Source organism: Acinetobacter gerneri DSM 14967 = CIP 107464 = MTCC 9824, assembly GCF_000368565.1.
Classification (GTDB): Bacteria; Pseudomonadota; Gammaproteobacteria; order Pseudomonadales; family Moraxellaceae; genus Acinetobacter; species Acinetobacter gerneri.
Window position 1 is genome coordinate 173,015 of sequence record NZ_KB849543.1, and the last position, 57,671, is coordinate 230,685.

At 38.1% G+C, this 57,671-nt stretch carries 55 protein-coding genes, 7 tRNA genes, 1 other RNA gene and 1 riboswitch (2 of these 64 running past the window's edge); of the genes, 32 read left to right on the forward strand and 31 right to left on the reverse strand.

What is annotated here, in order from left to right:
* The 4 genes in view from F960_RS09185 to F960_RS09200 are tightly spaced (at most 30 nt apart) and all read left to right on the forward strand, a layout consistent with a single transcriptional unit that may run on beyond the window.
* Positions 1-123, forward strand: the 3' end of a protein-coding gene (locus F960_RS09185; protein WP_004863084.1) for an MFS transporter. 1,245 nt of this gene lie to the left of the window's left edge; the window shows 123 of its 1,368 coding nt (coding positions 1,246-1,368); its start codon lies off the left edge, out of view; its stop codon occupies positions 121-123.
* Positions 116-859, forward strand: coding sequence for a 3-oxoacid CoA-transferase subunit A (locus F960_RS09190; protein WP_004863086.1), 744 nt, complete (start codon positions 116-118; stop codon positions 857-859). The genes F960_RS09185 and F960_RS09190 overlap by 8 nt, the downstream gene beginning before the upstream one ends.
* Before the next feature lies 1 nt (position 860).
* Positions 861-1,517, forward strand: coding sequence for a 3-oxoacid CoA-transferase subunit B (locus F960_RS09195; protein ID WP_004863089.1), 657 nt, complete (start codon positions 861-863; stop codon positions 1,515-1,517).
* Positions 1,518-1,547: 30 nt separating this feature from the next.
* The gene (locus F960_RS09200; RefSeq protein WP_004863093.1) at positions 1,548-2,771 is read left to right on the forward strand and encodes an OprD family outer membrane porin; all 1,224 of its coding nucleotides are present in this window, start codon (positions 1,548-1,550) and stop codon (positions 2,769-2,771) included.
* A gap of 92 nt (positions 2,772-2,863) precedes the next feature.
* On the opposite strand, the gene F960_RS09205 is transcribed toward F960_RS09200, so the two are convergent.
* Entirely contained in the window at positions 2,864-4,144 is a 1,281-nt protein-coding gene (locus tag F960_RS09205) for an MFS transporter (RefSeq protein WP_035373866.1), read from the reverse strand.
* 48 nt (positions 4,145-4,192) lie between these two features.
* A complete protein-coding gene (locus F960_RS09210; protein ID WP_004863099.1) occupies positions 4,193-5,545 on the reverse strand; it encodes an outer membrane beta-barrel protein in 1,353 nt (450 codons plus the stop codon).
* Positions 5,546-5,572: 27 nt separating this feature from the next.
* On the opposite strand from F960_RS09210, the gene F960_RS09215 reads away from it, so the two are divergent.
* From F960_RS09215 to F960_RS09250, 8 genes are all read left to right on the forward strand, one after another.
* Positions 5,573-6,421: an IclR family transcriptional regulator domain-containing protein gene (locus tag F960_RS09215; protein ID WP_004863102.1), complete on the forward strand. Its 849-nt coding sequence runs from the start codon at positions 5,573-5,575 to the stop codon at positions 6,419-6,421.
* 218 nt (positions 6,422-6,639) lie between these two features.
* Positions 6,640-7,131, forward strand: a complete 492-nt coding sequence (locus F960_RS09220; RefSeq protein ID WP_004863106.1) for a cupin domain-containing protein — start codon at positions 6,640-6,642, stop codon at positions 7,129-7,131.
* A gap of 13 nt (positions 7,132-7,144) precedes the next feature.
* Positions 7,145-8,149: a hypothetical protein gene (locus F960_RS09225; protein ID WP_004863108.1), complete on the forward strand. Its 1,005-nt coding sequence runs from the start codon at positions 7,145-7,147 to the stop codon at positions 8,147-8,149.
* A gap of 51 nt (positions 8,150-8,200) precedes the next feature.
* Entirely contained in the window at positions 8,201-9,736 is a 1,536-nt protein-coding gene (locus F960_RS09230; protein WP_004863111.1) for an aldehyde dehydrogenase family protein, read from the forward strand.
* 1 nt (position 9,737) lies between these two features.
* Positions 9,738-10,805, forward strand: a complete 1,068-nt coding sequence (locus F960_RS09235) for a maleylacetate reductase (RefSeq protein WP_004863114.1) — start codon at positions 9,738-9,740, stop codon at positions 10,803-10,805.
* A 28-nt stretch (positions 10,806-10,833) separates the two neighbouring features.
* Entirely contained in the window at positions 10,834-11,691 is an 858-nt protein-coding gene (locus F960_RS09240; RefSeq protein WP_004863116.1) for a dioxygenase family protein, read from the forward strand.
* 2 nt (positions 11,692-11,693) lie between these two features.
* The gene (locus F960_RS09245; RefSeq protein ID WP_004863119.1) at positions 11,694-12,026 is read left to right on the forward strand and encodes a Rieske (2Fe-2S) protein; all 333 of its coding nucleotides are present in this window, start codon (positions 11,694-11,696) and stop codon (positions 12,024-12,026) included.
* 136 nt (positions 12,027-12,162) lie between these two features.
* Positions 12,163-13,872 carry an arylsulfatase gene (locus F960_RS09250; protein ID WP_004863123.1) on the forward strand — a complete coding sequence of 570 codons (1,710 nt, stop codon included), beginning with the start codon at positions 12,163-12,165 and terminating at the stop codon, positions 13,870-13,872.
* A 46-nt stretch (positions 13,873-13,918) separates the two neighbouring features.
* Here F960_RS09250 and F960_RS21525 read toward each other — a convergent pair whose 3' ends face one another.
* The 5 genes from F960_RS21525 to F960_RS09275 form a co-directional block, all read right to left on the reverse strand.
* Positions 13,919-14,284, reverse strand: coding sequence for a nuclear transport factor 2 family protein (locus F960_RS21525; protein ID WP_004863126.1), 366 nt, complete (start codon positions 14,282-14,284; stop codon positions 13,919-13,921).
* 90 nt (positions 14,285-14,374) lie between these two features.
* Positions 14,375-15,325, reverse strand: a complete 951-nt coding sequence (locus F960_RS09260) for a LysR family transcriptional regulator (protein WP_004863129.1) — start codon at positions 15,323-15,325, stop codon at positions 14,375-14,377.
* A gap of 315 nt (positions 15,326-15,640) precedes the next feature.
* Positions 15,641-16,000 (reverse strand): RidA family protein, encoded by a 360-nt coding sequence (locus F960_RS09265; RefSeq protein ID WP_004863132.1) that lies wholly within the window; start codon positions 15,998-16,000, stop codon positions 15,641-15,643.
* 86 nt (positions 16,001-16,086) lie between these two features.
* Complete coding sequence (alr, locus tag F960_RS09270; protein ID WP_004863136.1) at positions 16,087-17,190, reverse strand: alanine racemase; 1,104 nt, start codon at positions 17,188-17,190, stop codon at positions 16,087-16,089.
* A 15-nt stretch (positions 17,191-17,205) separates the two neighbouring features.
* Positions 17,206-18,459: a D-amino acid dehydrogenase gene (locus F960_RS09275; RefSeq protein WP_004863139.1), complete on the reverse strand. Its 1,254-nt coding sequence runs from the start codon at positions 18,457-18,459 to the stop codon at positions 17,206-17,208.
* Positions 18,460-18,596: 137 nt separating this feature from the next.
* Here F960_RS09275 and F960_RS09280 point away from each other — a divergent pair, with 137 nt between their 5' ends.
* Positions 18,597-19,061, forward strand: coding sequence for an Lrp/AsnC ligand binding domain-containing protein (locus tag F960_RS09280; RefSeq protein WP_004863140.1), 465 nt, complete (start codon positions 18,597-18,599; stop codon positions 19,059-19,061).
* Between the two features lie 128 nt (positions 19,062-19,189).
* On the opposite strand, the gene ribB is transcribed toward F960_RS09280, so the two are convergent.
* Positions 19,190-19,849, reverse strand: a complete 660-nt coding sequence (gene ribB / locus F960_RS09285; RefSeq protein ID WP_004863143.1) for a 3,4-dihydroxy-2-butanone-4-phosphate synthase — start codon at positions 19,847-19,849, stop codon at positions 19,190-19,192.
* Positions 19,850-19,941: 92 nt separating this feature from the next.
* A riboswitch (FMN riboswitch) is annotated at positions 19,942-20,094 on the reverse strand.
* Between the two features lie 321 nt (positions 20,095-20,415).
* Between ribB and F960_RS09290 the strand changes: the two genes are divergently transcribed.
* Positions 20,416-20,805: a hypothetical protein gene (locus F960_RS09290; protein ID WP_004863146.1), complete on the forward strand. Its 390-nt coding sequence runs from the start codon at positions 20,416-20,418 to the stop codon at positions 20,803-20,805.
* A gap of 147 nt (positions 20,806-20,952) precedes the next feature.
* Here F960_RS09290 and panD read toward each other — a convergent pair whose 3' ends face one another.
* The 12 genes from panD to F960_RS09350 form a co-directional block, all read right to left on the reverse strand.
* The gene (panD, locus tag F960_RS09295; RefSeq protein WP_004722504.1) at positions 20,953-21,333 is read right to left on the reverse strand and encodes an aspartate 1-decarboxylase; all 381 of its coding nucleotides are present in this window, start codon (positions 21,331-21,333) and stop codon (positions 20,953-20,955) included.
* 155 nt (positions 21,334-21,488) lie between these two features.
* Positions 21,489-22,067, reverse strand: coding sequence for an aminoacyl-tRNA hydrolase (pth, locus tag F960_RS09300; RefSeq protein ID WP_004863150.1), 579 nt, complete (start codon positions 22,065-22,067; stop codon positions 21,489-21,491).
* A gap of 20 nt (positions 22,068-22,087) precedes the next feature.
* Positions 22,088-22,384: a 50S ribosomal protein L25 gene (rplY, locus tag F960_RS09305; protein ID WP_004863154.1), complete on the reverse strand. Its 297-nt coding sequence runs from the start codon at positions 22,382-22,384 to the stop codon at positions 22,088-22,090.
* 101 nt (positions 22,385-22,485) lie between these two features.
* A complete protein-coding gene (locus F960_RS09310; protein WP_004863157.1) occupies positions 22,486-23,439 on the reverse strand; it encodes a ribose-phosphate pyrophosphokinase in 954 nt (317 codons plus the stop codon).
* Between the two features lie 35 nt (positions 23,440-23,474).
* Positions 23,475-23,549 (reverse strand) — tRNA-Gln (locus tag F960_RS09315).
* Between the two features lie 91 nt (positions 23,550-23,640).
* Positions 23,641-23,715: transfer RNA gene (locus F960_RS09320), tRNA-Gln, on the reverse strand.
* A gap of 27 nt (positions 23,716-23,742) precedes the next feature.
* A tRNA-Gln gene (locus F960_RS09325) sits at positions 23,743-23,817 on the reverse strand.
* Between the two features lie 27 nt (positions 23,818-23,844).
* A tRNA-Gln gene (locus F960_RS09330) sits at positions 23,845-23,919 on the reverse strand.
* A gap of 34 nt (positions 23,920-23,953) precedes the next feature.
* Positions 23,954-24,028: transfer RNA gene (locus tag F960_RS09335), tRNA-Gln, on the reverse strand.
* Positions 24,029-24,032: 4 nt separating this feature from the next.
* On the reverse strand, positions 24,033-24,860 hold the full coding sequence (ispE, locus tag F960_RS09340; protein ID WP_004863160.1) for a 4-(cytidine 5'-diphospho)-2-C-methyl-D-erythritol kinase: 828 nt from the start codon (positions 24,858-24,860) through the stop codon (positions 24,033-24,035).
* A 14-nt stretch (positions 24,861-24,874) separates the two neighbouring features.
* On the reverse strand, positions 24,875-25,489 hold the full coding sequence (gene lolB / locus F960_RS09345) for a lipoprotein insertase outer membrane protein LolB (protein WP_004863163.1): 615 nt from the start codon (positions 25,487-25,489) through the stop codon (positions 24,875-24,877).
* Positions 25,490-25,497: 8 nt separating this feature from the next.
* Positions 25,498-27,189, reverse strand: a complete 1,692-nt coding sequence (locus F960_RS09350) for a tetratricopeptide repeat protein (RefSeq protein ID WP_373429811.1) — start codon at positions 27,187-27,189, stop codon at positions 25,498-25,500.
* A gap of 99 nt (positions 27,190-27,288) precedes the next feature.
* Here F960_RS09350 and hemA point away from each other — a divergent pair, with 99 nt between their 5' ends.
* The gene (gene hemA, locus F960_RS09355) at positions 27,289-28,578 is read left to right on the forward strand and encodes a glutamyl-tRNA reductase (RefSeq protein ID WP_004863168.1); all 1,290 of its coding nucleotides are present in this window, start codon (positions 27,289-27,291) and stop codon (positions 28,576-28,578) included.
* A gap of 253 nt (positions 28,579-28,831) precedes the next feature.
* On the opposite strand, the gene F960_RS09360 is transcribed toward hemA, so the two are convergent.
* Positions 28,832-30,724: a DNA primase gene (locus F960_RS09360; RefSeq protein WP_004863171.1), complete on the reverse strand. Its 1,893-nt coding sequence runs from the start codon at positions 30,722-30,724 to the stop codon at positions 28,832-28,834.
* A 426-nt stretch (positions 30,725-31,150) separates the two neighbouring features.
* Complete coding sequence (locus F960_RS09365) at positions 31,151-32,191, reverse strand: outer membrane protein assembly factor BamD (protein WP_004863174.1); 1,041 nt, start codon at positions 32,189-32,191, stop codon at positions 31,151-31,153.
* Between the two features lie 71 nt (positions 32,192-32,262).
* Between F960_RS09365 and rluD the strand changes: the two genes are divergently transcribed.
* The gene (gene rluD, locus F960_RS09370) at positions 32,263-33,315 is read left to right on the forward strand and encodes a 23S rRNA pseudouridine(1911/1915/1917) synthase RluD (RefSeq protein WP_004863177.1); all 1,053 of its coding nucleotides are present in this window, start codon (positions 32,263-32,265) and stop codon (positions 33,313-33,315) included.
* 39 nt (positions 33,316-33,354) lie between these two features.
* On the opposite strand, the gene F960_RS09375 is transcribed toward rluD, so the two are convergent.
* Positions 33,355-34,116 carry a DUF4882 family protein gene (locus F960_RS09375; protein WP_004863180.1) on the reverse strand — a complete coding sequence of 254 codons (762 nt, stop codon included), beginning with the start codon at positions 34,114-34,116 and terminating at the stop codon, positions 33,355-33,357.
* A gap of 181 nt (positions 34,117-34,297) precedes the next feature.
* On the opposite strand from F960_RS09375, the gene pgeF reads away from it, so the two are divergent.
* From pgeF to F960_RS09390, 3 genes are all read left to right on the forward strand, one after another.
* Positions 34,298-35,038, forward strand: a complete 741-nt coding sequence (gene pgeF / locus F960_RS09380) for a peptidoglycan editing factor PgeF (RefSeq protein WP_004863183.1) — start codon at positions 34,298-34,300, stop codon at positions 35,036-35,038.
* A 402-nt stretch (positions 35,039-35,440) separates the two neighbouring features.
* Positions 35,441-36,823, forward strand: coding sequence for a hypothetical protein (locus F960_RS09385; RefSeq protein WP_020846892.1), 1,383 nt, complete (start codon positions 35,441-35,443; stop codon positions 36,821-36,823).
* 346 nt (positions 36,824-37,169) lie between these two features.
* Complete coding sequence (locus tag F960_RS09390; protein WP_004863189.1) at positions 37,170-38,468, forward strand: hypothetical protein; 1,299 nt, start codon at positions 37,170-37,172, stop codon at positions 38,466-38,468.
* An 82-nt stretch (positions 38,469-38,550) separates the two neighbouring features.
* Here F960_RS09390 and smpB read toward each other — a convergent pair whose 3' ends face one another.
* The gene (smpB, locus tag F960_RS09395) at positions 38,551-39,027 is read right to left on the reverse strand and encodes an SsrA-binding protein SmpB (RefSeq protein ID WP_035372820.1); all 477 of its coding nucleotides are present in this window, start codon (positions 39,025-39,027) and stop codon (positions 38,551-38,553) included.
* 156 nt (positions 39,028-39,183) lie between these two features.
* On the opposite strand from smpB, the gene coaD reads away from it, so the two are divergent.
* The 4 genes from coaD (at position 39,184) to F960_RS09410 (ending at position 40,487) form a co-directional block, all read left to right on the forward strand.
* A complete protein-coding gene (gene coaD / locus F960_RS09400) occupies positions 39,184-39,675 on the forward strand; it encodes a pantetheine-phosphate adenylyltransferase (protein ID WP_004863195.1) in 492 nt (163 codons plus the stop codon).
* 1 nt (position 39,676) lies between these two features.
* Positions 39,677-39,940 carry a YfhL family 4Fe-4S dicluster ferredoxin gene (locus F960_RS09405; RefSeq protein ID WP_004863198.1) on the forward strand — a complete coding sequence of 88 codons (264 nt, stop codon included), beginning with the start codon at positions 39,677-39,679 and terminating at the stop codon, positions 39,938-39,940.
* Positions 39,941-39,966: 26 nt separating this feature from the next.
* An RNA gene (rnpB, locus tag F960_RS21545) (RNase P RNA component class A) lies at positions 39,967-40,344 on the forward strand.
* 66 nt (positions 40,345-40,410) lie between these two features.
* A tRNA-Met gene (locus F960_RS09410) sits at positions 40,411-40,487 on the forward strand.
* 260 nt (positions 40,488-40,747) lie between these two features.
* Here F960_RS09410 and F960_RS09415 read toward each other — a convergent pair.
* From F960_RS09415 to F960_RS09425, 3 genes are all read right to left on the reverse strand, one after another.
* Positions 40,748-41,635, reverse strand: a complete 888-nt coding sequence (locus F960_RS09415) for an RDD family protein (RefSeq protein WP_004863200.1) — start codon at positions 41,633-41,635, stop codon at positions 40,748-40,750.
* Positions 41,636-41,763: 128 nt separating this feature from the next.
* Positions 41,764-42,660 carry an RDD family protein gene (locus F960_RS09420; protein WP_004863202.1) on the reverse strand — a complete coding sequence of 299 codons (897 nt, stop codon included), beginning with the start codon at positions 42,658-42,660 and terminating at the stop codon, positions 41,764-41,766.
* A gap of 207 nt (positions 42,661-42,867) precedes the next feature.
* Positions 42,868-43,272, reverse strand: a complete 405-nt coding sequence (locus F960_RS09425; protein WP_171066261.1) for a hypothetical protein — start codon at positions 43,270-43,272, stop codon at positions 42,868-42,870.
* Positions 43,273-43,499: 227 nt separating this feature from the next.
* Here F960_RS09425 and F960_RS09430 point away from each other — a divergent pair.
* Positions 43,500-43,576 (forward strand) — tRNA-Met (locus F960_RS09430).
* A 139-nt stretch (positions 43,577-43,715) separates the two neighbouring features.
* On the opposite strand, the gene F960_RS09435 is transcribed toward F960_RS09430, so the two are convergent.
* Together F960_RS09435 and F960_RS09440 are read right to left on the reverse strand one after the other, a co-directional pair.
* Positions 43,716-45,341, reverse strand: a complete 1,626-nt coding sequence (locus F960_RS09435) for an NAD+ synthase (protein ID WP_004863205.1) — start codon at positions 45,339-45,341, stop codon at positions 43,716-43,718.
* A 399-nt stretch (positions 45,342-45,740) separates the two neighbouring features.
* Entirely contained in the window at positions 45,741-46,232 is a 492-nt protein-coding gene (locus tag F960_RS09440; RefSeq protein ID WP_035372822.1) for a hypothetical protein, read from the reverse strand.
* A 601-nt stretch (positions 46,233-46,833) separates the two neighbouring features.
* On the opposite strand from F960_RS09440, the gene F960_RS09445 reads away from it, so the two are divergent.
* From F960_RS09445 to F960_RS09455, 3 genes are read left to right on the forward strand one after another with little or no spacing between them, the layout of a single operon-like run.
* Positions 46,834-47,790, forward strand: coding sequence for a metal-dependent hydrolase (locus F960_RS09445; protein WP_004863209.1), 957 nt, complete (start codon positions 46,834-46,836; stop codon positions 47,788-47,790).
* A gap of 24 nt (positions 47,791-47,814) precedes the next feature.
* Positions 47,815-48,663, forward strand: a complete 849-nt coding sequence (locus tag F960_RS09450) for an SDR family NAD(P)-dependent oxidoreductase (protein ID WP_004863210.1) — start codon at positions 47,815-47,817, stop codon at positions 48,661-48,663.
* A 12-nt stretch (positions 48,664-48,675) separates the two neighbouring features.
* The gene (locus tag F960_RS09455) at positions 48,676-50,298 is read left to right on the forward strand and encodes a flavin-containing monooxygenase (RefSeq protein WP_004863212.1); all 1,623 of its coding nucleotides are present in this window, start codon (positions 48,676-48,678) and stop codon (positions 50,296-50,298) included.
* A gap of 48 nt (positions 50,299-50,346) precedes the next feature.
* Here F960_RS09455 and F960_RS09460 read toward each other — a convergent pair whose 3' ends face one another.
* A complete protein-coding gene (locus F960_RS09460; RefSeq protein WP_004863214.1) occupies positions 50,347-51,378 on the reverse strand; it encodes a zinc-dependent alcohol dehydrogenase family protein in 1,032 nt (343 codons plus the stop codon).
* 110 nt (positions 51,379-51,488) lie between these two features.
* Here F960_RS09460 and F960_RS09465 point away from each other — a divergent pair, with 110 nt between their 5' ends.
* Positions 51,489-52,385 carry a LysR family transcriptional regulator gene (locus tag F960_RS09465; protein ID WP_004863217.1) on the forward strand — a complete coding sequence of 299 codons (897 nt, stop codon included), beginning with the start codon at positions 51,489-51,491 and terminating at the stop codon, positions 52,383-52,385.
* 66 nt (positions 52,386-52,451) lie between these two features.
* Here the strand turns inward: F960_RS09465 and gltA are convergent, their stop codons facing one another.
* Positions 52,452-53,726, reverse strand: a complete 1,275-nt coding sequence (gltA, locus tag F960_RS09470; RefSeq protein WP_004863218.1) for a citrate synthase — start codon at positions 53,724-53,726, stop codon at positions 52,452-52,454.
* A 1,058-nt stretch (positions 53,727-54,784) separates the two neighbouring features.
* Between gltA and sdhC the strand changes: the two genes are divergently transcribed.
* The 4 genes in view from sdhC to F960_RS09490 are tightly spaced (at most 14 nt apart) and all read left to right on the forward strand, a layout consistent with a single transcriptional unit that may run on beyond the window.
* Positions 54,785-55,186, forward strand: coding sequence for a succinate dehydrogenase, cytochrome b556 subunit (sdhC, locus tag F960_RS09475; protein WP_042073155.1), 402 nt, complete (start codon positions 54,785-54,787; stop codon positions 55,184-55,186).
* Positions 55,186-55,551: a succinate dehydrogenase, hydrophobic membrane anchor protein gene (sdhD, locus tag F960_RS09480; protein WP_004863221.1), complete on the forward strand. Its 366-nt coding sequence runs from the start codon at positions 55,186-55,188 to the stop codon at positions 55,549-55,551. Before sdhC ends, sdhD begins: the two co-directional genes overlap by 1 nt.
* Before the next feature lie 12 nt (positions 55,552-55,563).
* Positions 55,564-57,462: an FAD-binding protein gene (locus tag F960_RS09485; protein ID WP_004863223.1), complete on the forward strand. Its 1,899-nt coding sequence runs from the start codon at positions 55,564-55,566 to the stop codon at positions 57,460-57,462.
* Between the two features lie 14 nt (positions 57,463-57,476).
* A protein-coding gene (locus F960_RS09490) for a succinate dehydrogenase iron-sulfur subunit (RefSeq protein WP_004863226.1) crosses the window boundary here: on the forward strand, positions 57,477-57,671 show its 5' portion. Its footprint extends 516 nt past the window's final position; the window shows 195 of its 711 coding nt (coding positions 1-195); it begins with the start codon at positions 57,477-57,479; its stop codon lies off the right edge, out of view.

The window sequence follows — 57,671 nt, forward strand, 5'->3', positions numbered from 1 at the left end:
TCATTTGCTATAGGCATGGTTTATGGCAGCGTTTTGATGTTTGTAGGTGCGATGGTTATGTTGACCTTTGCCTTGAAAAAAATGTCTGAAAAAAATCTCAATCGAGGCCTATTAAATGAATAAGATTTCCCATTCTATTTATGCTGCACTTGCCAATATTCAAGATGGTGCAAGGATCATGCTGAGTGGTTTTGGCACAGCAGGTCAACCGGCAGAATTGATTGAGGCACTGCTTGAATGCAATTTAAAAGAACTAGAGATCATTAGCAATAATGCTGGAAATGGTGATTTTGGTTTGGCTAAGTTGATCAAAGAAGGGGCTGTTCGAAAAATCATTTGTTCATTTCCTCGTGCTGCCGATGCTTATGTTTTTGATGAAATGTACCGAGCTGGAAAAATAGAATTGGAACTTGTTCCTCAAGGCAACTTGGCTTGTCGAATGCAGGCTGCGGGTATGGGCTTGGGACCTATTTATACGCCAACGGGTTTCGGAACTTTGCTGGCGGAAAATAAACCGACTATGCATTATCAAGCTAAAGATTTTGTTTTAGAGGAACCTTTACATGCAGATTTTGCATTGATCAAAGCTGAAAAAGCAGATCGTTGGGGCAATCTGATTTATCGGAAAGCTGCACGAAACTTTGCACCAATCATGGCGATGGCAGCGGATTGTACGATTGCCCAAGTCAATCAAATCGTTGAACTTGGTGAGCTCGATCCTGAGCATATTATTACGCCGGGGATATTTGTGCAGCATGTTGTGCAAGTTGCACAAACGGCTCAGCAGCGAGCAAACCCATACGATGCTCAAGGATCTGAACAAATATCGTCAGGGCAAATTTCAGCAGGTGAGAAATAATATGTCTTATCAAAAAATGACACGTGAACAGATCGCCAAGCGGATCGCTGAAGATATTCCTGATGGAGCATATGTCAATTTGGGCATCGGCTTACCTACCCAAATTGCCAATTATTTACCAGAAGATCGAGAAATCATTTTACATTCGGAAAATGGCATCTTGGCTTTTGGTGCAGCACCGATCGAAGGGCAGGAAGATCTTGAACTGATCAATGCAGGCAAAGAATTTGTCACCATGCAAACAGGTGGAAGTTTTTTTCATCATGGGGATTCTTTTGCCATGATGCGTGGCGGTCATTTGGATATTTGTGTGCTTGGCGCATTTCAAGTCGCTGAAAATGGTGATCTTGCAAATTGGCACACGGGAAATCCTGATGCGATTCCTGCTGTAGGCGGGGCGATGGATCTGGCAGTTGGTGCTAAGAAAGTCTTTATTGCCACTGAACATTTGACTCGGCAGGGACAGTCCAAAATCGTATCAGAACTGAGTTACCCAGTGACGGGGAAAAATTGTGTGGATCGGATCTATACTGATTTGTGTGTAATAGATGTGACTGCTGATGGATTGGCGGTGAGAGAAATAGTGTCAGGACTGACATTTGAAGCTTTGCAATCTTTGACGGATGCCAAGCTGATTGATCTCACAAAAAATCAATAACAAACTATTTTTCATATTCAGGAAGAAAACATGAAAATTCAACATATCCTTTATGGGGTAATGGCTTCTTATTGCCTAAATTCAGTCACCCATGCTGATTTTATTGAAGATGCCAGTGGAACCGTTTATTTAAAAAATTTCTATTTCAATCGAAATTTTGATGACAATAACACGAAAACATTGAGTAATTGGTCTCAAGCCGCCAGTTTATTGTGGAAATCAGGCTATACCGATACACCTTTACAATTTGGATTGGACATCAATATCCGCTATGCCTATCGCTTAAGTTCAGCGAAAAATATCGTGGATAATGTCATGCCTTATGATGTTGACAAGCAACAACAGGCTCAAGATCAGGTCAAATTAGGTGCGGTTTTACGGATGAAATATTCGAAAACTGAATTGCAAATTGGTGAGCTGAGTCCTCGTTTGCCGATCGTACATACCGATGTGGCAATGCAACTTCCGACGACATTTTTAGGCGGAATGCTTGAATCAAATGAGTTGAAAAATACCAAAATTACCTTGGGGCGTTTGACCAAAGTGAGCGGACGAAATTCAGAGGACTATAGTAAATTTCAGTTGGTCAACGGCACGACCAAAGCTCAGTCAGATGCGCTAAATTTTGCTGGGATCGATTATGATTTTAAGCAACAGCAGGTGCGATATTTTCTCGCTGATCTCGAAGATATCTATTTGCAGAACTTTTTGAGTTATGAACATCGTTTTAAATTGAACGATCAACTCAATCTAAAATCAAATTTTTATCTCTTTGATACCCAAGATACAGGCGATGCTTTAGAGGGGAAAATTGACAGTCAGGCTTATGCCACTTTACAGACCTTGAGTTATGGCAATCATGCTGTGGCGGTGGGCTATAAACATATGGCTGGTGATACCAAATTTCCATTATTAGCCAATTGGGTTCCACAGCTTTATCTGGCAAATTGGTCAGTGGGAACCTTTATGCAAAAAGATGAGCGTTCGTGGCAGCTCCGCTATGACTATGATTTTAAAGGCTTGGGACTGGAAGGCTTGAAAACCACATTACGTTATTATGATGGTGGTCATATTGATAATAATGGTGGAAAACGGGGTACTGAAAAAGAGTTTGATTTTATCGTCAATTATGATGTGCAAAGTGGTCCATTAAAAGGAATGGGCATGAGTTGGTTATATGCCGATTATAAAAACTCACTTGCCAAAGACTATACCGAAAATCGTTTGGCACTGACCTATACCTATAAATTTTAAAAGCTTTATTCAGATTTAAAATTTGAAAACCAGAAGATAGCCTGAGCTGTCTTCTGGTTAAATCAATATTTTTTCAATGTGAAAGCCAAGGCTTAAACATCACTGACTTTTTTTGATTCGATCGCTGGATTTGAAGCAGATGCTATGACTTTTCTTGGCGCAGTTTCAACCAAGAATAAACTTAAAATCATCCCAACCACGGTTCCAATCAAACTTAAATAAAATATATTCTGAATACCATAATGTTCAGCAACCACGCCTGATAAAAATGGAGCAACACCGCCACCAAAAATCTCACCTGCACCAACCACGAGACCAATCGAAGAAGCAACCAAGCCAATCGGAGCAGATTCTGCAGCAATCGGACCACTCAAGAGAGCAACCAAACCTAGACTGAAAAATGATAAAACAAAGAGCAGGCTAAACAATGAAAGTACAGAGGCTTCAGCATTGGCAAATAACCAGATAAAGATCGTTGAACCTAAAAAGCCTAAGAAAGATGCCATTTTACGACCGATAAAGTCAGAAGCAGCAGGGACTAAGAATTGACCCAAAAATCCACCAAAACCGATGGCTGATACGACGATCCCCATATTTTGTGATGAAAGATTTAAATAGTTTTGTAGATAAAGTGGAACCATTGCACTGATTACAAATACACAAGACATGGTACAAAACAGTCCAAGCATACTCAGTAATACATTACGTGTTTTGAGTAATGCTAACCAATTCACTTTTTGCTTCTCTTCACCAGTCACAACTTCGTGTAAAGCTTGCCCACCTTGGGTGTTCTGAGGTTCACGAATGATAAAGTACATAAATACAGAGAGGATGATCCCTGGAATCGCAACGACCCAAAATACTTCACGCCAAGACGGTACAACCAATAAAAGTTGCGTTGCGATAATCGGACCCAATCCCAAGCCAAACAGAGCGAAACCACTTTGTTGCAAACCTTGTAAAGAACCACGACGTGAGGGTTTGGCTGCGGCAGCAGTTGCAGCAAAACTGGTTGGACAAAATGCACCTTCGGATACACCCATGATCGCACGGATAAAGATCAGGCTGGTCAGTCCCGCAGCAGCACCAGAAAAACCAGAGGCGAGAGAGAAAATGATCAATGATGGGATCAGGATTTTACGATGACCGATTTTATCGGAAAGATTACCTGAGATAATTGCAAATATGCCCCAAGTGATACCTAGCGCACCAAAGATCACTCCAACATCTTGATAATTTAATGATAAATCTTTCATGATCGAAGGTAAGAGTGGCGCGATAATCCAGCGATCCAGACCGACTAAACCAAAACCGAGCGAAAGTAAAAGTACCGCCTTCCATTCATAGGAAGTATCCCATTTTTGAGTTTGCATGTTCGTTTTCATGTAAATATCCTTATACAAGATCCGAGAGATGAAGCATTAGAAAAAGAATGTTGCATCGAGTGAATAACTGAATTGATCGTCATAACGACCGTGAATTAGAGGTGGGGCATAATTGCCGTCTGCACCATATGGTTTGGCATGTCCGCTATACCAGTCGTAACGAATTTCAGGGCGAAGTCGTAAATACGGCACAGGTTGCCAAGAAATGTTGCTGGTCAAAGCACGATAGCTACCTGAAAATGGCAACAACACATGCACACCATCCGTATCAAAATATTCACCGCGAATAGCTGCTGATACTTTTGGATTAAATTTATGTAAATAGCTCAAGTCGATACCCGACCATGAGGCATTTTTCCCGCCTGTTTTAGGGGTGCCATAAGGGATTTGATTGAATACATCAGCCAAAAGTGATTTTTCTTGATGACCATAAGAGGCTTCTGCGATCAGCGTATTTTTTTCATCAAGATGATGCGTAAGCGTCAAATAACTTTGATAACGCTTTAGTGAATTGTCATGTGCGAGTGTTGAATCGCTTGGAATAGGCGAGCCACAAGCACAGTCAGACACCGAGTCATCCGCGCTATTTCCATAAATATTTTCAAAATCAATCCACGTTTTAAAATCAGCACTACGCCATCGCAGGTTGCCGATGACATCCCAATTGTTGTTGATATCTTGAAGGCTGTTATAGCCTTTGGCTAAACCCAATTCATAAGAGAGTTTGGTGCTATTGGGTTGATTGAAAATATAACTGCTCCAAAGCGCACCCGCATGTTTGGCTGGTCCGTGGATAAAGCTATAGGTATGTGTATAAAAATCGGTTGGGGCAGGACTAGGTAGGGCAAAACCAATTTCGTTGGCAAGCGGGGTATGAAATAGACCCAGCATCAAATTGCTGCCACCGAGATATGGAAAATACAACTCGACATAGGCTTGAGTGAGCGTGGAATAATAATCGGTATTGCCGAAGTTACCGACTTTGTTGCCACCCCAGTCATCATCCAAGCCATAAGTACGGAAGAAAAAATTGTCCGCCCCGTACATCGCCGTGATATTAAACCCCCAATCGAAGCGATCAGATTTTTCGACAGGGATAGGACCCACACGACTAATCAAATTACTTTTGACCTTTTTCTCGATCATGATCCCCATCTGATCGAGGGTAAAACCACTTTCTCGACGAAAAACAGTTGCGGGAGTGAGCTGATCGCCATGATTGCTATCCGCAACACTGGCCTGCGCCCAACCTGAAACTGTGATGCCATAATCGTTTTGATTGAGATCTTTAAATAACCATTCTTGAGCAGGTTGTTCTGCATGGCACATCGAAGTAAAGACAACAAACTGACTTACAGCGATTGCGCGTTTTAAGGTAATCTTGTTCATACGTTTCTCGGTGGACGACCTTGTCCGATGAGTGAATTGTTATTTTGTTCGTTTGGCGAACATTGTTTGTATATCGCACAATTTCTATTCAAGATTAAAGGAGAGACTGTGTCAAGCCATGATAATGACAAGGATTTTGTTTTATCCCTCGAAAAGGGCTTAGCAATAATCCAAATTTATAATGAAATGAATAAAAAAATGACATTATCTGAGACAGCAGAATTACTCGGTATTACCCGTGCAACTTCACGTCGTTTTCTAAAAACATTAACTGTATTGGGGTATATGCAAACTGATGATAAATATTATTGGTTGAGTCCGAAAGTATTAGAATTGAGTCGGGTATTTAATCCAGAAAAGCAAAAAGATAATATCTTTGAAAATATGGTTAAAAAGCTCAGTTTATATACTGGAGAAACTTGTTCAATTAATGTGCGACAAGCTGAAAATAGTGTATGCATTCAGTCATTTTTAAGTGAACGGCTGATGAATATTCATATCCAAAAAGGTGATCAAACGCCGCTATGGTTGAGTGCATCTGGGCGGGTGTTTTTGGCACAGTTGAACAGTGATGAACTAAATAATTATCTGAAAAATATAGAATATAAGAATTATTCCGAATTTACAGTAAAAGATGAAAATTCACTTATATTTAAAATCCAGCAAGTCAAAAATCAAGGTTATTGTTTTTTAGATCAAGAATATGAAAAATCTTTAGTTTCTTTGGCTGTGCCTTTAAAAGATCAAAAGCAAAATATTATTGCCTCAATGTGTATTTATGGTGCAGATAGTCGTTTTTCTCAAAATGAAATTTCAAAATATTTGGAAATGATGTTGGTTATGGCAGAAGATTTTAAAAATAAATATCCGAGTTAATATCATTATTTTGAGTATTAAATAAAAAGATTATTTTAAAATATATTGAGTTTAGCCTTTATTATTCATTAAATTCAAAATAATAATATTTGAGAAAATAATACCAAAAAAAGATTGTATGGAAAAAACGAACAGTCTTGTCGAAAATTCTAGCATTGTCTTAGGGCATGGCATGGCTTAAGTTTTAGTTATGTCATGAAGACAAACAAGGAAATGTAATGAATACATATACAACAAAATTCGGAAGCTTGGACAATTTCGAAAAAGGCTCGATCCAATTGATCCAAGGTAAAGCATCACATTATGTTTTTTCAAATGTGTTTGAAGTTGCAAGTCAGGCAGCACCTTACGACAAAACAGTCGTGGGTATCAATCAAAAATACGTAATCGAATCTATTCGAGCAGAAGGAACTTCAGCTTGGTTTACATGTTCTCATGATGAGTTTGTGGTTTCGATGGACAGTGAAGTTCGTGTGGAATTTTTAAAACTTGAACAAGCCATCGATACTTCTATCGAAGGTAGTCAGCTTGCTGGGGAGCAACCTGACGGTAAACCAATGGGTTATGTGGTACTCAAACAAGGACATCAAGCAATTTTACCTGTCGGTACGGCTTATCGTTTCAGTAGCCAAAAGCCAGCGACATTGATTATGCACACGATAAAAGGACCGCTTTCGATTGAGAAATGGTCTGATATTTGCTTGAAATAATAGGAGATTTAGGATGAACTCTGTTAAAAATACATTTGCAAGTGAGCAAGTCGAAATCGTTGCTAAAGATGATCTGACTGGATATATCACTTTTAAACTCGGTAACTTTATTTTCAGTCGTGATGAATATTTTGCCAAAGTCACTTGGACAGCGAAAGGTAGCGAACATTCACATTTAATGTCAGCAGATGCTTTTTTACGTGCTGTGATGCGTGATGTGGCTTGGGGCTTTTTCTACGGCTGGGTGAACTTCGATCACGTGATTGGTACACAAAACCATTATGGTAGCGTGGATATGTATGCAGGGACCTTTAATGGTGTACTGAGTGCAGCAGGCGTTGATTACGTCGAAAACTTTGAAACACCAAAAATCATGGCAACATTTAAAGCAATTTTACATGATTGGGTAAATGAAGGTTTTGATCCATTTGCAGCACCAGAAGAAACAGGTAGCGCATTTGGTCGTAAAAATGGTGAAAATATCGAAGCGATTGATCGTTATCGTATTGCCACTAAACGTATGCCAGGTATGGAAGGCGATTCACCATTACGTGAAGACCTACCTGTTAACCGCCAATTCCTCGATGTGCCTCAAGATGAGCCATTAGTTCACTGCGAACCGGGTTTTGAAGGTCAACTCAGCGCATTCAATTTATTTAAATATATGTCGCGTTCTGATGTGACATGGAACCCTTCAGTGACTTCTGTATGTAAAGCCAGCCTTTTCTGCCCAACCACTGAAGAATATATCTTGCCGATTTTCCATGGCAATGACCGTGTTGAATGGTTTATGCAAATTTCTGATGAAATCACATGGGATATTGCAGACAAAAATGACGGTAGTCCATTTGCACGTATCATTATGAAAGCAGGCGATATTTGCGCAATGCCAGCCGATATTCGTCACCAAGGTTATTCAACAAAACGTTCAATGTTATTGGTTTGGGAAAATGCGACACCTGATTTACCAGAAAAATATGCTTCTGGCGAATTACCACCATATCCAGTGTCGTTCTAAAGATATTTTCTCGGGCTAAGCAGCTTAGCCCAATTCAACAGGGTGAGAAAAATGAATACGCAATTACGTGTAGATGGGGCAGCTGTGCCTGAACAAAAGACTTCTGATTTGACAAAAATGAATACACAACTTTTTATAAATGGTCAGTTTGTAGATGCAAAAAATGGTACAACCATTGATGTACTCAATCCGGCCAATGGTGAACTCATCACAAAAATCGCCGCAGCAGAAGCAGAAGATGTAGATATCGCTGTTGCAGCAGCACAAAAAGCATTTCCAGCATGGGCTGAAACGCCTGCGGCAGAACGTGGTCGTTTACTATTAAAACTTGCTGATTTGATCGAAGAAAACTTAGAAGAGCTAGCGCAACTTGAATCATTGGATACAGGGCATCCGATCAAAGATTCACGTCGTTTAGATGTACCGCGTACAGCAGCATGTTTTCGTTATTTTGGTGGAATGGCTGACAAAATCGAAGGTAGTGTTATTCCTGTAGAACAAGGCTTTTTGAACTATACAACTCGTGAACCGATTGGTGTGGTAGGTCAAATCGTACCTTGGAATTTCCCATTGATGTTTACCAGTTGGAAACTCGGACCTGCACTTGCAGCAGGTAATGTCGTGGTAATGAAACCTTCAGAAATCACACCATTATCGACTTTAAAAATTGCTGAATTGATCAAAAAAGCGGGTTTCCCTGATGGTGTAGTTAACATTGTACCGGGCTATGGACATACTGCAGGACAACGTCTAGCGGATCATCCAGAAGTAGGCAAAATTTCATTTACAGGTTCGACGCAAACTGGACGAAATATCGTCAATGCATCTTCTGGCAACTTAAAGCGTGTTCAACTTGAACTTGGCGGTAAAGGTGCAAACATCGTTTTTGAAGATGCCAACCTCGAAGCAGCCGTAAATGGTGCAGCATGGGCGATTTTCCATAACCAAGGTCAAGCATGTATTGCGGGTTCACGTTTGGTTTTACATGAAAAAATTGCAGATCAATTTTTAGAAAAATTTATTGGCTTGGCTAAATCAATCCGTTTAGGCAATCCACTTGATCCAAATACTGAAATGGGGCCACTAACTTCAGAAGCGCATCGTGACAAAGTATTGGCTTATGCAAAAATTGCTGAAGAACAAGGTGGCAAAGTTTTATTGGGCGGCACAGCTCCACAAGATGAAAGTCTGAAAAATGGTTACTATGTTTTACCAACCATTGTTGAAGCAAAAGTAGATGATCGCGTGGCTCAAGAAGAAGTTTTCGGACCATTTGTAACTGTGATTCGCTTTAAAGATGATGCTGAAGCCTTAGCGATTGCTAACGGTACAGAGTACGGCTTAGGCAGTGGTTTATGGACCAATAACCTACAACGTGCACATTTATTTGCGAAAAAGATCAAAGCGGGTATGTGCTGGATCAATAGCTATAAACGTGTCAATCCGGGTAGCCCATTTGGTGGTGTAGGCAAATCAGGCTATGGTCGAGAAATGGGCTTTGAAGCAATCCATGACTATACAGAAGTAAAATCTGTTTGGGTCAATGTCGATGCACAAGTTCCTCCTCATTTCCAAAGAGGTGAATGAGATGCAAGATTTTCATTATAAAGCTTTGCCGATCAATGTTTATTTTGGAAATGGCGAATCGAAAAAGACCAAAAGTATTTTGGCGGAAAATGGTTATTCTTCAGTTCTCGTGATCACCACTCCAGAACAGAAAGAAACAGGTTTAAACATGGCGAAGCAACTCGGTGAGTTGGTGACAGATGTTTATCCTCATGCGGTGATGCATGTCCCTGTGAGTGTTGCAGACGAAGCTGTTGAATATGCCACCACTAAAAATATCGATTGTTGTTTGGCTTTAGGCGGTGGTTCAACCATCGGCCTAGCCAAAGCCATTGCATTGAAAACAGGTATTCCCATCGTTGCGATTCCGACGACCTATGCTGGCAGTGAGATGACCACGGTATATGGTTTAACTGAAAATAATCTCAAAAAAACTGGCAAAGACATAAAAGTCTTACCGAAAGTAGTGATTTATGATCCAGAGCTCAGTCTGACTTTACCTGCTGATATTTCAGCAAGTTCAGGTATGAATGCGATGGCACATGCTGTAGAAGCACTTTATGCACAGGATAAAAATCCGATCATTAGCATGATGGCTGTCGAATCGATTAAGGCACTGAGTCAGGCTTTGCCAAAGATTGTCAAAAACTCACAAGATATCGAAGCACGTAAACAAGCGACTTATGGTGCTTGGCTGGCAGGCATTTGCTTAGGTTCAGTGGGTATGGCGATTCACCATAAACTATGTCATACCTTGGGTGGTACATATAACTTGCCACATGCTCAGGCGCATGCGATCACCTTGGCGTATTCAGCGCACTATAATCGCAATGCCGATATCGAAGCGATGGACAAGCTTGCTCAGGCACTCGGTGGGCAAAGTCATGAACAAGTAGGGCAGTTGATTTATAAACTCAATCAACAACTGGGTATTCCATTGTCCTTAAAAGAAATTGGATTGCCTGAGGATGGACCAAGTGAAGTCGCACGAATCACCTGTGAAAGTCCGTATTACAACCCGAGAAGTTATGAGCGGTCTGAGTTAGAAGCATTACTACAGTTGGCTTATCAAGGCTTAGAACCCAAATAAGCGATTTAATCAAAAAAGGAATTTTGATATGCATGACGTGACCACAAGCGCAATAAAAAGTTTTGAAAACATCAGCGATGCGCGCCCGAAAATGCTGATCCAAAAACTGGTCAAAGCCATCCATGAATATATTGATGACGTTGAATTGACTCAGCAAGAATGGGAAATGGCGATTGATTTCTTGACACGAACAGGGCAACTTTGCCATGAGCAGCGTCAAGAATACATCCTGCTTTCAGATGTACTGGGCGTGTCGATGCTGGTGGATGAAATCAATCACAGCAAAAATCATGAGCAAACCCCAAGTACTGTTTTTGGACCATTTTTTATTGCAAATATGCCTGTGCGTCACTATGCAGATAGCATTATTGAAGAAAAAGTTGGCGATGAAATGCCACTTTTAGTCAAAGGGAAAATCTTCAACCAACAGGGTGAAGCGATCAAAAATGCCAAAATTGAAGTTTGGCAAACTGCTGAAAATGGCATGTATTCGGGACAAGATCCTGATCAGCCTGTAGCGAACTTGCGTGGTGCATTTATGAGCCAAGAAAATGGTGAATATGCATTTAAATCTATACTTCCAGTGAGCTATCAGATTCCTTCAGATGGAACAGTTGGCGAATTACTCAATTATTCAAAACGTCATTTTTGGCGACCAGCCCATATTCATTTCATGATCATTGCTGAAGGTTATCAACCCTTGGTGACGCATTTATTTATCCAAAATGATGAATATTTACAAGGTGATGCTGTTTTTGGCGTGAAAGACCGTTTGATCGTTGGGTTTGAACAAAAACAAGCAGATGCGACCAGCAAACAGCAGTTTGGCTTAGATGAAAGCTTCAATTTGATTGAATATGATTTTGTTCTTTCGAAAGGAGAATGAGCATGGATAATCGTATCAAATTATGTGAAATAGACTCATTTTCCGATCGAGATGTATTGAAAGTAGAGCATCCGTTTCAGTCTGAAAAAACGGTCGTGATCATCAAAAAAAATGGTCAATATTATAGTTATGAAAATGTCTGCCCACATTTTTCGGTACAACTTGATTATCGTTCTGGTCAATTTTCTATTTATAAAAACGAAGTGATTATGTGTGCACACCATTCTGCACTTTTTGATATCGAAACTGGGCTTTGTATTGATGGACCATGTAAAGGACAACATTTGGTCAAAATTGATCATGAATTGATTGGTCAACAACTCTTTATGAAATAAGTATTTTAAACTTTTGATTGTTCAAAAAAAGTGAACACAGCGTTTAATAAAGCAATATTTTTCAAGTCGAAATGATCGGCTATTTTAAGCATGTCGAGGACGACATTTTTTCATAAAAATTAAGGGAATATCTACGATGAAAAAGATTGCGTGGGCACTCTTTGTGCCGAGTTTATTGCTCAATCTATCTGCCCAAGCAGCTGAGGTGAAACGCCCCAATGTATTGGTGATTGTAGCCGATGATTTGGGTTTTTCTGATACAGAGCCATTTGGTAGTGAGATTAAAACTCCAAACCTTCAGAAACTGGCAAAAGATGGAGCCGTATTAACCAATTTTCATGCAGGACCGACATGTTCAGTGACACGTTCTATGTTGCTCACTGGAAATGATAGTCATCAAGCTGGTTTAGGGACGATGGCTGAGTATTTGCAACCTGAACAACGAGGCAAGGTCGGCTATGAGGGTAAACTCAATCAACAAGTGATGACTTTGCCAGAAATCTTGCATACAAGAGGTTATGCTTCATTTATGTCTGGAAAATGGCATTTGGGTGCAACTGATGATAGCAACCCGAAAGCACGTGGCTTTGATCGCTCATTTAGCTTAATGCCGGGGGGAGCAAGTCATATGGATGCAAGCCCAATGTTCCCGGGCAATTATAAAGCACGCTATATGGAAGATGGTAAAGATGTGACTCTGCCAAAAGACTTTTATTCAAGTGATTATTACACCGATAAAATGCTGTCATATCTCAAAAATGACCGCAAAAAAGATCAACCTTTCTTTGCTTATTTGGCCTATACCGCACCGCACTGGCCACTACAAGCACCAGATGAATTTTTACAGAAATATAAAAACTCCTATCAAGAGGGATATGAATACATTCGTAAAAATCGTTTAGCGAAACAAATTGCTTTAGGCATCATGCCGAAAGGAACCCAAGCCAACAATCCGATTGCGAATGAGTTTCCATCTTGGGAGCAACTGACACCTGCGCAAAAAGCGGATCAGATTAAAACCATGCAAGTGTATGCAGCGATGATTGATAGTCTGGATTACAACATTGGTCGCGTGATTAATTATTTGAAAGATACTGGAGAATTGGACAATACTTTCATCTTATTTATGTCTGATAATGGCGCAGAATCTGCAACTCCAGAGTCACTTGGAACCAATGATGATAAAAATGGTATCCGTGAATGGGTCAATGCCAATTTTGACAATAGCTTAGAAAATATGGGCAAAAAAGGGTCTTATGTCAATTTAGGTCCACAGTGGGCGCAAGTTGCCTCTACACCATTGCCTTATTTTAAAAGCTTTGTCGCCAATGGCGGAATCCATGTGCCAGCGATTGTACGTTATCCAAAATTGGTCAATGCAGGCAAAATTAAGACAGATGTGATTCATGTTAAAGATTTTGTGCCAAGCGTATTGGAATTAACTCAATCACCTAGACCTCACACGTTTAATGGTCATGCGATATTGCCGCTCGAAGGGCGTTCATTTTTACCAGTCTTTAAAAATCAGACTTTGCCAGAGAGATCACTGGGGTGGGAATTTAATACGCGTCGTGCCTTGTATCGTGGCGATTGGACATTACAAATGCAAGCTCCGCCATATGGAACAGGCAGTTGGGAGTTATATAATCGTAAAAATGACCCAAGTTATTTGCACAATGTCGCTGCTCAAAATCCTAAAAAAGTTCAAGAGTTGGCAAAAGAATGGGATCAATATGCACAGCATGTGGGCGTAGTTGAAGCACCTGTACGTTATAAATATGGTCAGATGAACTGTTTTTATGATACCTGCATAGAGCCTGATTTTTTAAAGAAAATGCGGGATTAATCCATAAAATAATTTGATAAAAAGAGCGAAATGATTTCGCTCTTTTTTATTTGATCGGTGTCGATTGATAAGAGATCAATTTATACTGACCTTGATGATCGACCCAATATGAAATAGTTCGATTGTGCATTTGGCGTTGTTCATCAAAATATCTAAGTCCAGAACGATATTCACCTAAAGTCACAATCCCTTGATTTACATTCATAATCTGTTGGATATCATGTTCGATATCCGTATATAAATAGACTTGATTACACAGTTTTTGATAATAATCATGCAGTGAATCGACTTTGCCACTGCTATGCACATAGATCAGATCAGGATGGCACAGCGATTTAAAAAGATCATAATCTTGTTGCATCAAGGCTTGGCTTTTTTGTCGTTCTAAATCCAAAATAAATAAATTATCCATATCAATCATCCAGTATTTTTCACACTATTTTAAGAGTAAAAATAGCGCTGAATTGTTGATTATTAACGAACAAAAAATTCATTCGAGTGCTTATTGATAATTTCGGATTTTTTCGGAAAGAAAACCATTTTTGATCAAACGTTCATCCCATTCAGGAATAATCGACAATCGTTCAATTAAAAAGTCCAATAAACTTCTAATTTTTGAAATATTTTTGGAGTTAGATGGAAATACAGCTCTTAAACCATAATTTGAAAGTGGATAGTCTTTTAACAGCGGAACGAGATCACCCGCCAAAATATCCTCATGAATCACTAAAGTTGGCAAACAAACTATCGCGCCATCATTAAGTGCAAAATCACGCAATAAATGGATAGATGAAGACAATACTTTGGCATTGATATTGATTTCTTGGAAATTCTCAGCAAATAAAAATTGAAGTTTATTACGTGAAGGATAGCCAGAGTAATATCCTAAAATATATTGGTTCAAATCATTTGGATGCTTGGGATAACCATGTTTTTCGATATAAGCAGGTGTTGCGCAGACAATTCGATTGACATTGAATAGCTTCCTTTCTACTAAGGTTTCACCACTTGGTGGAAACATTTGAAATACGATATCAAAACCTTCTGAGATCGGATCAATGATTTTATCGTTGACCACGATATCCATCTCAATTTCAGGATATTTTTCTAAAAATAATGTGAGATATTTCCCAAAATACCCAATCGCAAAACCGGGTGCCATGTGGATACGTAAGCGACCTTGCAATGTCGATTTTGAATTTGCCATCTGATCAGCCAATTGTTCAAATTTATTAATCAATTCGGCGCATTCTTTGTAGTAACTTTGACCAGTATCTGAGAGGCGAACGGAGCGGGTACTACGGAAAAATAAAGGGGCATCGACAAATTTTTCGAGCTGTTGAATTCTTGAGGTAATGACTGAGCGAGTAACGCCGAGCTGTTCTGCAGCTTTGATAAAACTACCACTTTCAGCAACCCTTACAAAAGCCTCCATACATTGTAATTTGTCCATGTTTTTTCCCTATGATTTTACTTTCTATTTTTTCTTATTATTCAATTTTTTCTAAAGATTGCATAGGGTTAAATCTTACAGAAACAGCGTATTTTAGTTATTTTTAGCTTATTTTTAGCTTATTTTAGGATATAGGCATATTTTTGCTGCAATTTTTAGAAATACTATATTTTTCAAGTATTTTGAAATCATAGAGAACTTATATTTTATATTTGGATATCACATGACTTTGTATTATTCAAATATAGATCAGCGCGATTTTTATCAAAAAAAATAGAAGCAAAAGTGCTTCTATTTTTTGATCCAAACAGGAGTTTAGTTGGTTGCAGCAATCACCGAAATTTCAATTAACCAATCTGGATTGACCAAATCAGCTTGAATTGTAGCGCGTGCAGGCGTACCAAAACCGTTCATCCACTCAACCCAGAGTGCATTGATGGTTTGAAAATCCTCTAGATTTTTTACAAATAATTGTGCTGAAAGCAACTTCGATTTATCAGAACCTGCCAATGCAAGAAGTTGTTCAATTTTGCCAAAAACTTGTTGTGTTTGTCCTGCGACATCAAGTTGAGTATCGTCAGGAACTTGACCTGATAAATATGCAACTTGATTGAAAACAGTCACACCGCTCATGACTTGATTGCTGTTTAAACGCTGGATTTCTGATTGACTCATATTCAATTTCCTTTTGGATTTTGGGATGTTATATATTTTTGGTGATCATTTTTTTAAATAATCACCTTGAGATGATTGTCTTAAAATTATTGCTCGATTTGGAAGTTAACTCGTTGTGTTACACCACACATCAGTTCATAGCCAATCGTTTCTGAGCCTGCTGCGACTTCATCGATAGGCAGTATTTCACCTGTGCTTGCCTGTCCCCAGAGTACAACTTCACTGCCAATCTCGACATGATGAATATCAGTTAAATCAACAGCAAGCATATCCATACTGACACGACCCAGTAGTCTAGTTCTTTGTCCATTGACCAGCACAGGTGTACCTGTTTTGGAAATACGCTGATAACCATCAGCATAGCCACAAGCGACAATGCCAATCTTTATGTCATTTTCTGCAACAAACTTCGAGCCATAACCCACACTTTCTGACTGTTTAACCTGTTGAATTGCAATAATTTCACTACGCAAACTCATGCTTGGTTGCAGATCCCAGTCTCGGATATGATGTGCTGGAAAATCAGGTGAACTGCCATAAAGTAAAATACCAGCACGAACCAGATCAGACTGTACATGATCACTATGTCTTAAAATTGCAGCACTATTACTTAATGAACGTGGGCCGGGAAGATCTTTAACCGTTTGATTAAACACTTCAAGTTGGGCAGTGATGCCATCCTGACCAAATCGAGTACCATCCGCATCTGAAAAATGCATGGTATGAGTAATCGAATGCACATGAGTTAATTGTTTAAGTATTTGCCAAGCTTGTTGATATTGTTCAGGTTTAAATCCTAAACGATTCATTCCACTGTTCATTTTCAAGAAAATGTCAAATTGAGCAGTCGTTTTAAAATCTTTTAACCATTCTAATTGATGCGGACTATGTATGCTGAAACTTAAATTGTATTGGGCGCAGTCATATAGATCTTGTGGAGAAAAAATTCCCTCAAGTAATAAAATTGCACCTGTCCAGCCGAGGGCACGGATGCGTTTTGCTTCATCGAGATCAAGCAGGGCAAAACCATCAGCAGATTGAAAGGCAGGATAAACTCGTTCAATACCATGCCCATAAGCATTGGCTTTGACGACAGCAAAGACTTGGCTTGCAGGCAAGGTTTTACGAACAATTGCTAAATTATGTGCTAAGGCTTTTTGATGAATAATCGCGTGAATAGGACGTGGCATAGATACATCCTATTTTTAAGCAGCATAACGTTGCAAAGATAAACCTTCGGTGCTGATATCAGTCGTATGATTGAGCACGATATCACTAATCAATTTTCCTGAGCCACATGCCATCGTCCATCCCAAAGTACCGTGACCAGTGTTGAGGAATAGATTTTTGAAACGTGTACCACCTATAATCGGTGTGCTGTCTGGAGTCATCGGTCTTAAACCTGTCCAGAAACTTGCTTGTGCCAAATCACCGCCCGGGAATAGATCTTTAGTCACCATTTCCAAGGTTGCACGACGATTGTCTTTGAGTCCGAGATTGAAACCACTCAACTCAGCCATACCACCGACACGGATACGATTGTCGAAACGGGTGATCGCGATTTTATACGTTTCATCCAAGACGGTTGATTGTGGTGCAAAGTTTGCATCAACGATTGGAATGGTTAATGAATAGCCTTTAACTGGATAAACAGGCAAATCTAATTCTAATGGTTTTAAGAAATCACGTGAATAACTACCAAAAGCCAATACATAACGGTCAGCAGTAACGATTTCACCATCAACCAATACGCCTTTGATTTCATCACCTTCAGTAATCAAGTTTTGAACATTTTTGTTGAATTGGAAATCCACACCCAAATTTGCTGCCAACTTTGCTAAGGCATTGGTAAATAAATAACAATCACCTGTTTCATCATTGGGTAAATGTAAACCGCCAACCAATTTATCTTTGGCATGTTCAAGTGCAGGTTCGACTTTGCTTAAATCATCTTTGTAAAGCAATTCATAGTCCACGCCACATTCTTTCAATACTTCGATGTCACGTTGCACCATTTCAAGTTGTGCATCACTTCTAAACAATTGTAGCGTGCCTTTAGAGCGTTCTTCATAATGAATATCGGTATCTTTACGCAATTCACGTAAACAATCACGGCTGTATTCTGCAACACGTGTCATACGTTCTTTATTAATTGCATAACTTTGCGGATTGCAATTTTTCAGCATTTGCGCCATCCATTGCAATTGCCACATACTGCCATCGATATTGATTGCAAGGGGTGCATGATGTTGGAACATCCATTTTACTGCTTTAAATGGAATACCGGGAGCTGCCCACGGGGTAGAATAACCAGGCGATACTTGTCCAGCATTACCAAAACTTGTTTCTTCTGCAGGACCTGATTGACGGTCTATGACGGTGACTTCCGCACCTTGTTTAGCTAAAAAATATGCGCTGGCAACACCAATAACACCACTACCTAAAACTAGTACACGCATGTTAAATCCCTTTAAGGTTTTTAGTTGATTTAACTAGTATATTTGCAATTAAATAGTTTATTTAACTGATTTACTGGCTATAATTTAGGTAATTCAATAGTTTTATCTCGTAAAAATTCTAAAAATAGGAAATAAACATGCGCAAGCTTGATCGTACAGATTGCATGATTTTGGATATTTTGCAAAAAGATGGGCGGATCGCAATCAGTGAGTTGGCGGCCAAAGTGAACTTATCTACCACGCCATGTTCAGAGCGTGTGAAGCGTTTAGAAAGAGATGGTATTATCACAGGCTACTATGCGAGGCTCAATCCTGCACTGGTCGATCGCAATTTATTGGTATTTTTGGAAATCAAACTTTCTGCAAAATCAGGCGATGTTTTTGATCAAGTTGCCAAGAGCTTGACCGAAATTCCTGAAGTTTTGGAATGTCATTTGATCTCTGGTGAGTTTGATTATCTGGTCAAAGCTCGCTTAAAAGAAATGGGCGCTTATCGTCGTTTATTAGGGGATTTGCTGAAAAAATTACCTGCTTCAGCCTCATCACATAGTTATGTGGTCATGGAGGAAGTAAAAGAAAGTCTGTATTTAAAAGTGGATTAAGTTTTCACAAAATAGTACTCATTGATCCTCTAAAAAAATCAAGCCACATGAATGTGGCTTGAAAGTTTTAATAAGATCGTGCTTGGGACTAAAATGAGTATTCGTTCGCAAGCATGTCGATCAAAGCTTTAAATATTGTGTTTTAAACGATATTGAACAAGTTCTTCAATGGTAATCACTGTCAAATGATGAATATCTGCATAAGCCAAAACTTGGATACCAGATGCCATTGAACCGTCAGGATTAGTCACTTCGCATAGGACACCAGCAGGTTTCAGGCCAGCCAAACGTGCCAAATCAATTGAAGCTTCGGTATGACCACGACGAGTCAATACACCACCATCACGAGCACGTAAAGGAAAAACATGTCCGGGGCGGTTGAGATCAGATGCAACAGCACCATCTTTTATCGCAGTTTTAATGGTTGTTACACGGTCTTTGGCTGAAACACCTGTAGTAACACCTTTGGCTGCTTCGATAGTGACAGTAAAAGCGGTATGAAAATGACTTGAATTGTTTGCCACCATCGGTGGAAGCTCTAAATGATCAGCAAGATTTTCATGTAGACACAAACACACGATACCAGAACCATCACGAATCATACGCGCCATGGTTTCTACATTTAAAGTTTCGGCTGCAACAATCAAATCAGCTTCATTTTCACGATCAAAATCATCCATAACCAAAACAGGTTTGCCTTGGCGGATATCTTCTAAAGCTTGTTGAATACGTTGATCAGCAGGGGATAAAGCTGAAAAGAAAATTTCTGGTTGAATTAAACTAGACATTGAAACGCTCGCGTAAAAGTGAAAATACGATTGAACATTTCAGGACATTTTGAAAATAGGCGTTCGAAAATAAGCAAAAGTTATTTTTGAGATGTCGTCTTCTTTCATCCGGACTATACCGTCGGCTTTGGAATTTAACCAAATCTGCCAATCACATGATGATCGGCTCGTGGGCTACAGGATAAAAAGCAAAACTTTTTTCCATTTACCACCGGTGGGGAATCACACCCCGCCCTGAAGCGATGCATCCATTATAGACTGATTCAAACAAAAAAATAGACTTTCTCTAGCAAGAATAGTGTGATTATTATCATTTTTTATCATATAGAGAAAATCGATAAAATTTTTTAAGATGGTTTTAAACAATAATTATCTTCAAGAAAAACTTTAAAATGAAATGCACCATTTTATCTTTGGTAAAACTAATCAAATGTTAAACATCAAATTTTGACAACAAAAAAAATGAAAAATTTAGAATATATGAAATGTATAGCTATTGAGTTGTCATAAAAATATGGTTAAATTACACCCACAATAGATTTAGAATAACTTAATAAGGTTAACTTATGAATAAACTTTTAAAAACTTTGGCATATTCTGGTTTTATCAGTGCAATGTTGTTTAGCCATGCAAATGCTGCAACGCCATTAACAGGATTGTGGGAAGAAACCATTATTTCTGACGACTATGATTCTGATGACAAAGATCAATATTATATCAGTAGCTATGGTGAACAAATTCTAATCAATAGCGTAAATTATCCAGATTATGCGATTGGTCAGGTAAAACAAGAAGGTAAAAAACTGACCTTTACTATGGTTAATTTGGTTGATCCAGAAGAGACTTATATTTTGAACTATACATGTAATGAAACAGTACGTGCTAAAGAAATGAAATGTAAATTTGTCAATCAAAAAGACGAATCAGAAGATAATATTATCTGGAAGAAAAAATAATATAGCGAGTTCCTTCTTCCTTCGGGAGAAGGAACTCCATTGTGAAATATATTTTAAACTAAAATCTATTTATCCAAGTGATCTATTATTTTCTACATAAAAAAGCTCGCAAATGCGAGCTTTTTTGATCTAGTTTGCAACTAGATTTTAAGCAACTTGTACAGGAATACAGTTTGCTGTGTGATTTACTGTATTGTCTGGATTTGCATAAACAAGGCGTGGTTTATGTGCATCAGCTTCAGCATTGGTAAAATCACCAAAAGTTGCGATGATCATCAAATCACCAACATCTGCTTGAAGGGCTGCGCCACCATTGACTGAAATGATGCCTGAACCTTCTTCACCACGAATTGCATAAGTCGTGAAGCGTTTACCATTGGTCACGTTCCACATATGAATTTCTTCATATTCGCGGATACCAGCTAAATCCAATAGGATGCCGTCAATTGCACAAGAACCTTCATAATGTAATTCTGCTTGTGTAACAACACAACGGTGGATTTTTGCTTTTAATAAACGAGATAGCATGCTTGCGTCTCCAGAGTAGCCCATTACGATTGTTATTTAATGGTGATTGAACAATTTTCAATAGGGGGGATGCATTTGAAAGCGCATTTTGCTCTTAAAAATTCATCAATGCAATAAAAATTGTTTAACAAAGAATGTTTTTTTCACCGATTTGATCACGGTTTATAAGCATTAATATGATTCATAGCTTGCTGAAAATCACCATTGACCAGAAGTTTGATCTGACCTAAAGCATGGTGAATAGCATCATCCATTAATGTTTGTTCACTACTTGGCGCTTTACCAAGAACGTGACCAGATACGCGATCTTTTGAACCGGGATGACCGATACCAATACGTAAACGATGAAAATTTGCACCTGTATGAGGGACAATATCGCGAAGCCCGTTATGTCCACCGTGACCACCGCCAGTTTTTAGACGGATCACACCCGGATTCATATCGAGTTCATCATGTGCGATGAGCATCTCTTCAGGTTTAATTTGATAGAATTTTGCGAAGGGAACAACACTTTGACCGGATAGGTTCATAAAGGTTGTCGGTAATAACAGACGAACGTCTTGTCCTTCAATCTTACCACGACCGCTAATGCCTTTATATTTCGGATCAGCTTTGAGGGAAATGCCATATTGTTCTGCAAGGCGTTCTACGAACCAGAAGCCTGCATTATGGCGGGTTTGGGCATATTCAGAACCTGGATTACCCAAACCTACAATTAGCGAAAGTTTTGACACTAATTTACACCATTTTTAACTTATGCGCGTTTGAAGTCAGCGTGCATAGGTGTGTTTTTAGCAGGGTGACGTTGTAAAGCTTGGATTTTTACGCTTTCAACTTTACCAGCAACGTTGATTTCAACAACTTCTTCAAAGAATTGGTTGTTTTCAAGTGCTTTAACAAGCTCACGCAAATGAAGTGAAACAGCTACAGGTTCAGCTTCACCACCGTAGATGATCGCTGGAACTAGGTTTTCACGACGAAGGCGGCGGCTCGAACCTTTCCCTTGGATTGCTTCTTCACGTGCTTCTGCATTTAATACGAAGTTTGCCATGATGACATTTCCTCATTAAGTTTTTAAGTAAACTGAACTCTCGACCAGTTCAGTGATAGAAAGCCCCGTCATCAGACAGGGCTTAGAAAAATTTCGGGCTATTATAGATAAGAATCGAACATAGCGCTAATAGATTCTTCGTTATTAATACGTCGAATTGTTTCAGCAACCATGCTAGCAACGGATACTTGACGGATTTTGCCAAGTTCAAGTGCTTCTTGAGATAACGGAATCGTATCTGTAACAACAAGCTCATCGATAACTGAATTTTTCAAATTATCTAAAGCTTTACCTGATAAAACTGGGTGAGTTGCATACGCAACAACTTTACGCGCACCAAATTGTTTAAGTGCGTCAGCAGCTTTACATAGTGTACCTGCTGTATCAACCATATCATCGACGATAACGCAATCACGATCTTTCACATCACCAATGAGGTGCATAACTTGTGATTCATTCGCTTTTTGACGACGTTTATCAATGATGGCTAAATCAATATCACCCATTTGTTTTGCAACTGCACGTGCACGAACCACACCACCTACGTCAGGTGAAACCACCATAAGGTTGTGATGCGATTGTTGACGAAGGTCAGCAAGCAAAGCAGGAGTACCGTAGATGTTATCTACAGGAATATCGAAGAAACCTTGGATTTGGTCGGCGTGCAAGTCGATCATCACAACACGGTCAATACCGACAGTTGTAAGCATATCTGCTACAACTTTTGCAGTAATTGGAACACGAGTCGAACGCGGACGACGGTCTTGACGGGCATAACCAAAGTAAGGAATTACAGCGGTAATACGACCAGCACTTGCGCGGCGTAATGCATCTGCCATAACCAAGATTTCCATAAGGTTATCATTGGTTGGCGCACATGTTGGTTGTACGACAAATACGTCTTTACCACGTACGTTTTCAGTAATTTCGACAGTGATTTCACCATCAGAGAATTTACCTACAGACGCAGCTCCCAAAGGGATATGCAAATGGCTTACGACTTTTTGGGCGAATTGTGGATGAGCATTTCCACTAAAAACGACAAGATTGGGCATGAAGCACCCTTGGCGGTTGGCATGTTTGAAATAGATGGCAGGGGCGGCTGGATTCGAACCAACGGATGCCGAGATCAAAACCCGGTGCCTTACCACTTGGCGACGCCCCTAATGCGGCAGAACTTTAATATTTTTACTGTATTTTGTCAAGGTAAAATTGACTGTAAAATAAAGTAAGTTGTTCTGTCTTTTTTCTAGAAATGGCAGGGGCGGCTGGATTCGAACCAACGGATGCCGAGATCAAAACCCGGTGCCTTACCACTTGGCGACGCCCCTAAATTTGATGTGTGTATTGAATTTAAATGGCAGGGGCGGCTGGATTCGAACCAACGGATGCCGAGATCAAAACCCGGTGCCTTACCACTTGGCGACGCCCCTAAATTTGATGTGTGTATTGAATTTAAATGGCAGGGGCGGCTGGATTCGAACCAACGGATGCCGAGATCAAAACCCGGTGCCTTACCACTTGGCGACGCCCCTAAAATTTAATACATACATCTACAGATGAAATTGATGGCAGGGGCGGCTGGATTCGAACCAACGGATGCCGAGATCAAAACCCGGTGCCTTACCACTTGGCGACGCCCCTAACATTAAACTTTGAAATGATTTAATGGTGATTCATTTAAACTATTGACCAAGTAAGCTTTACAAGGTGAATTTTTTAAAATCTCATCAGTATTCATATCATCGTTTATTTCAATAAAAACACAAGCACCTGTACCTGTAAGTTTTGCAACACCGAACTGATCTAAATATTGCATCGCTTCATCTACTTCTGGATATAAACTTCGTGCCAGAGGCTCAAAATTATTTCCAAAGCTAGAAGGCTTTAACTGATAGGCGCAAAATGTAGTGGTCTTCGTGTTTCTTGTCAATGTTTTTTGCGAAAAAAGTCGTTGAGTGCTGATAAAACAATCAGGTTTTAACACAATGTATTGTTTTTGATCTAAGTCTATGAATGTTAAGTGTTCACCAATCCCTTCAGCCCAAGCATTGCGTCCATGAACAAAAATGGGTACGTCCGCACCCAGTTTGACACCGAGTTCAGCCAATTGTTCAGGATTTAAACCGCACTGCCAAAGTTGATTGAGCACGATCAGTGTGGTTGCAGCATTTGATGACCCCCCACCCAAACCTGCGCCCATTGGTATATTTTTTTCTATAGAAATATCTAAACCAGTCACTTGTTTTGCATAAGGCTTCAACATTTCAGCTGCACGAAAGATCAAGTTTTGTTGCAGATTGACTTCGTTTAAGCCCAAAATCGTGATCTCATTTGTATCGTTTGGGCTAAATTCTAACCAATCATACAGATCAATCAGTTGAAATATACTCTGCAATTCGTGATAACCATTTTCACGACGACCTGTGATATGCAAAAACAAGTTTAATTTTGCAGGTGAGGGTGCTCGAATCATGTTTATATTTCAACTTAACGATTTTGAATGACCATTGTAACGCGATTTTCTGCACCTGATTCAAGTGCTTGTTTTAAAATCAACTTGTTTGGCAAAGTCTCTTTGTCGTTATAGCTTAAATCGACAGTCCAACCATCTTCTTCAATTTTACTGATCCGATCAGCATCATCTTTGGCGATTTTTGCATCAGTCGTTGCAGGACGTGCTTGAACCCAAGACACGATATCGGTGATCGGAGCAACCCAACCTGTAGCACGTTCTAGCAATTCTTCAGGTGATTCAGCTTGGATCAGTCCTGTTTTTGAACTATTAAGCGTAACTTCGCCTGATTTTCCTTCGATAATGGTTTTACCAATACCTAAAATGCCTGAGAGTTGAATGTCAAAATCTTCATGGTCTTGCTGCCAAGTAAAAAATGCACTACCCGATTGTTTTGGGGTTTTGACACCAATTTTGCCTTGTAGATTGAACTGATTGGATGGTGCAGTAGCAGTCCCCGCTTGATTTTGATCTGATGGAGTCTCAGACAATGTTGGCGTGGTTGCAGCAGGTTTAACCACTTGCTGACATCCTGTAAATGCAAGGCTCAAGGTTGCAGTTAAGGCAAAAATAGATTTGCTCAGACGCATAAAATCTTTTAACTCTTTTTAATGTGTGTGGGTAATAATAGTGAATCTAATTGATTCAATTGCGGATCATTTGGATGATTTTGTTTCAGTTGTTGTAACACTTCATTAAAACTGCTCATATCACCCAGCATATACAACGCTTTGGCATAACGTACGCCGATACTTGCACTTGGACTAAGCATGTAAGCTTTTTCAAGGACACGCGATGCAGTATCAAAATCATTTTGTAAAAAAGTGATGTAGCCCAAAGTATCTAAAATAGAGGCTTGATCTGGCGCATTTTCTAGCGCATGTTCGGCATATTTTCTCGCTTCGCCCAAACGTCTATTTTGTAGTGCGAGGGTATAGGCATAGGCATTGAGATAGGTCGGACTATTGGGTTCTAGCTGTAAAAGTTCTCGAAGTGCTTTATCAAGTTTGTCTCGATCTTGAAATGGATCAAGCAGTAAAACTTCCGAATATAACAACTCTGGATCATCAGGATTATTTTTTACTGCTTCATTTAATAAACTCAAAGCTGCTTTTTTATTGCCCATTTTCTTTAAAATCTCGGCTTGAGCTTGATAGAGAAAACTTGCATGTTGCGGATAGTTGACGCGTTCTTGGGTTAAAAAACGCAAAGCATCATTTAATTTGTCTTGACGATCAAAAATACTGATCAAATTTTTACGAGAAACGGTGTAGAGATTGCCATCAACCAAGCGATAATAGGCTTTGGCTGTTTCATAATGCTGTTTGCGCTCGGCATTGACCGCAAGATAATAATAAGCTTCATTTTGATATTGAGCAGAATAACGCAAATCCACCAAATAATGCTCAGCTTGATCATAGCGCTTTAAATCAATACTGGTCAGTCCTGCGATAAACAACGCTTCGTCAGCATCTGGCCATGTTTTAATGATCTTTTCGAGTTTGCTTAAAGCCAGTTCAGGCTGATTGGTTTTTACCAAATAACGGGCTTCTGCAAGACGTACATCGAGATTGTTTTTATTTTTGCGACTGGCATATTCAAACCATTTTTCAGCCTCGTCTTGGCGTCCAAGTGCAATCAGTAAATTGGCTTTCATTAAAATAAAACCAGTGACTTTTGGTCTTTTTCTCAAAGCCTTATTGACTGTGGTCAGTGCTGTTTCCAAGTCATCATTTTGCGCTTCTAAACCTGCGATAAGGGCCAAAATCGAAGGATTATTTTTTTCTTTACTGGCTTTGAGGGCTTGCAATAAATTTTCACGATCTTCTTCTGAGTCAGGTGAAATTCCCTCAATAATCTTGTCCAATTCTGCATTGGGATCAATATTTAATATACTGTCTAGCGTTTCTGCGGCGAGATCATATTCATGTGTTTTGAGTGCAATATGCGCCAAATAAAACTTTGCAGGCACATCCTCTGGCTCTTGTACCACCCAATGTGTTGCGATATTTAAAGCCGCATTTAGGTCGTTTTGCTCAAGCGAAACGTTGAGCGCTCTTTGCTTTATCGTAGGTGAATTGCTGTGAATTGCGAGAACAGTATAATTGTGAATCGCGTTGGGAATATCGTGATATGCTAGTGAAAACTCTGCAATAATACTTTGTTTTAATGGGTCATATTTTGGATTTACGTGAAAAATATCTCCAGATGCCCGAAGATGAGCACTAGATGCTATGCTACCGACAAGTAAGAATGTGGTAGAATAGTGTTTAATAGTCATGCCGTGCATACGGCTGTAGTTTAAACGCAATTTTTCTTTATCCAAGTAATGCTTTTTATGACACCGTTGTTGCACAATAGCATAAATTTAGCGAAATGATGATCTGATATGTCTTTCTTTGCATTGGGTGTCAACCATCAAACTGCTTCTGTCGAACTTCGCGAGCGTATAGCCTTTAACCCTGAACGGTTAAGCGAGGTTTTGTCGACTCAAAACCACAATCCAGATCTACATGATATGGTGGTGGTTTCAACCTGTAACAGAACAGAAGTTTATGCCATGGCTGAAAATGCTGATATGGTATTAGATTGGCTCGCCCGTTCAAATGGTATTGATGTAAAACAATTATTAAATCATGTATATCGTTATGAAAATGCAGATGCGATCACGCATTTGATGCGCGTAGCGAGTGGCTTAGATTCTCTAATGCTCGGTGAACCGCAGATTTTAGGTCAAGTCAAAACAGCTTTATCTTTGGCAAAAGATGCACATGTGGTGTCCCCACATTTAAACCGAATTTTTGATTATGTCTTTTATGCCGCAAAACGAGTGCGCTCGGAAACTGCGGTGGGTAGTCATGCTGTTTCTATGGGTTATGCAGTTGCACAATTGGCACTGCAAGTCTTTAGTCAGCCAGAAAAATTGACTGTTATGGTGGTTGCAGCCGGTGAAATGAATAGCCTCGTTGCAAAACACTTAGCGGAAATGGGTGTAGCAAAAGTGTTGATCTGTAACCGTGGTCATGAGCGTGCAGAAAAACTCGCTCAAGAAATTGCACATCGTGTTGACGTTGAAATTATCCCTTTTCATCAGCTTGCTGAAAACTTATATCGTGCAGATGTTATTTCCAGTTGTACAGGCAGTTTGCATCAGGTCATTTCTTTTAACGATGTCAAAACTGCATTAAAAAAACGTCGCTATCAACAAATGTTGATGGTCGATTTGGCTGTACCTCGTGATATAGATTCTAAAGTTGAAAATCTTGATGGCGTGTTTCTATACGGTGTTGATGATTTACAAACCGTAATTGAGGAAAATCTCGCACAACGTCGTCAAGCTGCTGTTGAAGCTGAGGTCATGGTCAATCAGTTGGCAACCCAATTGATGACGCGTCAAAAAGTTCGAGAGGCGGGCAGTACCATTCAAGCATATCGTGAAAAAAGCCAAGAGCAGAGTCAGCAAGAACTAGCACTTGCTATGGAACGAATCCAAGCAGGCGAGGATGCGTCACAGGTCATGCAAGAATTTAGCCATCGTTTGACTCAAAAATTGTTGCATCCAACTTCAATTTTATTGCGTGAAGCTGCCCAAGCTGAAGATCCAACGCATTTTGAATGGCTTCAAGAAAATCTCGATCATATTTTCGAACAAGAAAGAAAGCCAAAAGCAGTGAAATAATGCTTTTGGCATGTTTTAACTGATGTTATACAGGCTAACGTATTTCATTTTTGATGAAATTTTTTGAGCATACAAAGAAAAATTAAACGACAAAACCATCTGTTGGACTGAGAAGATATTTCCATCCACCAATCCAATGGTCAGCATTCGGTCTTTGCCGCACTAGCAAAACGCAAGATGATTTAAATAGCAAAACTATTGAATTTTAATATTTTTAAACAAAATGATCACGAGCGAATGTTTATTTCGCAGATTAACTATGCAGCAACCTTAAACCAATTTTCTTGGTCAATTCATTGAGCTGTTGACGTAGATTACGTGATTCGATCAATGATAATGGTGCTTTAAGTTTCTGTTTTAAATATTTCTCTTGCAAAGCCAAAGCATATTCGGAAGCCAATTTATCTGCCATTTCAGGTGCTTGAGTCAGTGCTTGAATATTGGTTCTTTGCATAATATCAGACAATTCTTGATGAAAACGACTACAAGCCCCAAGCATATAATAGGTTGCCAATTCTTGATCATCAGGCAATTCATCAAAAACTTTATCAAAAGTATTTAAAACTTGTGCAAGCAATTCTTCTTGAGGAATAACAGCACGTAGATTTTCAAAATGAATATATAAAAATGGATGATTCATCAAAATTGCTACAGCAAAATCTTCATCTTTGGTCCGAATATTGAAAGATAAAGATGCATCCAGACTGACTTGAGCTTGCCATTTTTTATTGAACCCCAGTTTCTCACGGAAAAATTGGCGTAATAAATAACGATAAGATCCCTGTTTCGGTAAGAGTTCAGTCAATTGGTTGAGTTCTGCCATGACCTGACTTTTACCTTCTGGGCTCGTCACATCAAATTGTTGGCTGAGTAGCGCAAATACAAAATCAGATAATAGCGGTGCTTGATCCCAAAGTTTTTTAAATGTCTCAATACCTTCGCGGCGGATCAGTGAATCAGGATCGTGTTCTTTCGGAAGTACGAAAAATTTTAACTCTCGTCCATCATTGAGCAAGGGCAGTGCGATTTCTAAGGTTCGTTTCGCTGCTTTTTGTCCTGCAGCATCACCATCAAAGGCAATGGTAATACGGCTATTTTGTTTAAATAAAATATTTAAATGTTCTGTATTACTCGCAGTCCCCAGTGTTGCCACTGCACCATGAATGCCGTATTGCTGTAAGGCAATCACATCCATATAACCCTCGACCATTAACCAGTCTTGAGCACGTTGTTTACGTCCCTCGTATAGGCCGTAAAGCAATTGGTTTTTATGGAACACTTCCGAATCAGGCGAGTTGATATATTTGGGTTTGATTTCATCATTCAGTGCACGACCACCAAAGCCAACCACACGACCTTTTGCATCTCGAATGGGGAAAATTACTCGATCACGTAACAAATCAAAGTCACGACCACTATCACTAGATCGGATCAATCCCAACAATTTTAAACCTTCGATATCTTGGGGGAAGGCTTTTTCTAAATGTTGCCAATCTTCAGGTGCATAACCCAAACGCCAAAATTGTAGTGTTTCTTGGCTAAGCCCACGATGTTTAAAATATTTTTGTGCAGATTTGCTATTTGGGAGTTGTCGTTCGTAGAACTGCGCTACATTTTCCAGTAAATCGTATAGATTACCTTCTTGGCTAAAACTTGGTTCAGCATTTTCAGCCAGATCAAATTGGCTAGGATCAAACTCTTGGTATTGAAAAGCTTCAAATGGATCCGTTTCAAAATTGTTGGTATCCGCTTGTACTGGAGCATTTTCTTGAGCTTTTGTTTCAACTTTTGGCGTAGCTACAACTGGTTTGGCAGATTCTCTTTTATAGGCAAGACGTTTGTTGTCATGATTGTCTTTGGGAAGTTCTATGCCTGTTTGTGACGAGAGGTCTTTCATGACGTCGACAAAATTGCGACTGTCGATATCCATCAGGAAACGAATCGCATTGCCATTGGCCTGACAACCAAAGCAATGGTAGTACTGCTTATCTCGATAAACGTGGAATGAAGGTGATTTTTCTTGATGAAATGGGCAACAGCCCGAATAAGTTCGTCCTGTTTTTTTGAGTTTTACACGCTGTCCGATCAAATCGACGATATCTGTTCGATCTAGGATTTGATCAATGGTATGTTGTGGAATAGCCATACAGTGTAAATATTTCCCAATAAAAATGAAGTCAGTGCTGACTTGAAATTTGCAAATTTGGTCTGAGGTTTATAACGTATTTAATAAATATCAAATAGATAAAGTTAAATAGTAACAGAGTCTTACTGCCGTCACTCAGATGCTGGGATTTACCTTCCGTTGGACCTACTTTTCTTTCGGGAAAAGTAGGCAAAACCATGTCCTTCACAAAACTCCTAACATACCGAAAAATGAAGATCATTATCGCAGAAACAGTTATGAGCAAATAAAGTTTTGACTCAAACAGTTGCGAAGGACACTCCCGTGTATCAGATTTAGGGAGTGGAAAGTACCAAGCTTTTATTAGTGTAGCCTAGTTTCTCGATGAAAAAAATCATGCAATAAAAAAGACGGGTGAAAACCCGTCTTTTCGTCACCTAGAAAATACTACTGAGCGCGTTGGCGATCATTCATACTTTCATTTGAAGGTACATAAGTATCTTTGAATTTTGGTTCAGGAAATGCAGAATTTTCTGATTCAGGTTTATCCAATAAACCAAAACTTACACGGTTCATGAAGCTACGTTTAGGAGCTTTTGATTGCTCAACTGAACTATCTGCATTATTGGCTTCGGCGCTACGACCAAAAATACCCAGTGAAGCACGGTTCCACCAGCTACCTTCTTTACGCGCTGCACGAAGGTTCACAGTACCATTGCCTTTGACTAGATTTGGATAATTAAGCTTAAGCATTTCAGTATATTGATTTGCCATTTCTTTATTGCCCAATTTTTCATAGCCATAAGCCATAGTAGCTAAAGCTTCTGGAATTTGAGGTGTTTGTGGATAATGCTCAACAACCCATTGCGAACGCTCAATCGCTGCAATCCAAGCTTTACGTTTGATATTGAAGCGAGCAGCATTCATTTCACTTTCAGCCAATTCTTGACCGATAAATTTCATGCGCTGAGCAGCATCAACAGAGTATTCACTACTTGGGAAGCGACGGATGAAATCAACAAAGTTTTGATAAGCTGTTTTTAAATAGCTCACATCACGATGCGATTGTTGCAAAGATGTATAACGAAGCAGGCTGTCATACTCTTGCTCCATGTTTGCTACACCTTTGATGTAGTATGCATAATCAACATTTGGATGCTGAGGGTTTAAACGGATAAAACGATCTGCAAGTGCCACAACACCTTCATAATCTTTTTGTTGAAATTTAGTGTAAAGTAATTCTAATTGAGCTTTTTGCGCATATTGACCTGTAGGATAATAGGTATCAATTGCCTCTAAGGCTCTACCCGCGTCGGTATATTGACGTTTATCTAGGGCTGCCATTGCTTTATCGTAATAAACTTGTTCGCTAGATTTTGGTCCAGTGTCAACGACATCTTTTTTTGGATTGCTGCTACAGCCCACTATTAGAGATGCTGCACCCAATGATAGAGCAAGCATCGTAACTTTATAACGTGGTAGCGACATAAAAATTCCTCTGTTAATACGGGCAATAAGCTACAATTGCGCTATTAAACCACTTTTATCTTAATGAGCAAATGACTTCAGCACAAACTTCTAATTCTGAATTTCCTGAAACTGACTTCAATCTACTTGAAGATTCAGAGGATGCAGATAACCATAATTCGGGCATAACTGCAACACGTTTATCGTTGCAATTTCAACTGGATGACAGTTTTCTAGGACAACGTATCGACCAAGTTGCGGCTATGGTCTGGAAAGACTTTTCACGCGAGAAACTCAAACAGTGGATGAAAGAGGGTCATTTGTTGGTCAATGGTAACATTGTCAAGCCAAAGTACAAATGCGAAGGCAATGAACTTTTGAGCTTAGATGTTGAATTACAAGTACAAACAGCTGCTCAACCTGAAAATATTCCATTAAACATTGTTTATGAAGATGACGATATTATGGTCATCAATAAACCGGTCGGTATGGTCGTGCATCCGGGTGCTGGCAATCCAAATGGAACATTGGTCAATGCGATACTTTACCATTTTCCAAAATCATCAGAATTGGCACGTGCAGGATTGGTACATCGTATCGACAAAGATACCAGCGGTTTGTTGGTGGTTGCGAAAAATCTGGAAGCTCAATTTTCACTGAGTAAACAATTGGCAAAAAAATCGGTCTATCGTATTTATGATCTGATTGTTTATGGCAATATCATTGCTGGTGGCACGATTGATGAGCCAATTAAACGTCATCCTGTTGATCGTATAAAAATGGGGGTATTGCCCGGCGGTCGTGATGCTGTAACTCATTATAATGTCAAAGAGCGTTTCCAAAATTTTACCCGTGTGCAAGCACAGCTTGAAACAGGGCGTACACACCAGATTCGTGTTCATTTTACTTATATTGGGCATCCGTTACTTGGTGATCAAGTTTATGTGAGCCGTGTACGTGTGCCAGCTGGTACATCTGAGACTTTAAATGATCAGTTGCGTGGCTTTAGACGTCAAGCTTTGCATGCGTCGAAATTGGGTTTGGTTCATCCTCGTACGGGTGAAGAGATGATGTTTGAAGCACCTTGGGCAGAAGACTTTGCCGCTTTGGTTGAAGTGTTAAGATCTGAAAATCAGGCCTATTAAAAATGAAAAGCCATTCTTATATGAGAATGGCTTTTTTATTTAGTTGCCACAAATATCGGTGGTTCCTGTTGGAAATGCATTGGTAAATTTGGATTTGTCTGTGACAAGTTCCATAGACATTGTTTTGTTAAGATATTGTGAATTTGCTTCAAAACCTTTAATGAAGGCTTGTGGTTGAAAAGTGATTGATTTGAGCTTGGATTTCAAGGAAGTCACGTACCCTAAATTTTTTTTGTTAACTATTAAACCAAGTTGGTTGGTATTTTGGTTGAGATATATACCAATATTTTGGGTTGGCGTACTATCGTAAGGCTGTAAATAACTATAAGTGATTTCATTTTCATTGGTAGATGAATTCTTTTGTATAACCCAGATAAGTAAAGGTTTTTTATAGTTTTGTATATCTGAGTTATTTGCAAATATGGCAGTTATTCCTATAGGATCGTTATTAGCCCCTAGTCCTACTATATTGAAAGTTTTTACGTCGGTATTTGTTTCCTTTAGTTCTTCTGAAATAGTATCTACCCTAAGTTCAAATCCAACTATTCCATTATTTGAAGTAGGTAATAAACCAGTCAATGTTCCATTATTGTTGTTGTATGCACTATGATTTGCTGAATACGTAATGTCTTTAGGTGAGTTTATAATTTTGTAAGTAACTTTTTGACCGATTACTGTTGGAAATTTTTGAGCCGTTGGATTTTCAGGATCATTTATAAATCCTTCAAGGTCATAATTACAAGCACTGTATACATTTCCAATAGTACAACTAAGCAAAGTTGCGAGTAATACTTTATTCATTTCTCACCTTTTTAATAATTTATTAAAATAATATTTAGTTTTAATTTAAAATATGGTTTTTCGATTATCAAAAAACATCATTGTTTGTGAATAATTTGATCAACTTGCAACAAGATATGACCAACCATTTGTGAAAATAGATTTATGATAGAGATAGTCTGAAATTTTAAGGATGATCGACATGCAATTTGTACAAGGATTACCCCAAGGCATCTATGTTGGGCAAACACATATTCAACATCCCCAAGCTTTAGATGCAAAATCACCTGAACTTTCAGGTTTTAATCTCGCTTTGCATGTCAATGACGATCCTGCACGTGTCCAAGCACATCGTATGATTTTATTGGATGAATTTTCACATTATGGTGTAGATAAAATCACATGGATGACGCAAACGCATAGTACGATTTGCCATACGATCAATGATGAAATGCCATTTGAGGCACTTATCGGCGATGGTTTGGTGACACAGCGTAAAGCACATGCTTTGATGATGATGACAGCAGACTGTTTACCCATCGTTTTGGGGAATGCTGAAGGGACTGAAATCGCCAATTTACATGCGGGCTGGCGTGGACTGGCTGGTGGAATTGTTGAAAATACAATCCAAGCAATGCAATCCCAACCAACATGGGCTTGGTTAGGCGTTGCAATTAGTCAGCCATGTTTTGAGATAGGTGCAGAAGTTAAAACGGCTTTTTGCAGTAAATATCCAGCCGTGGAAAGTGCTTTTAAAGCTGGGGAAATTGCTGGAAAATATTATGCAGATTTATATGAAATTGCACGTTATATTTTAAAACAGCATGGGGTGGAAACCGTTTTGGGCGGTGATCAGTGCTCGTATCAACAAGACCAAGATTATTATTCATATCGCCGTGATGCAAAAACAGGTCGGATGGCAACCTTCGTCTTTATGCAATAAATGCTAAGTTAGCTAGAGTTTTTATTTTTAGATATAAGTTATTATTTTCAATAATGTTATTATCGCAGTCCTTATAAGTATAAAGCTACTGGATCTCTATCGGTTGTCGAGTCATTTGACTTGATGACCCAATCAGATCATTCATCGGTAGAAATTACACCACCTCAAAGTGATTTGGATAGGCTAAATGATGGTTTGGTGAATATATTGGGTTATTGTTAAATAAAATTACATAATAATACAAATTAAAATATTATGAATTATTCCTTAAAAGACAATCGCTTTAGTCATAAATAAAAGGAAATTGTCTTAAAAGTCTTAATTCCTTTAAACTTTGCAATTTACTTTTTGATTTGTATTGCATATTTTTTATCCATAAATTAAAAAATATACGAATTTAAGATGATGGATATTCAAGAAAAAATAAAGGATGGTTTTAAGCGAATCATAGTTCTTAGTGGTTTGTTGGCGACTCCGATCATGAGTTTTGCTTATGATGGTAAGTTACAACAGCTTAATGACGCTGAGCTTTCAGAGGTCAATGGACAGGCTCTTTTGAGTTTAAGCTATATAGATCCAAAAGATTCGGCTAATTTAATGCAGGGTAAAGGGATCGGTTTTTATAAGTTAGGTCTAGAAGCAGAATTAGAACTGAATGCAAATATTAAAAAGTTACAACTTGGATGTGGTGGTGTAAATGGGGCAAATGGTTGTGATATCGATATTTCAAATTTAGCATTATCTGGTGCGCCTTCGAGCTATGATTCAAATGGAAATCCTGTTTATGCAAATTCTAGAGCCTCAACAAGTGCGCAAATAAAAAACCCTTTTATTCAATTTGCAATTAAAAATCCAAATTCTGCTTCGACTAGAACAGTGCAAGGGATCCAGCTTAGTGCAGAGGCTATCAATGGCATGTTAACTAGTGGTATTGATAATACAAGTAATCCTCAAGATGGTATTCGCTCATTAAGTGGTTATATGAAAATCGCCCCAACTTCAGGTGTTGCAAAAACAGCTTCAGCTGTTTTTGGTAATAATTCATCGCAAATTTTATCTGGAAATTTAATTATCAACACGATCTGGAATAATGATCGTTCATTTGTAAGTCAACCAGACCAGAGTGAGGGATTAACAATTCCTTCAATGAATGTCCCTTTTTTAGTACCTGAAATTACCATTAATGGTGTAAGGCAATCTCAAGCTGTGGTCAATAATATCGCAGCAACAGTACCTTCGATTAAATTAGATCGAAATAGCGGGAGTATGCAGGTAAAATTAGATAGACCTTTACTCTGGGTGCAAGGCGCTAAATTTTATATGGATTCAGGTTCCTCAATTGATAATTTAAAGATGAATATTACGTTCGAGCAGTCTCTAAATATGATTCATAATATTCCATTACAAGGAACAGGAGCTTATTTGTCATTACAATCAGAAGATATTAAATGGCCAGGGGCGAACGCTGATGATGTTGCTAAAAAAGGATGGTGGCTCTCATTTAAAGATCCAATTAATATTGGTCAGCTGAATCCTTCTAATCCTGTAGATATTTCAGGGGTGCTTCCACAAGTTGCTTCAAAAGTTTCAGATGTGTTGACGGCTAATCCTATATATATTGATTTGGGTTCGGCGATTGGTTCTGCTTTTGGACTACCTATTTATAAAAATGTGGGTTCGATCGATTTAAGTAATTCTGGTGCGGCGAGTTTAACGTTAAAAAATCAGATTCTTCAAAATCAAAATGTTATACCAAACTGTTATGGTGGCTTAAAATTCTGCTAAAAATATCATCCAAAAACCTCCAAATGGAGGTTTTTTTATAATATTTGATGGTTGAGACATATTTAATATTCTTAAAAAAATATATAAAAAATCTGAACAAAAGTCATTTATTTACAAGCTAAATTAAAAATTATTTTATATAATATTTATATTAAAATTATAAAATACAACAAGTTGCAAAAAATTATTTGTATCGTTTATAAATAAATCCAATAAAACTCAAGCACTCAGTTTTAATCCTTAATCAAGCTATTTATAAAATATGTACTCATCATGGTAATGCCATTTAAATCATACAAAAATTGATTGTTTTTAGATCGAAAAATAATTAAATGGATGATTTAAAATGGAATATAAAAAGATAAATTTAGGTTATATAAAATATAGTCTGGCATGTATAGGTCTGACTTTGTGTTCAGAGATATTTGCTGATGTACAGAAGTTACAACAAATGCAAGATGAAGAGATGAGCCAGATTCATGGTCAAGCTTTGATGAGTTTAAGCTATATCGCACCAGAGGATGGCGCAAACAAAATGCGTGGAAAAGGCATTGGTTTTTATAAACTTGGTATCGAAGCCGAAATGGATTTAAATGCCAATATCAAAAAATTGCAATTGGGCTGTGGCGGTGTAAACGGTGCAGGTGGATGTGATATTGATATCGACCATTTTAGTCTGTCTGGTGCGAGTGATACGCGGAATGGACGTGTTGCATCCTCTGCCAAATTTACCAATCCTTTTTTAGAATTTGCGATTAAAAATCCAAATAAGTCCTCAACTCGTGAAGTTGTTGGACTTAGAATAAGTGCAGAAAAAGCCAAAGGTTTGCTCACTTTTGGATTAGAAAATAGCACAGAACCGAATGGTATCAATCAATTTAGCGGATATATGAAAATAAATTCGACTACGGGTACAGGCTATACTGATTCAAGATATATGAAATATTCGGATACCAATCAGACTATTGACGGTAATGTGAGAACCAACTTTTTACTGCTTCCTTTGGTTTTGGGATTTAAATCCAATGATTATAATTTGCTGTTAAATTCGGCATCAGCAGATATTTTTCTAGATGGAACAACGATTGCAGGCAATCGATTGAGCAATGTGAAGTTGAATGGTGTGGCGAATATTAACCAAATTGATTTTCAGGGAAGTTTAGCTGCAAGGCTCAATGCGTCATTTGGGCTTTTGACTTTAAATAAACAAGTCACAGGTAATATCACGGGTTTAAAAGCAGATATTACGGTTGATCAAAACTTAGGATTTATTCACAAAATAAATGTCAATAATCCCATGTCTATTTCTTTGCAAAATCAAAATATTTGGTGGCCTAAAGCAGATGCAAGTGCACGACGTGGTTGGTGGATGGCATTTGATGATGTGCTTGATATTGGCGATGTGTCACCTGCACAGAAAATTAATATTACCAATGATGTTTTAAAACAAGTCGTTGGCCCGATTAGTCAGTTTTTAACGGATAATCCTATCCAATGTGAATTGATCAATTGTATTGGTGGACCAAGTCTTGCTGTTGGAAATATAAATTTGCCGACGACTAGAGTCACATTCCCACTTAAAAACTTACAACTTAAAAATCAAAATTTCGTGCCCAATTGTTATGGTGGTCTAAAATTTTGCTAAGCGATTTATTGTTACGATATGAGTCATTTATAAAAATAAACCTCCAAATGAGGAGGTTTACTGAGTATCTGTTTCGATGCTTTTACTTGTGAAATAAACGTGCTTTATCACGTTGCCAATCACGATCTTTCTCGGTCGCACGTTTGTCATGCAATTGTTTACCTTTAACCAAGGCAATTTCGAGTTTGACCAAACGACCTTTCCAATAGCATGCAAGAGGTACACAAGAATAACCTTTTTGGTTAACAGCACCCATCAATTGTTCAATTTGGCGACGCGAAAGCAAAAGCTTACGAGTACGTGTTGCTTCAGGAACGATATGAGTAGAAGCTGAAAGCAATGGCTGAATTTGTGCGCCGAAAAGATAGGCTTCGCCATTTTTAAAAATAATATAGCTCTCAGTTAAACTCATGCGACCTGCACGTAAAGATTTAACTTCCCAGCCAAGCAATGCCATGCCTGCTTCAAATTTTTCTTCAATAAAATAATCGTGGCGCGCGCGCTTATTTTGCGCAATAGTTCCACCATTATTTTTTTTAACGACTGCTACTTTCGCCATAATCATCAAATTCCAAAGTTATGCTTATTGTGCCCCAAAGTGCGCTTAAGGTGAAGAGTTTTCCTGTTTATCGTTTTTATAGATCATGCTTTTTTACTAAAAAATTAACTTTTTTGTTAAGATATAAGCCTACAAAACTAATTAGAGTATAAATGGATGTCTAAAACTCGTGTCATCTATCCTGGAACTTTTGACCCTATTACAAATGGACATGTAGATTTGGTAAATCGGGCAGCAAAAATGTTTGATGAAGTCGTGGTTGCAATCGCAATCGGACATCATAAAAATCCAGTGTTTAGTCTAGATGAACGTGTCGAGCTCGCAAAAGCGTCATTGGGTCATTTGTCCAATGTTGAATTTGTCGGTTTTGATGGTTTATTGGTCAATTTTTTCCACGAACAAAATGCAACAGCAGTGCTTCGTGGACTACGTGCAGTTTCTGATTTTGAATACGAATTTCAATTGGCAAATATGAATCGTCAATTGGACTCAAAATTTGAAGCGGTATTTTTGACCCCATCAGAACAATATTCATTTATCTCATCAACATTGGTACGCGAAATCGCACGCTTAAATGGAGATGTACATAAGTTTGTTCCACAAGCTGTTGTCGAAGCCTTTAAGCGCAAACATCAACAAGGTTGGTAGAGTGTCTTTATATATAACAGATGAATGCATCAATTGTGATGTATGTGAACCTGTCTGCCCCAATGAAGCTATTTTCATGGGGGAGTTGATCTATGAGATTAACCCAAGTTTATGTACTGAATGCGTTGGGCATCATGATGAGCCGCAGTGTCAGCTATTTTGTCCTGTAGATTGTATTCCGCTTGATCCAAATCATGAGGAATCGCAAGATGACTTGATGGCAAAGTATAAAAAACTGATTGCTCAAAAAAGCGCAAGCAATTAGCTCAAAAATTTGTTAATATTCGCCCCGAAGTGAGCCAGACGATCGCTGCTGTGGAAATCTCCGTGATTGAAGCAGGGGAGGAAAGTCCGGGCTTCATAGGGCAAGGTGCCAGGTAACGCCTGGGCGGCGTGAGCCGACGGAAAGTGCAGCAGAGAGTAGACCGCCTTCATGATCATTTTCTTTTTAAGAAAATGGAAGGTAAGGGTGAAAGGGTGCGGTAAGAGCGCACCGCATGGCTGGTAACAGTTCATGGCATGGTAAACCCCACCAGAAGCAAGACCAAATAGGAATCCTGAGGCACGGCCCGTGCTGGATTCGGGTAGGTCGCTGGAGCGTATGAGTGATTGTACGCCTAGAGGAATGATCGTTCACGACAGAACCCGGCTTATCGGCTCACTTCAAATGAATTTTCTTGTATTTAGTGCTTGACGTATCAGCCTTTACGGTTGATAATGCGCGCACAGTTTTTTGGCTATGTAGCTCAGTTGGTTAGAGCACAGCACTCATAATGCTGGGGTCACAGGTTCAAGTCCAGTCATAGCCACCATTTTTATAGACCACGTTCCAAAACGTGGTCTTTTTTTATTTAAAATAAAGTCAATTTAGCTAAATTCGATCATTTTTATATAATTTTCGGCTTATTTTGCACTATTTCACTTATAGCGATACGTTGATTTAAAGCAGCCATATAAAATTTTATATGATATTAAAAATCATGACATTTCCTTTAGTTACAATATATTAGCACTTTGAATATCAGGATATTCAAAGTGCTTTAACTTAATTGAAGCAGAGGATCTTTAGTGTTTAAATCTCTTCTGGTTTGACCCATTTACTAAAATATTGATAATAAATCCCAAATTGAGCTCCACTAAAAAACTGCATTTCAACACGTTGTTGTCCTGTGAAAAGCTCAGGCATTTGTGTTTGCAAAGTACTGTGAACATATTGCTCAAATTCACTGCTATTGACTAAATCAGGATTGGGGACGATAAATTGTAATGTGTGAATCGGTGTGCCTTTCGATGAATATTTCCCAGTTTTGATTTGTAATATATCTTTAGAATGGGCAAATAGCTGATTTACTTTGATTGCAACGGGGTCTACGCGGCTTTCTTGATATGGAACAACGATTCCTGTGATATTCAATCCGATAAAAATAACAAGAAATAAATAGTGATATTTCCAAATTTTTTCTACTTCAGTCACTGGTGATTTTTGGTCAAATACATAGCTTTTGACTAAAAGATCGTGCAAAGTTTGGCGTGTATGGCGGTTAAAAATATATAGATACCCAAACGTCGCAGCCAAAACAGCTAAAAATGTTTGGATCGATAGACGCAAAATCTCATTCTCAATATAAAAATGTAGCGTATTAAAACAGAATATGAGCAGTAGAATACTGCTACGAATAAAAGCCTGCTTTAAACTCAAAAACTTTTGATCAGCTGTCGCAACATTGATATTTAGTAATTTTTTACCTAAAGTTTGACCTTGTAGTATATAACTATCACCGATCATAAAATAAGGTAATGTCAGTAAGTAACCGAGTAGGGAAAGTAGTACTGGATGTCGGTAATAAAAATCACCCAATAATAAAACGATACAAAACCCGATGATGCCAACCAAAATAAGATCAATGATAAAGGCTAGACTTCTTTTCCAAAACCCTGCAATCGCATGTTCTAATAACATAATGTTCCCAATTTTTAATTTATAAATATGTCAAAAAAATATAAAAAAAAGTGTAGCATTAAATACTACACTTTGATTCATTTCAGATTAAATTTATACAGAAATGAGAATACAGTTTGTTTTGAGCGTTATTTAGGAAAGTCTTTCATTGATAAGGTATATTCTTTTTGATGCAAAGAGACATAAAAACCAAACTGAGCAATCGAGTTGATTTTAAAGCTAATATGCTGAATATTTTTGAAATCTTGTGGATTTAAAGATTGTATTAAGCGCTTTTCAAAATTTGGATCTTCAACGAGTTCAGGGCGATCTGCGTAAACACTTAAAGCAACATCATACTGCCCATGATCTTGTTTTAATGTTTTAGCTCTCACATGAATAATCTCAGGATTTTTCTCATGAACATCTTGGATCAGTGTCGATAAGGTTGGATTATTATTTTGCGCGATCAAAGGTGAAATTCGAGAAAATAGGACGCTACACACAAAGAGAACGAGAAAAAGATAATGGAATTTCCAGATTTCCTTTTCATAAGCAGCTGGTTTTTCTTGATCAATAACAATACTTTTGACCACTAAATCATGCAGTGCTTGTTTGCTGTGTCGATTGAAGATAAATAAATAGCATGAAGATGAGGCTAACCCTGAAAAAATAACAATCAATATCAGCTTAATATTTTGTTGATCTATCCAGTAATAAAACGATGATAAACAGATGGGAATCAGAAAAATCGTAGATCGAATGAAGGCAGGGAATAGACCCAGATATTGATTGTCTGTATGTACGACTCGAAGTCCGAGCATACTTTTACCAAAGGTTTTACCTTCTGTAATACGACTGTCCATAATGCCAAAATACAATAAAATCAAGATAAAACCCAAACTGATAAACAGGGCTGGCATGTGGTAAAAACGATCGCCTATACAATAAAACACTATAAAACTAAAGATAATCAATAGTATAGTGTCGATTAGAAAAGCAAAAAAACGACGTCCAAATCCGGCGATGTCATGTGTGAGCTGCATCTTTTGACCTATGGCGAATTAATTATAGATTTTTCAATATTTTGTTAGTAAAGCATATCAAGATTAAAATAAACTTTATTTTAAAAATATTCCATGCTTATACGAAGCCAAATGTTTTATTTTTATAAAATATAAATAAAAACAAATGTTTGTGCTCAGCCTTTTATCAGGTTAGACGGCTGATAAGCAATATTGCTATTTGAATTTTCATTCACATATGATTGATTTTTCATCCAATTTGATTTTTGGTAATTCATTTGAATATTTAGATAAAATTTCAGTTTTATCATCTGTAAAAATGACATTTTGTAACTGATCAATTTTATGTGGTGTTAGATATTTATGCGCGCAGTGCATAGCTGCAGCATTGTCTTTTGCGACTTGAAATTTTTGAGATTCATCCATTTGATCAAGACGATACAATTGTTGCTGTGCTTTACTTAACTGAACTAAGCTCCGCTTTTGTTGCATGCTGAGTAACTGTTGTTGATTGATCCACGTTGCAACATCTCTACGAACGCCGTTGTAATCTACAAATATCGGGCTGACCATTTGACAGGCACTCAAGCTCATTACACTTAGTCCAAGGCTGAACATTTTAAAATTAATCATGTTCTTTTTCATTTTAATCTTCTCGAATTTATCATGCGTGTTCCATCTTTCTTATGCATGGAAGCTAGTCTTTCATCTTAGAAAAAATATTGATTTAGCACAATAAAATCAAAGCAATATGTATTATTTTTAGTCATATAGATTTTATTTGTATAAAGCATGATCATTAGAGTGCCTAGGTGCTTGACGATCAGCAGATTAGCTAAGATAATGCGCACACAGTTTACGGCTATGTAGCTCAGTTGGTTAGAGCACAGCACTCATAATGCTGGGGTCACAGGTTCAAGTCCAGTCATAGCCACCATTTTCATAGACCATGCTCACCGCATGGTCTCTTTTTTTATATAGAATAATTACTTTCCTTAGCGTATATTTTTACAGCGCTCTCCCATAAAAAAACCCAAGATTTTTCTTGGGCTTTTTTATGTCTAGAGTTTAGGTATTTAGATACCTGGCTTCCAACCATTTACAATCGGATAGCGACGTTCACGGCTAAATGCACGTGAAGTGATGCGAGGACCGATTGCACCTTGACGACGTTTATATTCATTACGATCAACTAGGCGAATGACTTTTTCAACCACTTCTTTGTCAAAGCCTTTTGCAATGATGTCATCTTGGCTAAGATCATCTTCGATATAAGCATATAAAATTGCATCAAGCACATCATAAGCGGGTAATGAGTCTTGATCTTTTTGGTCAGGACGTAGCTCTGCTGAAGGTGGGCGAGTAATCACACGTTCAGGAATAACAGGTGTTTCTTCTAAGCTGTTACGGTATTTTGCTAACTCAAATACGATGGTTTTATACACATCTTTAAGTACTGCAAATCCACCCACCATATCACCATAAAGTGTGCAATAACCCACAGCTAACTCTGACTTGTTACCAGTAGATAAAACGAGATTGCCAAATTTATTTGATAAGCCCATCAACAAGGTGCCACGCGCACGTGCCTGTAGATTTTCTTCAGTTGCATCAGCAGGTGAATTGCCAAAGAATGGGTAAAGCGTTTGCATAAAGCTATTTACGATCGGATGAATTTCAGCGATACCAAAAGTCACACCCATACGTTTTGCTTGCTCAGTTGCATCTTCTACACTGATTTGTGAAGTGTAAGTATAAGGCATCATCACAGCTTGAACTTTATCTGCACCTAAAGCATCTACAGCAATCGCTAAAGTCAGTGCTGAGTCAATGCCGCCAGATAAACCTAAGATTACACCTGGGAAGCCTGAACGCTGAACATAATCACGTGTTGCTAAAACTAAGCCTTGATAAATTTCAGCCATCGTAGAGAGAGCAGGAGCAGAATCATGAACTTTATAGAATTTTTGTTCAGCATCATAATCGACGATGAATAAATCTTCTTTAAAGCTCGCAGCTTGAAGTGCAACAGTGCCGTCTTTGTTAAGTACAAAGCTTGTGCCATCAAAAATCAAATCATCTTGACCACCCACTTGGTTGACATAAACCAAGTTTAGATTGAGTTGTTTTGATAACTCAGTCAAAGTTGCAACACGATGTTGAGGTTTGCCTACTTCATAAGGAGAGGCATTGAGCACAAGTGCAGTTTCAACATTTAATTGAGAAAGTTGTTGGACGGTATTTAACGACCAAACATCTTCACAGATTAACACACCAAATTTATGACCTAAATACTCAAAAACTAAGTGCTGATGGCCTTCATTAAAATAACGCTTTTCATCAAAAACGCTATAATTTGGCAAGTTTTGTTTATTGTAAATTCCTAAGACCTGCCCATCTTTCATTACCGCAGCAGAATTATAACGATGACCGTCTTCAGCTTGATGAACAAAACCGAAAACCATCACAATATCTTTGACTAGACTTAATTGTTCAAATGCTTGAAGAGTACGCTTAGATAAACTTGGGCGTAAAAACAAGTCTTCTGCTGGATAACCAACGGTAGCAAGTTCAGGAAAAATGATTAAATCAGCATTTTGTTTTTTAGCCGAATTTACTTGATCAATCATTTTTTGAACATTTGACTCTACATTGCCAATATGCGGAGAGAATTGCGCAAGGGCAATCTTAAAACTTTTCATCTAAATTAAGTCCTATTCCTATAGGTAAAATATACACAATACATTGATTTTATAGAATAATTATTCAACTTTGTGCATTTGGTCACGCAATAAAAAAACAAAAACCATATAAAAATTTAAACAAGGATAGATTTATAAATCTGATCTTTCGCACAGCAAAAACTTATAAACTCTGTGTATTTTATCTAAAAAAAATTTAGATGCTAGAGTTATAATGCGATCATCGAATTACAACATTTTATGTATGTAAAATCTATAAAACAATATACTTAAAAAAGTAATTTTTGGTAGATAAATCTTACATAGTTTTAAAATTATACTTGAATTCGATTGTTTTGTTTCCAAGTTATACAATAGCGAGTACAAAAATTGAAAAAAATCTAAAAGATCAAATTTTTATTACGTGTTTAGAATGATATTCTTAATCTTTTTCAAGAAAATATCTTTTGCAATATCACCTTGTTGCTCAATATTATAATCAAAAAAAGCTTTGTTGTCAGTTAGTTCATATTGGTAAGGATTATATTTTTTAAAACTTAAATGGTAGGCAATTTGTAAAAGTGCACCTTTTAACAGAACATTGATTTTTTGTTGATGCTGGTAGACATGAGTGAGTTCATGGATAAAGACACTTTGGTAGCCTAGATTCTCTTTAGCATAGTCAAAACTATAATTTGCATCTTTGACATGAATATAGCCATTCGGTGCCATAAATACCCCAACAGGCTGCCATGGTAAGTAGGGCTGATTCATAATGATAACCTTTTGATAATCAATAAGATCTGAAAATACTGTGCGTGCCAATCTGATCTCGTTTTCAGTGAGATAACGATACTTAAATTGATTGATTTTCAATATCTTGGTCAATATCAAAAGCAAGTAAAACACGATATATAGCACTCATGTTGGTAATAATGAGATTATACAACAGCGATATACTGAATTTTTTTAGAAAAATTCAAATGAAAAAGGCAGTTTATAAAATCTTAGAAATCATCGAATATAAATATCATGAATATAATATCATTCTCTATCATCTTAAATTTATAGTTAACTATATCTTAAAAATCTAAGTGCTGGAATAATAAAATAAAGCAATCATGCATGAACTGCAAATTCGTTAGAATTGTTGTATGAAAGCATCGTTTTAATTGACAGCTTTGAGCAAAAAATAAAAACAATCGTCATTGTCTATGTTGTAGCAAATAGTTTATAAAATGCAATTCAAATGAGTATTTAAATATTTTAAGAAAAGTTAAATGTCCCATAATGATATCGTTTGGCTTATTAAGAAAAATTAAGCAGTATATTGTTAGACAATTTAAATAAAAGTCATTTTTTGCACATTCCCTAGATAATTTATGCCAATGGAAAATTATGCTAATCGACGTAATTTTTGATCAAATTGTCATATTTGAGCCTTTTTTATCAGTAAATCGCTTTGAGTTTAGCTTTTGCATCGACTGGTAAATTGGCAAATAAGGGTGTAGCCATGTTACTTACTCAGCCATTAAAAAAAGCATTTTCAAAAGTGTTTTCTTCAGCTCCTTTTAGCTTAGATAAACAATCTGAAATTATTCCAATTCGTCATATGAAATTCGATTTTGAACCCCAAAAAATTGATTATAAATTTTATATGAATGCTGAGTTGGCGAGTGCTTATTTCGCATCACTGTCGATTTTCCTTACTTTTGGGGAAGATCTGGTGATTGATACAGCTCGTTATCATCGTGATTTCATCAAAGATCCTTTGCTAAAACAGCGTGTAACGTCTTTGATTGGTCAAGAGGCGATCCATTCTAAAATGCATAATGAGCTAAATGATGCATTTGAGCAGGTAGATTTACCTGTAAAGCTATTTAGAACATGGGCAGGTTGGGTTTTTGAGTATGGTTTTAACCGTTTACCACAGCCGATGAAATTGTCATTAATGGCAGGTATTGAGCATTTTACCGCAGTACTTGCTGAATATATGATGAACCATGAACAAATCTTCTTTGACTCACAAGATGAAAAGCAACGTGCGATTTGGATGTGGCATATGCTCGAAGAATCTGAGCATAAAGATATTGCCTATGATGTGTTTCAGACTTTATCCAATAATTACGCCTTACGTGTTGCAGGTTTTTTCCCTGCACTTATCACGATATTAGTACTGATTTCTGCAGCTTCGATTTTGGTTCCTTTTTACCGCAATCCTAAAAATCTGATCAGCCTAAGCTATTGGCGAGATATTCCACATAGTTTCAAATTGATCTTTGGTTTGAAAGATGGGGTTTATGGTAGTTCTATTAAACACATTTTTGATTATTTGCGTCCAGATTTTCATCCGAATGATCATGACACATCCGCATTTTTAGAATATTACAAAGAAACTTTGCTGAATCCTGAAAATGGCGTTTTAGCACCGTATTTCACGAAGGAATTTATACCTGCACTACGTGTATAAAACGATAAAAAGGAATTGGAAAATATGGGAATTTTCTCAAAAAAAAGAAAAGCCAGTCAGCAAGCTTATGCTGTTGTAACGGGTGCGGGAAGTGGGATTGGACGTAGTTTTGCGCTTGAATTGGCAAAACGTGGTGGCACAGTGGTTTGTGCAGATATCAATTTATCTGCTGCAGAAGATACTGTTGAACTGATCCAAAATCAAACAACATCAAAAGCTTATGCTGTGCAATGTGATGTTGGGATTAAAGAACAAGTACAAGCTTTGTCAGAGCAAGCTGAAAAATTGATGAAGCATCCTGTGACATTGTTGATCAATAATGCAGGTGTTGGACTGGGTGGAAAATTTGATGAATTATCACTTGAAGATTGGCAATGGTGTATGCATGTCAATCTATGGGGAGTGATTCATGGATGTCATTATTTTGTGCCGAAATTTAAACAACAAGGTTATGGCGCAATTATCAATGTCGCTTCGGCAGCAGGTTATACCGCTGCACCAGAAATGACGGCTTATAACGTGACCAAGTCTAGTGTTTTGGCACTGTCTGAAACGTTGTCAGCAGAGCTACGTGGTGCAAATATTCGCGTCAATGTTTTATGTCCGACTTTGGTTCCAACCAATATCATGAAAAATGGCCGCTTACCTAAGCAATATGCTGGGATTGCGGATGATTTATTGATGAATCATGCATTTACGACTAGTGATACAGTGGCAGAAAAAACCTTAAATAATTTGGACGCTGGCAAGCTATATACCATTCCACAACCAGACGCAAAGTTATTTTGGTGGATGAAGCGTGCCTCGCCGAGCTTATATGCAAAAATGTTGGGTATAGGCTATCCATTTTTTGCTAAATATGTAAAACAATAATGAGATTTGAACATGATGAATGAAACTGTTTTGGATCTAAATCCGCAGGATTTGACAGAAAATCAAAGTGAAAATGGGGCAGCATCTCAAGATACTGAGCAGGCAACAACCGAATCAAAAAAAGCTGCGACCAAAACAAGCACGACAAGCAAACGCCAAGCGGCTACAAAAAAAGCAGCGCCTGTGCATGTATACGATACCATTATAGTAGGAGCTGGGATCTCTGGGCTGGCTGCGGCATATCAGCTCAATCAAGTTTCTTATGATAACTATATTGTTTTGGAAAAAGCAGCACGAGTAGGTGGAACTTGGCGCGATAATAATTATCCGGGTTGTGGCTGCGATGTACCTTCTGCTTTGTATTCATTTTCATTTTCACCGAGCCATAAATGGAGTCATTTATTTGCCAAACAGCCTGAAATTTTGAGCTATTTGGAAGATGTGGCTGAAAAATATAATTTAAATGAAAAAATTGAATTCGAAAATGAATTGTTAAGTGCTAAATGGGATGAAAAAAAGCATCTTTGGAATCTAGAAACATCCAAAGGTCCATACCAAGCGAAAACAGTGATTTTTACCACAGGTCCGATTACCGAACCCTCTATGCCAAAACTGAAAGGAATAGAAACCTTTAAAGGGGAAATGTTCCATTCGGCACGTTGGAATCATGATTATGACTTGACGGATAAACGTGTGGCTGTGATTGGAACTGGAGCATCGGCAATTCAGTTTATTCCGCAAGTACAACCTTTAGCAAAAGAGCTGATCGTGTTTCAGCGTACCGCGCCTTGGGTTTTACCAAAAGCGGATATGCCACTGAGTGATACTGCAAAGGGCGTAATTTCACGTTTTCCAATCATCCAAGAAACTTGGCGTAAAAGCATAGCGCAAATTTTAAATGGGATTAACTTTGGTTTACGTAATCCTAAAGTCCTTGAGCCTGTCAATTTCTTGAGCAAACAGTTGCTAAAATTGCAGATCAAAGATGATCAATTGCGTAAAGATGTCACCCCAAATTTCTCTATAGGTTGTAAACGCCTACTATTTGCAAACAACTACTATCCCGCTTTACAACAGGATAATGTCAGTTTACTTCCACATGGCTTGGTTGAAATTGAGGGTAATACAGTCGTTGCTGCCAATGGTGAGCGGCACGAAGTTGATGTGATTATTTGGGGAACAGGCTTTGAAGTTTCTCATCCACCGATTGGAAAACGGGTCAGTAATGCAAATGGGCAGTTGTTGTCTGATCTTTGGAAGAACAGTTCTCCAGAGGCGTATTTGGGTACAAGTCTGGAAAATGTCCCAAATGCTTTCTTGGTGCTTGGTCCAAATATTTTGGTTTATGATTCATTTATTGGTATTGCCGAAGCGCAAGTGAATTATATCGTCAATGGTTTATTGAAAATGCGTGATTATAAGTTCACACGTTTTGAAATCAAAAAAGATGTGATTCGCAAACATAACGAAAAAGTGCAAAAACAACTGCAGACGACAGTGTTTAATGCAGGTGGATGTAAGTCGTATTATTTAGATGAAAATGGTCGTAATTTTGCAGCTTGGCCATGGTCACTGAAAAAGTTGAAGCAAGAATTATCAGAGATGAATTTGAAGCATTATCATACTGAAAATTGATTATTTTCAAAAAGAAGCCACTCGATATGAGTGGCTTTTTATTATTTATTATTGGTTGAAATCAATCACAATTTTTCCTAAAGCACCTTTTTTTAAGTGTTTAAAAGCCTCGGGTATTTCATCAAAACTGTAGATCCGATCAATGACAGGTTTAATGTTTAATAGTTCAATTGCTTTAACGACATCTTGTAAAACTTGTTTTGAACCTACGCCTATTCCGTGTAATTGTGGCCGTTTAAATAGCATGGGTTGAATGTTGATTTGAGTTTCAAAACTGCTCAAAACGCCAATAATATAAATTTTTCCATGAAAGCTAATCGCGGATAGGGACTTATTTAAATTTTCTCCTGATATCAATTCTAAGATATGCTCTGCACCATATTCATGAGTGATTTTGGACACTTCATTATGCCAGTCAGGCGTGATGGTCGTGTTTATTGCATGAAATGCACCCAGATGACTTAATTTTTGTAATTTATGCTCATCCCTAGAAAGTACGATGCAATTTGCACCATGTGCTAAGGCAAATTGTAAGGCAAAAGTTGCTACTCCACCTGTACCTTGAATGACTACGGTTTCTCCTGCTTTGAGATGACCGATTTCAATTAGAGCCTGCCAAGCAGTAACTGCGGCACATGCTAAGGTACTAGATTCTATGTCATTCAGATTTTTTGGTGCTTTGACTAGATGATTTTCAGACAAAATAAGATATTCGGATAAGACACCGCTTAGTTTACTACTACCAAAAGTTTCAATAATATGATCAAGTTTTCCATGAAAATGACCATTAATCCATTCACTGAAAAAGCTATTAATGACTTTATCACCGACAGTAAACTGACTGATATTCGCGCCTATTTCGATGATTTCGCCTGCCATATCTGAAGCTAGGGCATAAGATTTTGGTGTTTTCTTTGGATCAAAATTATTTATTTCTAATAAATCTCGATAATTAAGAGATACTGCATTTACTTTTACCAATACTTGATTCTCTCCAAGTGCAGGTAATGTCGTTTCAATTTGTAAAAGTTCATTTGTTCTGTCGGGATTTACGCCCCATTGTTTGATTGTCTTTAACATGCTTTTTTCTCAATATGGAAGATATAAAAAGCATAACTGATAAACAGTTCTTGAATATCGGGTAAATTTTCCTCATATTGATGAAAATATTTCTCCAATTGAAATTTAAGATGACTGATCAATTTAATGGAATACAGGCCTTTGTTTATGTAGCTGAATCTGCAAATTTCTCAGTAGCTGCCGAAAAGTTAAACTTGTCTCGTTCAGCAGTTGCAAAAATGATGACACGCTTAGAGCAGCGTTTAAATATTCAGCTATTTCATCGAACGACTCGTAAAATGAATTTGACGCTAGAGGGAGAGTTATTTTACCAACACTGTAAAAGTGCCTTAAATGAAATTCTAAGTGCACAGTATTATTTTGAGCAAAATACGTTAAAACCTATTGGAAAAGTAAAAATAAGTGTTCCCCATTTATTGGGACAAAAATGTGTTATGCCTATTTTGGTCGAAAGTTTAGTGGATAACCCAGAACTTGAAATGCAAGTTTCATTTTCAGATGAATTAGTCGACTTATATGAGCAAGGTTATGATATTGCGCTACGTACTGGCCAATTAAAAGATAGTTTTGATTTAAAAAACAGACAAATTGGCGTACAAAAAATGGTTTTGTGTTGTTCTAAATCATATTTTGATCAGGCGAATATCCAGTGTATTTCTGATTTAGATCAGCAGAGTTTATTGGTTTATAGCAGAGGTGAATGGATTCGTTCATGGCATTTATATGAGAATGACGAAATGTTTATTTATCAGCCTAAAGGACGAATTCAGCTTGATGATTTACCCGCGTTGATTGTTGCAGCAAAACAGGGGCTTGGTATCGCATGGATTCCGAGTTGGTTGGTTAAAGATGAGTTAGTTAAAGGTGAGTTGCTCGAAATCTTTCAAGAGTCACAAGGATTTCAAATTGATGTAAGTTTAGTTTGGAAAGCGACCAAGTCTATACCATGTCGTATTCGTTTTGTTTTGGATTTATTGATCAAAGAGTTATCTGTATTGATAAAATAGGCTCGGTAATCCAATAAAAAACCACCCCAAAGGGTGGTTTTATGATTAAACAAAACGCCTAACGAATTAACGTTTAATGTCGCGTTGAGTAGAACCAGTATAAAGCTGACGTGGACGACCGATTTTGTAAGGACCGCTGTGCATTTCTAACCAGTGGCTGATCCAACCAACAGTACGTGCAAGAGCGAAGATTACAGTAAACATTTCTGTTGGGATACCAATCGCTTTAAGGATGATACCTGAGTAGAAGTCTACGTTCGGGTAAAGTTTACGTTCGATGAAGTACGGATCGCTAAGTGCAATACGTTCAAGTTCCATTGCAAGCTCTAATTGAGGATCGTTGATACCAAGTGCGCTTAACACTTCGTCACAAGTCTCTTTCATTACTTTCGCACGTGGATCGAAGTTTTTATAAACTCGGTGACCGAAGCCCATAAGTTTAACTTCTTTAGTTTTCACTTTTTCCATGAACGGAGCAACATTTTCTACAGAGCCGATTTCATCAAGCATCTTAAGAACAGCTTCGTTAGCACCACCGTGAGCAGGTCCCCAAAGTGCAGCAATACCCGCAGCGATACAAGCGTATGGGTTAGCACCAGTAGAACCAGCTAAACGTACTGTAGAAGTAGAAGCGTTTTGCTCGTGGTCAGCATGAAGAGTGAAGATACGATCCATTGCTTTAGCAAGGATAGGGTTCACTTTATAATCACGGTCTGCAGGAGTTGCAAACATCATGTATAAGAAGTTTTCAGCGTAGCTTAAATCGTTACGTGGATATACAAATGGTTGACCGATTGTATATTTATAAGTCCAAGCAGCTAAAGTTGGGATTTTCGCAACTAAACGAACTGCAGTGATTTCACGATGATCAACATTTTCAACGTCGAAACCATTGTGATAGAACGCAGATAAAGCACCAACAACACCACACATTACAGCCATAGGGTGAGCGTCACGACGGAAACCATTGAAGAAACGGCTAACTTGGTCATGAACCATAGTATGGTTGCGAACTTTGTTTTCAAAATCAGTTTTTTGTTCAGCAGTCGGAAGTTCGCCGCTTAACAATAAATAGCAAGTTTCTAGGTAAGAAGCTTGAGTTGCTAGCTGATCAATTGGATAACCACGGTGTAAAAGAATACCTTTGTCACCATCGATGAAAGTGATTTTAGACTCACAAGATGCTGTAGCCATAAAACCAGGATCAAAAGTAAAGTGACCAGAGGCCAACACATCTTTAACGTCGATTACATCTGGGCCCAATGTGCCGCTGTAAATTGGTAATTCAATTTTCTTGCCATCAAGCTCTAAAACGGCTTTCTTGCCAGTTGCTTCAGACATTCAATAGATCTCCTGTCCTGGTGGATATATTAACTGACTCGAAAGTAATCATATTGTAATGCTACGAGTCAGACCTATCAAAAATTGCTATTAGATTAGTGAGTACTGAAATTTTGTCAATTATACTTATGGATTAAAAAATAACGCCCTCACAGTGAGTTAGTCATTAAATCCTTGAGTAAAATGAGCGAGTAATCACAGTAACGGAACAGTATAATAAGGCAAATTTAGATTTAGGTGCAGAAAAAAAATTATAAAAAAAAGCTAAATTGCGAGCAATTTGCCCTTTGACAGCGCGAGTTTGCTAGGAAATCTAGCTTTTCACTTCAAATTAAAACTAACTAAATCTGATAACTTACAAAGCTGTTGCGACTCAATAGAGCAAATTTTGCAAAATAAAAAATGCTGAAATAAATTTTTTCACTTTTTAATGCATTTGATTAAAAAATGACATTTCTTCAGTTTTTAATGCTTAAAAAATAATCAAACTCACATTAATTTGTGTGATGTTCCGCTGTTAAAATGTGCAAAACAAGGGATGAAAATCATGATTTGAGATTTTATTCACACACTAAGTTGTTCTTTCTTTTTATGAATGCCTAAGTCAAATAATTAACGGTTTATATAGGTATTTTTTTTGGAAATAATATTTAATTTTTAACCTAAATAAGGGAAAATGTGAGAAAACCAGTCTAATTAGGACTAAATAAAATAGCGCTCACAAGATTGTTTAAAATATGTTGTGCTTTAGTCTTAAAATAAAAAAATAGAAAAATCGCATGATGATAATTGTAAATGAAATTTATAGTCATTGTATTTCAATGCTTTAAATGAAATGATATGTGAGAATAGTGTATTAATTTCAATGTTTTAAATGTAAATGATTCTTATTTGTCGGTTTTTTTGGTGAAAACTGAATTGTGATCGTTTGTATTTTAAAAAATGACGTTTTATAATTCAGTGTCGTTTTAAGTTTAGGCATGTATTGTTTGCCTAACAATGCCAGCTTTCCTTCGAATTAATTCCAACAAACTCCAGCTGGAGTTTTTACTTACAGGATGCCCGCTGTGAAAAGCAACAGACCTGTCAATTTGTCCATGGGTCAGGTGTTAGCGGTAAATTTACGCTCACCCGTGGCTATTGCATCAATTCTACACCGTCTTTCAGGTGTAATCGTATTTCTATTGGTACCAGTTCTTTTATGGATCTTAGATAAGTCTTTATCTTCACCAGAAGGATTTGATTACGTTAAAAACGTAGTATTCGGTAATTTCCTTGTACGTTTCATAGTATGGGTATTTGTAGCCGGTTTAATTTATCACTTTGTTAATGGTATTAAACATTTACTCGCTGACCTTGGGTTCAATGAAGAACTTCAAAGTGGTCGCGTAGCAGCTACAATTGCATTGATCTTATCTGCGGTTGGTATTGTCGCAGCCTTTGTATGGATTATGTTCTAATGAAAAGTGCTACAGGATTAACAGGATCAGGTTCTCGCGATTGGTATATCCAACGTGTTAGTGCAGTCGTATTGGCTGTCTATACTGTTGTGGTGTTCGGTTGGATTCTCTGTCATGGTGGATTCGATTATGAACAATGGAGAGGCTTTATGATGACTCTGCCAATGAAAGTATTTTCATTGTTGGCAGTCTTATCGCTAGTCGCACACGCATGGATTGGCATGTGGCAAGTATTTACTGACTATGTAACTACTCGTCAAATGGGTCCTTCAGCATCAGGCTTACGTCTAGTGCTAACTACTGCAGTGATCGTTGCAGTTTTTGCGTACGCAATCTGGGCTATCCAGATTTTTTGGGCGAATTGATAGGAAGATATCATGGGCGCTATAACCCCTAAAGAAGATTATACAAATATTCCACACCAAACTTTCGATGCAGTGATCGTTGGTGGTGGTGGTTCTGGTATGCGTGCTTCTTATCAACTTGCTCAAGCAGGTTTGAAAGTTGCAGTTCTTACTAAAGTATTCCCTACACGTTCTCACACTGTTGCTGCTCAAGGTGGTATTGGTGCATCTCTTGGTAATATGCAAGAAGATAACTGGCACTATCACTTCTATGACACAGTTAAAGGTTCTGACTGGTTAGGTGACCAAGACGCGATCGAATTTATGACGCGTGAAGCACCTCAAGTTGTATATGAGCTTGAACACTTAGGTATGCCATTTGACCGTAACAAAGACGGTACGATCTATCAGCGTCCTTTCGGTGGTCATGCTGCGAACTATGGTGAAAAACCAGTTCCACGTGCTTGTGCTGCTGCTGACCGTACAGGTCACGCACTTCTTCATACGCTTTATCAAAGCAACGTGAAAATGGGCACTCAATTCTTCGTTGAATGGATCGCATTAGATTTGATCCGTAATGAAGAGGGTGATGTTCTTGGTGTAACAGCAATTGACCAAGAAACAGGTAACATTGCAGTATTCCAAGCAAAAGCAACATTGTTTGCTACTGGTGGTGCGGGTCGTGTTTACCGTGCATCTACTAACGCTTATATCAATACTGGTGACGGTCTTGGTATGGCTGCTCGTGCAGGTATTCCATTACAAGATATGGAATTCTGGCAATTCCACCCTACAGGTGTAGCGGGCGCTGGTGTACTTCTTACTGAAGGTTGTCGTGGTGAAGGTGCAATCCTTCGTAACAAAGACGGCGAACCGTTCATGGAACGTTATGCTCCAACTTTGAAAGACTTGGCACCGCGTGACTTCGTATCACGTTCTATGGACCAAGAAATCAAAGAAGGTCGTGGTTGTGGTCCTAAAGGTGATTATATCCTTCTCGATATGACTCACTTGGGTGCTGATACCATTATGAAACGCTTACCATCAGTATTTGAAATTGGTAAGAAGTTTGCAAACGTTGACATCACTAAAGAACCAATTCCTGTAGTACCAACAATCCATTATCAAATGGGTGGTATTCCTACGAATATTCATGGTCAAGTTGTTGTACCAGAAAGCGCTGAAACTCAAGAATTAGTTGCTAACTACAATAAAGAAACTGATGTTTACTCAACAAATGCTGACGGTCGTAACTTTACTAAACCTGTTAAAGGTTTCTATGCGATTGGTGAGTGTTCTTGTGTATCAGTACACGGTGCAAACCGTTTAGGTACTAACTCACTTCTTGACTTGGTTGTATTTGGTAAAGCTGCTGGTGAACACATCATTGATTATGTGACTAAACATCACGGTGATGAATATTTGCCACTTCCTACAACAGTTCTTGAAAATACAGTTAAACGTATTCGTCATTTAGATGATTCTACAACTGGTGAAAATGCTCAAGACGTTGCTGATGCAATTCGTGACATCGTTCAAGACCACGCAGGTGTATTCCGTACTCAAGCATTGCTTGACGAAGGTGTTAAACAAATCCTTGCGCTTGAACCACGTATCCGCAATATTCATTTGAAAGACAAATCTAAAGTATTTAACACAGCACGTGTAGAAGCTTTAGAAGTTGAAAACTTGTATGAAGTTGCTAAAGCGACATTGATTTCAGCTGCTGCACGTAAAGAATGCCGTGGTGCGCATACAGTGGTAGATTATGAATTACCACCTGATCATGCAGACTATCCGTACGGCCGTCGTGACGATGAGTGGATGAAACATACATTATGGTTCTCTGCAGATAATCATTTAGAGTACAAACCAGTACGCTATAAGCCATTACTTGTAGATCCAATTCCACCTAAACCACGTACATTCTAATTGGGAGAAATAAGATGAGTAGAGGTACTCGTACATTCGAAATCTACCGCTATGATCCTGATAAGGATAAAGCACCGTACATGCAAACTTATAAGTTAGAGTTGACTGACAAGCACCGTATGTTGCTTGACGCTTTACTTGCACTTAAAGTTCAAGATGAATCTTTGACATTCCGTCGTTCATGCCGTGAAGGTATTTGTGGTTCTGAC

Bases quoted from the DNA above. Each gene is read 5' to 3' on its own strand.
- F960_RS09195 (WP_004863089.1), top strand. From the start codon at position 861: ATGTCTTATCAAAAAATGACACGTGAACAGATCGCCAAGCGGATCGCT.
- F960_RS09260 (WP_004863129.1), bottom strand. From the start codon at position 15,325: ATGGACAAATTACAATGTATGGAGGCTTTTGTAAGGGTTGCTGAAAGT.
- F960_RS09435 (WP_004863205.1), bottom strand. From the start codon at position 45,341: ATGAAAAGTTTTAAGATTGCCCTTGCGCAATTCTCTCCGCATATTGGC.
- F960_RS09200 (WP_004863093.1), top strand. From the start codon at position 1,548: ATGAAAATTCAACATATCCTTTATGGGGTAATGGCTTCTTATTGCCTA.
- F960_RS09310 (WP_004863157.1), bottom strand. From the start codon at position 23,439: ATGCCCAATCTTGTCGTTTTTAGTGGAAATGCTCATCCACAATTCGCC.
- rluD (WP_004863177.1), top strand. From the start codon at position 32,263: ATGACTTCAGCACAAACTTCTAATTCTGAATTTCCTGAAACTGACTTC.
- F960_RS09240 (WP_004863116.1), top strand. From the start codon at position 10,834: ATGCATGACGTGACCACAAGCGCAATAAAAAGTTTTGAAAACATCAGC.
- gltA (WP_004863218.1), bottom strand. From the start codon at position 53,726: ATGTCTGAAGCAACTGGCAAGAAAGCCGTTTTAGAGCTTGATGGCAAG.
- F960_RS09220 (WP_004863106.1), top strand. From the start codon at position 6,640: ATGAATACATATACAACAAAATTCGGAAGCTTGGACAATTTCGAAAAA.
- F960_RS09205 (WP_035373866.1), bottom strand. From the start codon at position 4,144: ATGCAAACTCAAAAATGGGATACTTCCTATGAATGGAAGGCGGTACTT.
- F960_RS09390 (WP_004863189.1), top strand. From the start codon at position 37,170: ATGGAATATAAAAAGATAAATTTAGGTTATATAAAATATAGTCTGGCA.
- pgeF (WP_004863183.1), top strand. From the start codon at position 34,298: ATGCAATTTGTACAAGGATTACCCCAAGGCATCTATGTTGGGCAAACA.
- F960_RS09445 (WP_004863209.1), top strand. From the start codon at position 46,834: ATGTTACTTACTCAGCCATTAAAAAAAGCATTTTCAAAAGTGTTTTCT.
- F960_RS09215 (WP_004863102.1), top strand. From the start codon at position 5,573: ATGAGTGAATTGTTATTTTGTTCGTTTGGCGAACATTGTTTGTATATC.
- F960_RS21525 (WP_004863126.1), bottom strand. From the start codon at position 14,284: ATGGATAATTTATTTATTTTGGATTTAGAACGACAAAAAAGCCAAGCC.
- F960_RS09385 (WP_020846892.1), top strand. From the start codon at position 35,441: ATGATGGATATTCAAGAAAAAATAAAGGATGGTTTTAAGCGAATCATA.
- F960_RS09425 (WP_171066261.1), bottom strand. From the start codon at position 43,272: ATGATTAATTTTAAAATGTTCAGCCTTGGACTAAGTGTAATGAGCTTG.
- F960_RS09265 (WP_004863132.1), bottom strand. From the start codon at position 16,000: ATGAGTCAATCAGAAATCCAGCGTTTAAACAGCAATCAAGTCATGAGC.
- F960_RS09375 (WP_004863180.1), bottom strand. From the start codon at position 34,116: ATGAATAAAGTATTACTCGCAACTTTGCTTAGTTGTACTATTGGAAAT.
- F960_RS09415 (WP_004863200.1), bottom strand. From the start codon at position 41,635: ATGTTATTAGAACATGCGATTGCAGGGTTTTGGAAAAGAAGTCTAGCC.
- coaD (WP_004863195.1), top strand. From the start codon at position 39,184: ATGTCTAAAACTCGTGTCATCTATCCTGGAACTTTTGACCCTATTACA.
- F960_RS09455 (WP_004863212.1), top strand. From the start codon at position 48,676: ATGATGAATGAAACTGTTTTGGATCTAAATCCGCAGGATTTGACAGAA.
- F960_RS09235 (WP_004863114.1), top strand. From the start codon at position 9,738: ATGCAAGATTTTCATTATAAAGCTTTGCCGATCAATGTTTATTTTGGA.
- F960_RS09280 (WP_004863140.1), top strand. From the start codon at position 18,597: ATGCGCAAGCTTGATCGTACAGATTGCATGATTTTGGATATTTTGCAA.
- F960_RS09420 (WP_004863202.1), bottom strand. From the start codon at position 42,660: ATGCAGCTCACACATGACATCGCCGGATTTGGACGTCGTTTTTTTGCT.
- hemA (WP_004863168.1), top strand. From the start codon at position 27,289: ATGTCTTTCTTTGCATTGGGTGTCAACCATCAAACTGCTTCTGTCGAA.
- alr (WP_004863136.1), bottom strand. From the start codon at position 17,190: ATGCCACGTCCTATTCACGCGATTATTCATCAAAAAGCCTTAGCACAT.
- F960_RS09465 (WP_004863217.1), top strand. From the start codon at position 51,489: ATGACTGATCAATTTAATGGAATACAGGCCTTTGTTTATGTAGCTGAA.
- rplY (WP_004863154.1), bottom strand. From the start codon at position 22,384: ATGGCAAACTTCGTATTAAATGCAGAAGCACGTGAAGAAGCAATCCAA.
- F960_RS09360 (WP_004863171.1), bottom strand. From the start codon at position 30,724: ATGGCTATTCCACAACATACCATTGATCAAATCCTAGATCGAACAGAT.
- F960_RS09365 (WP_004863174.1), bottom strand. From the start codon at position 32,191: ATGTCGCTACCACGTTATAAAGTTACGATGCTTGCTCTATCATTGGGT.
- F960_RS09190 (WP_004863086.1), top strand. From the start codon at position 116: ATGAATAAGATTTCCCATTCTATTTATGCTGCACTTGCCAATATTCAA.
- F960_RS09450 (WP_004863210.1), top strand. From the start codon at position 47,815: ATGGGAATTTTCTCAAAAAAAAGAAAAGCCAGTCAGCAAGCTTATGCT.
- F960_RS09350 (WP_373429811.1), bottom strand. From the start codon at position 27,189: ATGCACGGCATGACTATTAAACACTATTCTACCACATTCTTACTTGTC.
- panD (WP_004722504.1), bottom strand. From the start codon at position 21,333: ATGCTATCTCGTTTATTAAAAGCAAAAATCCACCGTTGTGTTGTTACA.
- F960_RS09460 (WP_004863214.1), bottom strand. From the start codon at position 51,378: ATGTTAAAGACAATCAAACAATGGGGCGTAAATCCCGACAGAACAAAT.
- F960_RS09275 (WP_004863139.1), bottom strand. From the start codon at position 18,459: ATGCGTGTACTAGTTTTAGGTAGTGGTGTTATTGGTGTTGCCAGCGCA.
- F960_RS09210 (WP_004863099.1), bottom strand. From the start codon at position 5,545: ATGAACAAGATTACCTTAAAACGCGCAATCGCTGTAAGTCAGTTTGTT.
- F960_RS09225 (WP_004863108.1), top strand. From the start codon at position 7,145: ATGAACTCTGTTAAAAATACATTTGCAAGTGAGCAAGTCGAAATCGTT.
- F960_RS09250 (WP_004863123.1), top strand. From the start codon at position 12,163: ATGAAAAAGATTGCGTGGGCACTCTTTGTGCCGAGTTTATTGCTCAAT.
- sdhC (WP_042073155.1), top strand. From the start codon at position 54,785: ATGCCCGCTGTGAAAAGCAACAGACCTGTCAATTTGTCCATGGGTCAG.
- F960_RS09245 (WP_004863119.1), top strand. From the start codon at position 11,694: ATGGATAATCGTATCAAATTATGTGAAATAGACTCATTTTCCGATCGA.
- ispE (WP_004863160.1), bottom strand. From the start codon at position 24,860: ATGATTCGAGCACCCTCACCTGCAAAATTAAACTTGTTTTTGCATATC.
- F960_RS09230 (WP_004863111.1), top strand. From the start codon at position 8,201: ATGAATACGCAATTACGTGTAGATGGGGCAGCTGTGCCTGAACAAAAG.
- F960_RS09485 (WP_004863223.1), top strand. From the start codon at position 55,564: ATGGGCGCTATAACCCCTAAAGAAGATTATACAAATATTCCACACCAA.
- lolB (WP_004863163.1), bottom strand. From the start codon at position 25,489: ATGCGTCTGAGCAAATCTATTTTTGCCTTAACTGCAACCTTGAGCCTT.
- ribB (WP_004863143.1), bottom strand. From the start codon at position 19,849: ATGTCTAGTTTAATTCAACCAGAAATTTTCTTTTCAGCTTTATCCCCT.
- smpB (WP_035372820.1), bottom strand. From the start codon at position 39,027: ATGGCGAAAGTAGCAGTCGTTAAAAAAAATAATGGTGGAACTATTGCG.
- F960_RS09290 (WP_004863146.1), top strand. From the start codon at position 20,416: ATGAATAAACTTTTAAAAACTTTGGCATATTCTGGTTTTATCAGTGCA.
- sdhD (WP_004863221.1), top strand. From the start codon at position 55,186: ATGAAAAGTGCTACAGGATTAACAGGATCAGGTTCTCGCGATTGGTAT.